This window comes from Polaromonas sp. YR568 (genome assembly GCF_943369415.1).
GTDB lineage: Bacteria > Pseudomonadota > Gammaproteobacteria > Burkholderiales > Burkholderiaceae_C > Polaromonas.
The window spans coordinates 1-55,591 of sequence record NZ_CALRNF020000019.1 but is presented as its reverse complement, the minus strand read 5'-3'; the positions used below and the strand labels follow the sequence as shown (position 1 = coordinate 55,591).

Below are 55,591 nucleotides of genomic sequence, written 5' to 3'. Positions count from 1 at the left end.
CAAGGAACTCGCCGCGCGCCCGCAGGCTTTCAGCGTGCTGGCGTTCGACGGCGACGACGCGGTCGGCCTGGTCAACTGCATAGAAGGCTTCTCAACCTTCGCCTGCCGCCCGCTGGTCAACATCCACGACGTGGCCGTGCTGCCCGGCCACCGCGGCAAGCGCATAGGCGAAAAAATGCTGGCGCTGGTCGACGAAATCTCGCGCGAGCGCGGCGCCTGCAAGCTCACGCTGGAGGTGTTGCAGGGCAACGCCGGCGCCGTCAAGCTCTACGAACGCGTGGGCTTTGCCGGCTACCAGCTGGACCCGGCCATGGGCCAGGCGCGGTTTTTCCAGAAGTGGCTGGATTGAGCGTTGGGGATTCCCCCACAGACCATTGGTTCGCAGCTTCGTTCATCCCGTCTAATCATGCAGAAGCCCTTCGACCCAGCGGTCAGCTTTGTTTACGATCTACCCGCCAATCACAGAATCGACGGAGTGTGGGTCGATAACACCGGCTGGGTTGCGTTTCTCGACAAAGATGGAATGGAACTCGACGTCACCGGCGTGCAGCGCCTGGTGACGCATGAGAGGCGCAAAGGTCCCAAGGTCCGCACCAGGCAAGCGCTCGCCGGAGTGCGGCTTTCGGTTGATGGCCTGCAGGAGCTCTGCAACTATCACGAGGTGTTCGTGATTGATACCTCGTACACATACCACCCGACAAGGTATCGACACGCACTGGCTTGCTCCATTCGCCTGCAGTTCATGCCTGAGGGCGAGCAGGTTCGTGTGCACGTCGACGACAAACTTGTCTATTACGACTTGATGCACGCGGAAGGAAATCCCGAACGCGCCGGCATGCTGGCGCTCGCGCTTGAACACAGCAACACCCTGGGGGATCTCGCTCTCAAGAGGGCGCTCGTTACGGACTCGGATCTCGGACTGCACGACGCGATAAACGCACGCACAATGCCGCTTTATGGCGAAGTGCTCCTGCCGCCGAACTTCACACTGCTGTACGCGTCCGGCGATACCGGAACCGAGGCGACGAACCGTATTCTTGCGTTCTGCGATAAACAAGCAAAGGCGACGTTGCGGGACATGATCGCGGGCAATGTGCCGCCTCCCGAACGGAGAGAGCGGATCAGAGGCGCCGGCGAGCTGTTGCTCGGCCGCTTGGTTCAAAAGGATGTTCAGGCGACCGAAACGCTCCTGGGGCGGATGACCGGGTTCGAGACGGCTACATTGATTCTCGAAGGCGATGACGGTCGGCAAGAGACGATTGAGGTTAAGTTTCCTCCCGTCAGCTAGCTCTGCACAGCAAGCACCTAGGCTGTTGAATTTCACGAGAAAAGTGCGTGGCTGACAGCCGCGATCCCTTGGTTCATAGCCAAGTCTTCTATCCGGGTCTATGCGTTCTTGTGGAAGAGCTGTCCCGCAGCAGCATCAGCGCCGCAAACGCCACCAGCCCCAGCGCCGCTGAAAACCACAGCGCGCCCGCGCCGAAGCGGTCAATCGCCAGGCCGAACAGCCAGGGCGCCGTCGCCTGCGCAAAGCGTGCGGGCACCATCAGCAAGCCTTGCCGCGCGCCGTAGTCGCGCACGCCGAACAGCACCAGAGGCAGCGTGCCCTTGGCTATCGTCAGCACGCCGTTGCCGGCGCCGTGCAGCAGTGTGAACACCGCGCCGGCCGGCACGCCAAAGAACAGGAAAGCCATCGCCCCCAGCGTGTGCAGGCTGCCAGCCACGCGTGCCGAAATGAGCGGGTGGACGTTGCGCAGCAGGCCGTACTCCAGCAGGCGCCCGGCCACCTGCGCGGGGCCGACCAGGCCGGCGAACACCAGTGCGGTGGCCAGCGGCACGCCGTGGGCCTGCAGCAAGCGCGGCAAATGCGCGGCCATGGCGGTGCTGATAAACCAGGTCACGGCAAACACCAGCGCGAGCAGCACGGCGGTGCGGGTGGCGCTGCGTGAGGTGGTGGGTGTGGTGGACGCTGCCGTTTCGGCGGTATGGGCTTCGGCGGGAGCCGGCGATACGGGCAAAGCCGGTGAAGCCGGCAGCCGCCAGTTCAGCGGCAAGCCCAGCAACAGATGCAGCGCCGCCCAGGCCAGGCAGGTGGCGCGCCAGCCCCATTCGAGTTCAATCCAGGCCGACAGCGGCCAGCCCACGGTGCTGGCAAAACCGGCAAACAGCGTGATGCCGGTGATGGCGCCGCGCGCGTCCTTGCCGTACAGGTGGACCAGCGCGGCAAAGGCCGCCTCATAAAGGCCCGCGGCCATGGCAATGCCCAGGATGACCCAGCCGGCAAACAAGCCCACCGGTCCCTGCGCCAGCGCCAGCACGATGAGGCCGGCGGCAAACACCAGGCTGTTCGCCGCCAGCACCGGCCGGCCGCCATGCCGGTCTATGGCCTTGCCGGCCGCAGGCCCCAGCAGGGCGGACACCACCAGCGCGGCCGAGAAGGCGGCAAACACCGTGGGCGTGCTGACGCCGAGCTCGCGCGCCATGGGCACGGCGAGGATGGCGGGCAGGTAGTAGCTGGAGGCCCAGGCCAGCGTCTGGGCGATCCCCAGCTGGACGATGGTGGCGGCGCGGCTTGTCGTTGTCACGGGAGCAAGGTTAGCAAGAAAGCGTCTCCGTATGCGGTGCGCTTACCCGCCGGCCAGGCTCAGCCGCAGCGCCAGGGCCGCCAGGGTCACGGTCAGTACCGGCACGGTCAGCACCACGCCCACCTTGAAGTAGTAGCCCCAGGTGATGGTCATGCCCTTGCGCGCCAGCACATGCAGCCACAGCAGGGTGGCCAGTGAGCCTATGGGCGTGATCTTGGGCCCGAGGTCGCTGCCGATCACGTTGGCGTAGACCATCGCCTCTTTCACGGCGCCGGTGGCATGGCTGGCGTCAATCGACAGCGCGCCCACCAGCACGGTGGGCATGTTGTTCATGATGGAAGACAGCACGGCGGTGAGAAAGCCCGTGCCGAAGGCCGCGCCCCAGATGCCGCCGGTGGCGAAGAAGTCGAGCCAGCCGGCCAGGTAAGCCGTCAGGCCCTGGTTGCGCAGGCCGTACACCACCAGGTACATGCCCAGCGAGAACACCACGATCTGCCAGGGCGCCTCGCGCATCACCTTGCGTGTGCTGATGACGTGGCCGCGCGCCGCCACCGCCAGAAGCAGCAGCGCGCCGGCGGCCGCGATCGCGCTGACCGGAACGCCCCGCGGCTCCAGCCCGAAAAAGCCGATGAGCAGCAAAGCCAGCACGACCCAGCCCATGCGGAAGGTCGCGGCGTCGCGAATGGCTTCTTTGGGCTGTTTGAGCTGGGCCACGTCATAGGCCTCGGGAATGCTGCGGCGGAAATAGACCAGCAGCACGGCCAGCGCCGACAGCACGGCCGCGATGTTCACCGGCACCATGACGGCCGCGTAGTCGGCAAAGCCTATCCTGAAAAAATCGGCCGAAACAATGTTCACCAGGTTGGAGACCACCAGCGGCAGGCTGCCCACGTCGGCGATAAAACCCGCGGCCATGACGAAGGCCAGCGTCGCGCCGGCGCTGAAACCCAGCGCAAGCAGCATGGCCATGACGATGGGCGTCAGGATCAGCGCCGCGCCGTCGTTGGCAAACAGCGCGGACACCGCGGCGCCCAGCAGCACGATCAGTACAAACAGCCACCGGCCCCGGCCTCGCCCCCAGCGCGCGACATGCAGCGCGGACCACTCGAAAAAACCGGCTTCATCGAGCAGCAGGCTGGTGACGATGATGGCGATGAAGGTGGCCGTGGCATTCCAGACGATGTGCCACACGGCTGCGATGTCGGCGAGGTGAACCACGCCGAAGAGCAGCGCCAGCAGGGCGCCCAGCGTGGCGCTCCAGCCTATGCCCAGGCCTCGCGGTTGCCAGATCACAAGAACAAGGGTCAGTAGAAAAATGAGCAGGGCGGCAAGCACGTGTGGTTTCCGGTGGTGAAGTGATGAAGGTGCGGTCAGGCACAAAGTGGGTCGCACGGCCCCATGGGCGGTCGCGTTTTTGTGGATGTTGTGGCGGGCGCCGGAGGTTCAGGCCGCGATGGCTGCGGCGCCCGATGCGGCAAGGTCCCGTGCATGCGTTTGCAGCATCAGCCTGTCCACACCTTGGGGTGGCAGGTTGACCAGCAGGTCCAGCCGGCGGCGCATCGCATGCAGGGTCTGGCGGAAAGCCTCGCGCTTTTGCGCGTCGGTGCCGTCGCCTTCCGACGGGTCCGCATAACCCCAGTGCGCCGTGGCGGGCTGGCCGGGCCAGAAGGGGCAGACCTCGCCGGCGGCGTTGTCGCAGACCGTGATCACCAGATCCATGTGCGGTGCATCCGGCTTGCCGAACTCGTCCCAGCTTTTGCTGTGCAGGCCCTCCGTTGAAACGCCAGCGCTGCGCAGAATTTCCAGAGCAAGCGGGTGGGGCTGCTGGTTGTCGCGCGGGCTGCTGCCGGCCGAGAAGGCCTTGAAGCGGCCTTTGCCGATGTGGTTGAGCGTGGCTTCGGCCAGGATGCTGCGCGCCGAATTGTGGGTGCACAGGAAAAGGACGTTGATGGTTTGCGGGTTCATGGGGCGTGTGTCTTTCAGCAGCAGGCCTTGGCGTTGCGGGCCGGGGTGGTTTGGGGGAGTTTCACGAGTGCCTGCGCGCCGGATTGCGCGCAGCAGGCCTGGGCCGCCCCATCGCCGGCGGGCTTCGCCTCGCTGAACACCGGAATGCTGTCCAGCGTGTGGAATTGTTCCCAGGCAATGCCCTGGGGGTCGGTCAGCCAGTATTTGTCGCTGCGCGCATAGCAGCAACTGGTGGGTCCTTCGTCGAGCAGCGTCATGTCGGCGCGGGTCGCGCTGGCCTTGAGGGCCTGGAGTTCTTCGGCCTGCTCGACCTGGATGCCCAGGTGGTCCACGCCGGGCGCATCGCCGCGCGTGGAGATGGCGAAGTTGACCGGCGGGTCGCTGAGCATCCATTTGGCGTAGTCGGTTTCGGTGCGTGCCGGTTGCTGGTCGAACATGGCCGAATAAAAGGCGATGTTCTTTTCAAGGTCTTTGACGTGGACGTGGACATGGAAGCGTTTCATCGTGCTCTCCTGGGTGGTGGTGGGGGGAGGGAGTCAGCAGGTGGCGCAAGCGGCCTGCGTGTCGACTTCGCAGGTGCCGCCTTCGCAGCAGTGCTCGGTCAGGTAGCCCAGCAGGGCATTCATCTGGCCGAAGTTCGCGCGGTAGATGAGGTTGCGGCCGCGCGCCTCGCTGCTGACGAGGCCTGAGTTCGAGAGTTCCTTGAGGTGAAACGACAGCGCGCTGGGCGCGACGCCCAGCTGTTCGGCCATGGTGCCCGGCGTCAGGCCGTCGGGGCCGGCGACCACCAGGGCGCGGAAGGCGCGAAGGCGCTGGGCCTGGGCCAGCGCGGCCAAGGCTTTGACGGCGGCGCCTTCGTCAAGGGTGGCAAGTTCCGGGGATTGCATTGATATTTCCATGATTCAAATATAATTGAATTATTGAATCGAAGCAATCCACATCCCACCATCAGGAAAAGTCATGCCATCTACCGCGACCGTCACGATTTACCACAACCCCCAGTGCGGCACCTCGCGCAACGTGCTGGCACTCATACGCAACGCAGGCATTGAACCTGAGGTCATTGAGTACCTCAAGACACCGCCCACCCGGGAAACGCTGCAGGAGTTGATCGCACAAATGGCTGTGCCGGTGCGCGAGGTGATTCGCCAAAAGGAAGCTATTTACAAGCAGCTTGGCTTGGATGATCCGGCCTTGGGCGACGACGCGCTGGTGGACGCCATGCTGGCTCACCCCATCCTGATCAACCGGCCCATCGTGGTCACGCCGCTGGGCACGCGCCTGTGCCGGCCATCGGAAGCCGTGCTGGACATCCTGCCCGCGCCGCAGCAGGGCGCATTCAGCAAGGAAGACGGCGAGCGCGTCGTCAACGAAAAAGGCGAGCGTGTTGCAGGCCGCTGATCTCCCCAACGTCGACAGCGCACTGCTTGTCCCGCCCTCGGCCAGCCAGTTGCAGGCCTTCCGGCCGTCGGCGCATGCGCCGCGCATTCTGCTGCTTTACGGCTCCGTGCGTGAACGCTCCTACAGCCGGCTTGCCGGTGAAGAGGCCGCGCGGCTGCTGCAGGCCATGGGTGCGGAAACCAGAACCTTCAACCCCAGCGGCCTGCCGCTGCCCGATGACGCGCCCGACACGCATCCCAAAGTGCAGGAATTGCGTCAACTGGCGCAGTGGTCTGAGGGAATGGTCTGGTGTTCGCCGGAACGGCACGGCGCGATGACCGGCATCATGAAGTCGCAGATTGACTGGATCCCGCTGGCCGACGGCGCGTTGCGGCCCACGCAGGGAAAAACGCTGGCCGTGATGCAGGTCTCGGGCGGCTCGCAGTCTTTCAACGCCGTCAATCAGATGCGCGTGCTGGGCCGCTGGATGCGCATGCTGACCATCCCCAACCAGTCGTCCGTGGCCAAGGCTTTTCTCGAATTCGACGAGGCCGGGCGCATGAAGGCCTCGGCGTACTACGACCGCATCGTCGACGTGATGGAAGAACTGCTGAAGTTCACCCTGCTGACACGGGATGTGTCGCCTTATCTGGTGGACCGCTACAGCGAACGCAAGGAAAGCGCCGAAGCGCTTTCCAGGCGGGTCAACCAGCAGGCCTTGTAGCAGGCGCGTATCTGCGGGGCGGGCGTGCGCAGCCTGCGTCTGCCTACTTCGCCGAAGCCGCGTTGCGTTTGCGCGTGGCCGCGGCTTTTTTAGCCGAAGCCGAGCGTTCCGCCGCCGTGCGCGAGGCCGCCGCGGCACCGCCAAGCCGCCCGCCCTTGCGCGAGGAGGCATGGCTTTCAGGCTTGCCGCGCCCCGAGCCGGACTTTTCGCCGCCGCCGCTTTCCTTGTTCACGGTGGCCCAGGCGCGGCGTTCGGCCTCTTCCTTGCCGACGCCGCGGTCTTCGTAGCCTTCTTCAATGTGTTCGGCCTTGCGCTTTTGTTTGTCGCTGTAGGCAGATTTGTCGCCTTTTGGCATGTCGGTTCTCCTTGGCTGCACGAGCCTTGATGCTGGAGCCCTGAAAGTAGCGCGTGGTGAAAAGTTTTTTTGCGCGTCTCATTCTCAAGACAAGGTCGGCGATCTCCTACGCGGCAACTCTTCTTCATCGCGGAGAAAGCTCGGCTTGCTCGCGGCGGGTACGGTACATTTCAGGCAACCCGGCCTGGGTCTGTCCGAATGCGTCCGGTAGCAGCCATCCTTCTCGCCGAGCGCTAACCATCAGGGAGTTCTTGCATGTCGATTTCAGGTGTCCTTTGGCGTTTCCTCGCGGCGTACATCGTGCTGATGGTTGTGGTCGTCGTCGCGTTCCAGTTGCTCGGTGTCAGCTCCAACTCCGGGGTGAATGTGGGCATCCTGATTGGTGCCGTGTTGTGGCCCTGCATGGCGTTTGGCACCAGAAACAAGCGCTACTTCACGGCGCCGGAGAAGAAGAAGGTGATGTGGGGAATGATAGGCATCAACCTGGCGCTTCAAGGCCTCGTCGGCGGGGCGGCCCTGGCTGCGGAAGGCAAGCTGAATCTGGGCGCGCTGGTGATCGGGCTGCTGGTGGTCGGCGTGCTGCACTCCCTCGCCATTGCCTACTTTGTTCGCCTGGGCGGCAAGCTTTTTGAGAAGCAGCTTCAGAATCAGCTTCAGAAGCAGGCGGCTACCGGGGAGTAATACGTCAGGCAATATGGACAGGCAATCCCGGCAGGGGTAGCCCTCACGAACGAAATGCATTGGAGAAAAATGAGCTTTTCCGCTTTCCTTGAAATTCAATACGTTGAGAATCAAATCTCAATCGAAACCATTTCGGAAAATCTAAAAAAAATTCTGGATGAGGATGGAATACATCCTGATGTGCTCGACGGCCTGAACACGGCATTCGAAGGCACTGAGACCATGTTCAATGTTCCGGCGACTTACCTTTCGTATCTTGTGGAGCGCATTGCGGGTCTTCAGCCGGCCGTCTCGTTTCACGCCCGCGGTCGTGGGGAGGAGTTGCGTGACATCTGGGTAAGAGAGTTCCAGAACGGTGAGCCCATCTTCTCCGTGGGAAGTTTCCTGTAGATAGGAGGCGCCTGACCCGCCCTCCATCGAGAAAAATCGAAAAATGAAGCTTTTGATCACGGCCCTGATGGTATTTGTTGCCGTTTTTGGCGTCTTCTTCTTCCCATTCCCTTCCAGGTATCTGGCGCAAGGGCTGCTCAACATCGCCGGACTTCAACCCTATCCGGGCTATGTCTCCACGGCCTGGTTTTGTGTTCAATGGGTGCTCTCTCTTGCCGTTGGTTTTGGTGCTGCCTGTGTTGTTTTACGCGCCATGGATGTTGCGCCATATGCGAGTTCGTTGTTGGCTCATCGTCGTTGGTTGACGCGTGGTCTGATTGGAACTGGTGCGTACTGCGCATTGGTGCCGATTACGTTTGTCTTGAGCGCAATTCCGTATGGGGGTGGGAGAGTGCCGGGTTGGACTTTGCTTGTGCTCATTGCATCCTGGCTTCTTCTTGGATATGGCTTGTTTCGAACGCTCTTTCAAGAATTGAAAACTGTCAAACGCGCACAGACTTGACTCCCGTGCCAGACCGCTTATCTCGCGGCGACATCCACCACCACTTTTCCCCGTGCCTCGCCGGATTCCACCCGCCGGTGTGCCGCCAGCGCGGAGCCCAAATCAAAACGCTGGCTGTCTAGCCGCGGCGTGAGCCGGCCGGCCTCCACAAGCTGCGCGACCTCGCGCAGGATGTCGCCGTGATGCTCGCGGCCCTGGCCTGAAATCATCGGGTACAGCGTGAACACGCCCGAGTAGGTCGCAGAGCGGAAGGACAGCGGCGCGAGTCTGTGCGTGCCCCAGCCGAGGATGCTGAGCACGTGGCCGCCGTAGCGCCGCGCGGCGCTGAAGGACGCGTCCAGCGTGGCGCCGCCCACCGTGTCGAAGACGACGTCAAAGCCGGCGCCGCCGGTGTGGCGCGCGACGTAGTCGTCGACGGTGCTGGCCTGGTAGTCAATCGGCACGGCGCCAAAGCGTTCGGCGATGGCGAACTGCTCTTTGGCCACGGTGGTGAACACCTCGGCGCCGCGGGCGCGTGCCAGTTGCACGGCGATGTGGCCCACGCCGCCGGCGCCGCCGTGCACCAGCACCTTGTCGCCCTGGCCGACGCGGGCGCGGTCCACCAGGCCTTCCCAGGCCGTGATGGCGGCCAGGGGCAGGGCGGCCGCTTCGCGCATCGTGAGGTTTTTCGGCTTGAACGCGACGAGGCGCGCATCCACCGCCGCGTATTCGGCCAGCGTTCCTTGCAGCCCGCCCACGCCGCCGGCCGCGCCGTAGACCTCGTCGCCGGGGCGAAAATTGCTCACACCCGCGCCCACGGCGACCACCACACCGGCCAGGTCCAGGCCGAGCACGGCGGGCAAAGGCTGTTGCGCGTGGGCCGCCTGGCCGGCGCGGATTTTGGTGTCCAGCGGGTTGACGCCACTGGCCACAATGCGCACCAGCACCTGGCCCGCTTGCGGCGCCGGCACGGGCAATTCTTTCAATACAAAATCGCCGCCCGCGTCCTCGACGGTCATGGCCTGCATGGTGGTGGGAACAGTCGTAAGAACAGTCATCTGGAACTCCTTGAGTGAACGATGGGTCCAGTTTGGTCCAAACATAATCGAATGAGAACTGCTAAAAGCGCACGGGTGGCATGCATTTTTGTATGATGGCAAGATGGATTGGGACGACATCAAGGTGTTTCTGGCGATTGCCAGGGCGGGCTCGCTGGGCGGCGCGGCGAATGCGCTCGGCCAGACGCAGCCGACCATGGGGCGGCGCCTTCGCGCGTTTGAAGAGAAGCTGGGCGTCGCGCTGTTCCAGCGCAGCAGCGAAGGCTTTGTGCTGACCGATGAGGGCGCTTCGGTCATGTCCACCGCCGAGCGCATGGAGCAGGAAGCGCTCGCGTTTGAGCGGACGCTGGAAGGCGGGGAAACCGAGCTGGAAGGCCTGCTGCGCATCTCCGCATCGGACTGGTTCGGGCTGCATGTGCTGGCGCCGGTGTTCGCGCGTTTTCAGGAGAAACATCCGCGCGTGAGCATTGACCTCATCACCGAGTCGCGGCTGCTCAGCCTGGCGCGGCGCGAAGCGGACCTGGTGTTTCGCATAAGGCCGTTTGAGGAAAGCGACGTGGTGCAACGGCGGCTCACCACCATCCACTACGCGCTGTACGGCGCGTCACAGCTGGAAAAGCCGCGGGCCGGCGACGGGCAGGGCACGTCGCTCATTACCATGAACGGCGCCTTCAGCACCATGCCCGACGTGCGCTGGCTGCAGCGCGTGCTGCCCAATGCGCATACCGTGATGCGCAGCAACAACCGCGAGGTGCAGACCGCGATGTGCGTGGCCGGCCGCGGCTGGGCCGTGCTGCCGGTGCAGCTCGGCGACCGCGCGCCGGGGCTGGTGCGCGCCGACCTTGGCGAAGCGCCGCCCGGCCGCGACGTGTGGGTGGGCTTTCACCAGGACCTGAAGCGCCTGGCCCGCCTGCGCCGGCTTCTGGCGTTCACGGTCGAGGCCATACCCGCGGCCTGACCCTCGAAAAATCCCGCGCCCTGCGGGATGCTGCTGTGGCTGCGCCGCCACGCACACCCCGCCTTGTTCCGGTGTCACACAACTGCCATTGAACTGACACGAACGCGTCACCCCCCTCTCCCAGAATCACGTCATGACCAGCATGACAGAGCACCCGATGGGACGCCATTCACAGACACATGACAAGCAGGACGCCGGCACCGCCCGCAGTCTGGGCGCCGGCATCCAGGACCTGAACAAGCAGTGCCTGCGCATTCTGCGATGCACCGCGCAGGCGCTGGCCAACAGCCCGGGCGGCCTGCGCTTCAAGGCCGGCACCCGGCCGTGGCTTGAAGGGCTGTCGAACGCGCGGCCGGCGCTGATGGCCGGCCTCGGGCGGCCCGGCAAAGCGGTTTCGCTGGCCACCGGTGATTGAGTGTCGAAGCCCCTTTTTGGGGCTTTTTTACAGGCGGCGAAAAAGCCGCGAGTGCGAATGAGTGAGCTTGCCGAAGTTGGTCAAAGCCGAAGTTGTTGAGACACAAGGAAACAAGGAGTTAGCCATGAAAGAACTGCCCAATCCCACCTTTGCATTGTCGCCAGTCGCAATGCCACGGGGGTCACTTCATCAAAGCGGTCATGCTGTCAGTCCAGCCCCTGTTCAAAGGGCTCCAGTGGGGAAAATTTCGGTCAGCTGGGCCAGGCACCAGGACGAGGTCCGGCAGGCGCAGCGCCTGAGGTACCAGGTCTTCGCGCTGGAGATGGGCGCCACGCTGTCCAAGACGCTCCCCGGCCACGATGTGGACCTGTTTGACGACTATTGCGAACATCTGCTGGTGCGCGACGCCGAGACGCAGGACGTCATAGGCACCTACCGCGTGCTCACGCCCACCCAGGCCAAGCGCGTGGGCAGCACCTACAGCGACACCGAGTTCGACCTGACGCGGCTGCGCGCGCTGCGCGAGCGCATGGTCGAGCTGGGCCGCAGCTGCGTGCATGCCGACCACCGCCACGGCGGTGTCATCCTGGCGCTGTGGGGCGCGCTGGCCGAATTCATGTCGCGCAACCAGCTCGACACCATGATCGGCTGCGCCAGCATTCCGATGCAGCACAACGGCGTATCGAGTGGCCACGCGGCCGCCAGCATCTGGCGCCAGGTGCGCGAGACCCACCTCGCCGCGATCGAATACCGCGTCACCCCGCGACTGGCGCTGCCGGTCGAGAAACTCGACGACACGCTGGACGTGGAGCCGCCCGCGCTGATCAAGGGCTATTTGCGCCTGGGCGCCAAGGTGCTGGGCGCGCCGGCCTGGGACCCTGATTTCAACTCGGCCGACCTGCCCATGATGATGCGCATCGCCGACCTGCCGCCGCGCTACCTCAAGCATTTCTCCGGCAAACCGGTGCCGGGCAACGTTGCGGAGGCCTGATGCGAAGCATGTTTGACGCCATGGGGGCGCTGGGCAACGGATTCGGCGGTGGCGGCGACGACCACGACGATGACGATTCGCTGCGCAAGCGCTACCGCACCATTTTCATCTCCGACATCCACCTGGGCACGCCCGGCTGCCAGGCGGCGGCCCTGCTGGATTTCCTCAAGGCCCATCCCAGCGACAACCTCTACCTGGTGGGCGACATCGTGGACGGCTGGCAGTTGCGCCGCCGCTGGTACTGGCCGCAGTCGCACAACGACGTGGTGCAAAAGCTGCTGCGCCGCGCCCGCAAAGGCTGCCGCATCGTCTACGTGCCCGGCAACCACGATGAGTTTGCGCGTGAATTTATCGGCAACCAGTTCGGCGGCATCGAAGTCATCGATGAAGCCGTGCACACCACCGCCGACGGCCGCCAGTTGTGGATCATCCACGGCGACTACTTCGACGCGGTGGTGCAGTGCGCCAAGTGGCTCGCCTATGTGGGCGACAACCTGTATGAATTCACGCTCAAACTCAACCGCCACCTCAACAGCCTGCGTGCGCGCATGGGGCTGCCGTACTGGTCGCTGTCGGCCTATCTGAAGCAAAAGGTCAAGAGCGCGCTCAACTACGTCACCGACTTCGAGGTCGCGGTCGCCAACGAGGCGCGCCGCCGCGGCCACCAGGGCGTGGTCTGCGGCCACATCCACCGCGCCGAGATGCGCGAGATCAACGGCGTGCTGTACTGCAACGACGGCGACTGGGTGGAAAGCCGCACCGCGCTGGTCGAAAACTTCGACGGCACGCTGGAGCTGGTGCACTGGGCGCCGGCCCACGAAACGCAGGGCCGCGGCCACGTTGCTTCCACGGTGGTCGCATGAGGGTCGCCCTTATCACCGACGCCTGGCAGCCGCAGGTCAACGGCGTGGTCACCACCCTGGTAGAACTGGTGCGTGAACTCGCGGAACTGGGCCACCAGGTGGAGGTGATTCACCCCAACCTCTTCAAGACACGGCCTTGCCCGGGCTATGCCGGCATTGACCTAGCGGTCAGCCCCAAGCGTGGCCTGACCGAAAAACTCGACGCCTTCCAGCCCGAGGCCATCCACATCGCCACCGAAGGCCCGCTGGGCTGGGCGGCGCGCGGCTACTGCCTCAAACGCGGCTTGCGTTTCACGACGGCTTTTCACACCAAGTTCCCCGAAATCCTGCACGCGGCGCTGAAAATCCCGCTGTCCTGGGGTTACGCGCTGTTCCGCCATTTCCACAGGCCTTCTTCGGGCGTGATGGTGCCGACCCAGGGCGTGCTGCGCATGCTGCAGGAACGCGGCTTCAGGAACCTGCGCGGCTGGACGCACGGCGTGGACACCGAACTCTTCGGCTTCGAGCCGCAGCCGCGCCTGCACCCGCCCATGGGCACGCTGGTACGCCCGGTGTCGCTGTTCGTGGGCCGCGTGTCTTATGAGAAAAACATCGAGGCCTTCCTCAAGCTGGACATTCCCGGCACCAAGGTGGTCTGCGGCGTCGGGCCGCTGGAGGAGTCGCTCAAGCAGCGTTACCCGCAGGTGCGCTGGATGGGCGTGCTGGCCCGGGACGAGCTGGCCAAGGTCTACTCCGCGGCCGACGTGTTCGTGTTCCCCAGCCGGTCCGAAACCTTTGGCCTGGTGATGCTCGAAGCCATGGCCGCCGGCACGCCCGTGGCGGCCTATCCGGTCGATGGGCCGCTGGAAGTGCTCGGGAAAGCCGACGGAAGCTGTCACGGCGGTGTCATGAACGAGGATTTGCAACAGGCTTGTTACGGTGCGCTGGCCGTGCCGCGCCATGAGGCCCGCTTGCGGGCGCTGGACTTCAGCTGGGGCCATGCCGCGGAACTTTTTGAGTCTTTCCTTGTAATTGCACGAAAAAACACCGCCCAAGGCAACCCCGGCAACATCAGGGCCGGCACTTGCGGAGCTCTTCAGGCGGGTGCAACATCAGTCAAAAGTACTGTCACGCCATTGTCATGAAAGAAGTCAACACTGTGACTTGTTGTTAATGACATACATAAGCCTTGTTGATGCCCATTTCACCCGCCTCGGTGGCCGCAGCCGCGCCAAGCGTCCAGTTCCTGGACCGCGACCACAGCATTCTTGCCTTCAATGAGCGGGTGCTGGACTGGGCCAAGCGCCCGGATGTGCCGCTGCTGGAGCGGCTGAGGTTTCTGTGCATTGTTTCGTCCAACCTGGACGAGTTCTTCGAAGTCCGCACCGCGCCCCACCTGACGGCGGCGCAGGCCAATGAACAGAAAGCGCCATATTCGGTGCAATCGTTCAAGGCCCTTTCGGACGCCGCGCACGACATGGTGGCGCGCCAGTATTCCCTTTACAACGACGATTTGCTGCCGGCCTTTGAGCGCCAGGGCATACGCGTGGTCTCGCACGGCGAGCGCAATGCGTCGCAGCGGCGCTGGGTCAAAGAGTATTTTGAGCGGGAAGTGCGGCCATTGCTGATCCCGGTCGGGCTGGATCCTTCGCACCCCTTTCCGCAGGTGGCCAACAAGTCGCTCAACTTCATCGTGCGGCTGGGAGGCCACGACGCTTTCGGCCGCGAAAACGACATCGCCATCGTCAAGGTGCCGCGGGTGCTGCCGCGGCTCATCCATATGCCGGCGCACGGCCAAAACAAGGGCCGGCTTTTCGTCTCGCTTTCCAGCGTGATACGCGCGCACCTGACGGAACTGTTTCCCGGCCGTGACGTCGGGCAGTTTTCGCAATTTCGTGTGACCCGCCATTCCGACCTGGCCGTGGATGAGGACGACGTTAAAAACCTGCGCACCGCCTTGCGCCAGGGCCTGGAGCAGCGCCACTACGGACAGGCCGTGCGGCTGGAAGTATCGGCGGGCTGCTCGGAATACCTTGCGGGTTTTCTGCTGCGGCAATTCAACCTGCCGGCGCTGTCGCTGTACCGCGTGCACGGCCCGGTCAACCTGGTGCGCCTGACGCAATTGGTGGACCTGGTCAACGACCCCAAGCTGCTGTTCCCCAGCTACCGCGCCTGCTACCCGACGCAGCTGCAGCCCGGCCAGTCGTTTTTTGAGCGGCTCAAGCAGGGCGACGTGTCCATCCACCAGCCGTTTGAGAGCTTTGACGGCGTGCTCGCGTTTTTGCGCGAGGCCGTGAACGACCCGCAGGTGCTGGCGATCAAGCAGACGATTTATCGCACCGGCGCCGATTCGGAACTGATGGTGCTGTTGCGCGAAGCGGTGCGGCGAGGCAAGGAAGTGACCGTGGTGGTGGAGCTCAAGGCGCGCTTTGACGAAGAAGCCAACATCAACTGGGCGGAGATGCTGGAATCGATAGGCGCGCAGGTGGTCTACGGCGTGGTGGGCCTGAAGACCCACGCCAAGATGCTGCTGGTGACGCGGCGCGAAGGCCGGCACCTGGTGCGTTATGCGCATCTTTCCACCGGCAACTACAACCCGCGCACGGCGCGCCTCTACACCGACCTGAGCTACCTGACGGCCGACCCGCTGATGACGGCCGATATCGACAATGTGTTCGTGCACCTGGCCAGCCAGAGCCGCCTGCCCAAGCTGCACCATTTGCTGCTGGCGCCGTTCCAGTTGCACCACAAGCTGGTCGAAAAAATCGACGCGCTCGGCGAGGCCGCCCTGCAGGGCAAGGACACGCGCATCGTCGCCAAGATGAATGCGCTGACCGATGAGGATTTGATGCTGGCGCTGGTCAGGGCCGGGCAGCGCGGTGTGAAGATAGACCTGATCGTGCGCGGCGCCTGCATGCTGCCTGCGCAGGTACCGGGCGTGACCGACAACATCCGCGTGCGTTCCGTCATCGGCCGCTTCCTCGAGCATTCACGCGTGTTTTACTTCCGCTGCGCGGAGGAAGAAACGCTGCTGCTGTCGAGTGCGGACTGGATGAACCGCAACATGCTGCGCCGGGTGGAACTGGCCTGGCCGGTGACCGACCCGGTGCTGCGCCGGCGCATCATCGACGAATGCCTGGTGGCCTACCTGCACGACGGGCGCGACGCCTGGGACCTGCAGCCCGACGGCACCTACCTGCGCGTGAACCCGCAGGGCGACAGGCCGCGCCACGGCGCGCAGGCGGCCCTGATGGCCCGCTATTCGGCCCCCCAACACCAGGACAAATGACATGGACCTCATCTTGTGGCGTCACGCAGAGGCAGAAGACTGGCCGGAAGGTGATCCACAAGGAGGCAGCGACCTCGAGCGCTCGCTCACGGCCAGAGGCGAGAAGCAGGCGGCCCGCATGGCTAACTGGCTGGACCGCCAGCTGCCCGAAGGCGCGCGTATTTTTGTGAGCCCGGCACGGCGCTGCGAGCAGACCGCGCTGGCGCTGGGACGCAAATACAAAATCAGGAGCGAACTGGCGCCCGACGCGACGGCAGCGCAGCTGCTGGAACTGGTGCAGTGGCCCCTGTCCAAGTCGCCCATCCTGGTGGTGGGTCACCAGCCCATCCTCGGTGAAACCATCGCGCAGCTGCTGGGGCTGCAGGCCAGCGAGTGCCCCGTGAAGAAAGGGGCGGTCTGGTGGCTGCGCAGCCGCGACCGCGAAGGGCACAACCAGACGGTGGTGGTGACGGTGCAGTCGCCCGAGGTGCTGTAGCGACGGCATTAACCGCCGCTACAGGATTCCTTACTTCTCCAGCGTAGGCCGGCCCGTCTTGATGGCGGGAACCTGTTCAAGTGCGGTCAGGAAAGCCGCGTCGGAGACGCTGGCCAGCAGCTTGATACCGGCGCGCAGCAATTCGCTTTTCTTGGCTGGGCGGGTGAGGCGCGCGGCGCGTTGCTTGAGGTCGTCCAGCACCACGTATTCAGCCTTGGGGATGGTGAAGCTGTCGCGCACCAGTTTTGGCTTTTTGGTTTTTTCCGGCTTGGCGGCTTTGGCGGGCTTGGCGCTTGCCTGGGGCTTGGCGGCAGGCTTTTTGGCGCCGGCCTTTTTCACGACGGCTTTCTTGACCGTGGCTTTTTTGCCGGCCGGGGCCTTGGCGGAGGAGGCCTTTTTCGGGGCGGGCTTGGTCGCGGTTTTTACGGGTGCCTTGGGCGTTGCGGGTGCCGGTGCGGCGGTTTTTGCAGTTGCTTGTTTGCTGGTTGCCATGGATTGATCCTTTTAGGTGAGCGGTCGAATAAACCGTATATACAGTTTATACGGTTTAATCAAAAGCGGTCAAGCCCGGCCCGTGGCGGCCGTCGCGTTCAGGCGGTCGGGACGACCAGCGTCCACGGCGTCTTCTGCCACGCCAGCACTTCTTCCTGCAGCAGGTGGGCCGATTGCGGGAAGGCCTGCGCCCAGCCGGCGCGGCAGTTCAGCACAAAAATGCGACCGGGTTCGGCGCCGCATTCGAGCTGCAGGCCTTTGAGGTCGGGGTCGCGCCGCGCGTGGCACAGGATCACCGCCAGACGCAGACACAGCAGCTGCTGGATGAACACCCGGTCCTCGAAATCGACCTCGAGCTTGCGCAGCTTGCCGCGGTGGCCCAGCACCAGCAGGCTGATGCGGTGCAGCTCGGGCAGGGCAAAACCCGGCGCGTCGGCGTTGTCAAGGATGTAGGCGCCGTGCTTGTGGTAATCGCTGTGCGAGATCTGGCTGCCGATTTCATGCAGCTGCGCGGCCCATTCGAGCTTGCGCTGAAAGCGCAGGGAGTCGGCGGCGGGCATGCCGGCGCCGGCCATCGCGAACAGGTGCCGCGCCACCTTGCTGACTCGCTGGGCCTGCACCGGGTCGGCGCTGAATTTATGGGCCAGGCGCTGCACCGTGGTGGAGCGCAGGTCCGTCAGGTCGTGTTCGCGGTCCAGCAGGTCGTAGAGCACGCCGTGGCGCAATGCACCCTGGGCGGCTTCCATGTGGGAGATGCCGAGGAGGTCGAACACGGCACGCAAGACGCTGACGCCGCCGCCTATGACGGCGCGCCTGTCGTCCTTCATGCCCTCGAGCTTCAGGCGCTCCGCGCTTTGCGCCTTGAGCAGGCGGTCCAGCAGCCAGTCGAGGCCCTCGCGCGTGACCTGGCCCGCGGGCCAGCCGCCGGCCGTCAACACGTCGCTGACGGCGCCTATGGTGCCGGAGGAACCGTAGGCCGTGTCCCAGGCGTCTGCGCGGTAGGCGTTGACGGCTTCGTCCAGCACCGCCTTGGCGGCCACCTCGGCGGTGGCGAAGGCGCGCTGGGTGAACTGGCCTTCGGGAAAATATTTCATGGACCAAGCCACGCTGCCGACGCGGTAGGACTCCATGGTGCGCGCTTCCAGGCCTTTGCCCAGAATCATTTCGGTGGAGCGCCCGCCAATGTCCACTACCAGCCGGCGTTCGTCGGACTGCGGCAACAGGTGCGCCACGCCCTGGTAGATCAGGCGGGCTTCTTCGCGGCCCGGAATCACGTCGATGGCAAAGCCCAGGATTTTGTGGGCGCGCGCCAGGAATTCCTCCCGGTTGCGCGCCTCGCGCAGGGTCTGGGTGGCGACCGCGCGGACCTGGTATTTTTTGAAGCCCGCCAGCCGTTCACCGAAGCGCGCCAGGCAGTCCCAGCCGCGCTGCATGGCGTCCGGGGTCAGGTTGCGGTCGGCGTCCAGCCCGTTGCCCTGGCGGACGGTTTCCTTGAGGTATTCGGTGCGGTGTATGCGGCCGTGGTCAAAGCGGCCGATTTCGAGGCGAAAGCTGTTGGACCCCAGGTCCACAGCCGCGAGCAGCGTTCCATTTTGCATGCTTGAGTTTAAGCTCCCCACATAGCCTTCGCGCGGCACTCTCATCAGTATTCCAGCCTAGCCGATGAGCCGGCCGTCGACCGTCATCATGCTTTGCGTGACGTAGGTGCTGCTTCGCCTCTCGGGGTTGAAGCTCACGCTGAAGCCGCCCACGTTCATGGCGCCGCGGCGCTGGAATGCGGCCAGAACGTTCTGGCGGTTCGGCGCGCCGTCCACTTCGTTGAGCACCTCGTAGGTGTAGCGCGCGGCGATAAAGCCGGCCAGGCTGAGCGGCGCGGGCGGCTCGTCAAACAGGCGCGCCAGCGTCTCGCGGTAGCGCCTGACGATAGGCAGGCTGGCGTTGACCAGGGGCACGGGCTGGGTGGCGATCACCGGGGTGTTGCGTGCCGCGCCCATCTGCAGCATGGTCTGCAGGTTCACGTCGGCCAGGGCCACGACGTAGCGCTGGCGCGCCTGCTTTTCCAGGCCTTGCGTGAATTCGGCCAGCTCCGGCGTTCCGCCCACGAACAGCAGCACGGCGGGCGTGCGCGGCGTGAGCTTCTGGCCCAGCGCGCGCAGGTCGTCCGCCCCCCTGAAGATTTGCAGCTTGAGCTGCAGGGCGGCCGTGATGCGCTCGACGTCGGCATGGTAGGCGTTGTAGTCCTGGGGTGTGGCGTAGATCGCGCCCAGCTCTTTCAGGCCCATGGACGAGAGGTTCTTGAGCGCGTAGGCCATCTGTTCCTGGCGCGCCGCAAAAATCGGGAAGGTCTTGTCGTCGATTTCCAGGCTGGAGTTCTGCAGCCAGGGCGCCACGTGGGCCATCGCCAGCCCGCCCTTGTGGGAAATGGCCACGATCTGGCTGGCCACGAGGTCGCCGACGCTGCCGGACAGGGCTACGCAGGCCGGGTTGTCCTTGACGGAGTCGAGGGCCGTCTTCAGGCTGGCCGGCGTGCCGTCGGTTTCCAGCGTCTGGTGGTCGACCCGGCGCCCGCGTATGCCGCCTTTGGCGTTGATGTCCTGCCAGGCGGCGCGCGAACCGATCAGAAAATCCTTGGAGACATCCTGCTGCGCCTGGGAAAAATCCACCACCTGTGCTACGACGAGGTTGCGCGATGCGGTTTTGGCGGGCTGCGCCCACGCGGGCAGGGCGATGCTTGCGGCCAGCAGGCCCGCGTGCTGCAACAGCCGGCGGCGGTTGAAGAAGGGCTGGGGCAGGGGCATGGGGAGAGTTCCAGGCGGAAAGTCCGCCATCAAGATATCGGGGAGGGGTAAAACTGACGAGGCCTTTGCCTTCCGGGGAAAACAAAGGCCTGTGGGGCAATACAAAGGGGCAAGGCGCGCGGCCTTGCGGTATCAGCGTGCTGGGGGAATCAGGACGGCATCGACCACGTGCACCACGCCGTTGGTGGCGGAGATATCGGCGGTTTGCACCAAGGCGTCTTCCACGGTCACGAATTCACCGGCCTTGGACAGCGCCACGTTGGCGCCGTTGACCGTCTTGCTATTGCCGTTCTTGACGTCGGCAGCCATGACTTTGCCGGGAATGACGTGGTAAGTCAGCACGGCCTTGAGTTTGGCGGGATCCTTGGCGAGTTCGTCCATGGTCTTGGCGGGGACTTTGGCGAAAGCGGCGTTGGTGGGCGCGAACACGGTGTAAGGGCCGGTGCCCTTGAGCGTGTCGGTCAGCCCAGCCTTGGCCACGAGGCCGTTGAGCGTGCTCAGCTGTGGCTGGGCGGCGATGGTGTCAGCCACGGACACGGGGGTGGAAGAGGTGGCGCAGCCGGCGATGGCGGCGACAGCGGCGGCGAGGACCAGAAAGCGGCGGTTCAACATGGAAAGTTCTCCTGATTAAGACAGGGCCAAGCGTAGGAGCGGGGGGTGACAGATTCGTGACGGATATTTGAAGGTTTTGTGACACTCCCCGCGATGGAAGCCCCTCCGGATGACTGTCATATATGTCACATCCTTGTCACACAAGCTTCCTACAGTCAACGCATCTCTCCTATCAACCCCCCAATCAATCCAATCAACCCCAACCCAAGAGGTGTTCTGATGAACCTGACTTTCAAAGCTTCCCTGACGGCCGCGATGGGCCTTGCCTTCGCATCGTTCGCCACGCTGGCCACCGCCCAGGACGTGACCGGCGCCGGCGCCAGCTTCCCGGCTCCCCTGTATTCGAAGTGGGCCGCCGACTACAACAAAGCCACCAACGTCAAGATCAACTACCAATCGGTGGGTTCCGGTGCCGGTTTGCGCCAGATTGAAGCCAAGACCGTCGATTTCGGCGCCTCCGATGCCCCGTTGAAAGACGACGAACTGGCCAAAAAAGGCCTGATGCAATTCCCCACCGTGATCGGCGGCGTGATTCCCGTGGTCAACATCAAGGGCATCACCCCCGGCCAGCTCAAGCTGAGCGGCCAGGTGCTGGGCGACATCTACCTCGGCAAGATCACCAAGTGGACCGACCCGGCCATCAAGGCCCTGAACCCCACGCTGGCCCTGCCTGACGCCGCCATCGCACCGGTTCGCCGCGCTGACGGCTCCGGCACCAGCTTCATCTTCACGAACTACCTGAGCAAAGTCAACGCCGAGTGGAAGTCCAAAGTGGGCGAGGGCACGGCTGTGAACTGGCCAGTGGGCGCCGGCGGCAAGGGCAATGAAGGCGTGGCGGCATTCGTCGGCCGTCTGCCCAACTCGATCGGCTACGTGGAATACGCCTACGTCAAGCAAAACAAGATGACCTTTGCCCAGCTGAAGAACGCTGCCGGCAACTTCGTGTCGCCTGAAGACGGCGCGTTCAAGGCCGCCGCGGCCGGTGCCGAATGGTCCAAGAGCTTCTACCAGATCCTGACCGAGCAGCCAGGCAAGGATTCGTGGCCCATCACCGGCGCCACCTTCATCCTGATGCAAAAAGTCCAGGACAAGCCAGCCCAGGCGGCCGCTTCGCTCAAGTTCTTTGAGTGGGCTTACAAAAACGGCGACAAGACCGCCGACGACCTGGACTACGTGCCCATGCCAGCAGCCGTGAAGACCATCATCGAAAAAGCCTGGGGCGACATCAAGGACGCTTCCGGCAAGACGGTTGCCTACAAGTAAGAGCAGGCGCAAGCTGCACAACCTGCTGATTTTCCGCAGTCTTTACAAAATATAGGGGTTTCCCACGTGTCCTCTACACTTCCGGCTAGCCGGGCCGCTTTTGACCACCCGGCCAAAGCGACCGGACGCGATATGACCAATCCTCCCCCTGGCAATGCCGTGCGCAGAAGCCCCCTGGCGGACCGGCTTTTCGGCTGGGCTGCGCAGGGCGCGGCCTGGCTGACGCTGGCCCTGCTGGCCGGCATCCTGGTATCCCTGCTGATAGGGGCATGGCCCGCCATCAGCAAATACGGCCTCGGTTTCCTGACCAGCAGCGTCTGGGACCCCGTCAAGGGCGAGTACGGCGGCCTGGTCATGATTTACGGCACCATCGCCACCTCGCTGATCGCGCTGGTCATCGCGGTGCCGGTGAGCTTCGGCATTGCGCTGTTCCTGACCGAGCTGTCGCCCGCATGGCTTAAAAGGCCGCTGGGCACGGCCATCGAGCTGCTTGCCGCCGTGCCGTCCATCGTCTACGGCATGTGGGGTTTGCTGGTGTTCGGGCCTATCCTGGCCACCTACGTCCAACAGCCATTGCAAAGCCTTTTCAGCGGCGTGCCTTACCTGGGCGCTCTGGTGTCCGGCCCTCCCGTGGGCATCGGCATTTTGTCGGCCGGCATCATCCTGGCCATCATGATCATCCCCTTCATCGCTTCGGTGATGCGGGATGTGTTTGAAGTGACGCCGGTGCTGCTCAAGGAGTCGGCTTACGGGCTGGGCTCCACCACCTGGGAAGTCGTCTCCAAAGTCGTGCTGCCTTACACCAAAGCCGGTGTGGTCGGCGGCATCATGCTGGGACTGGGACGCGCGCTGGGCGAGACCATGGCGGTCACCTTCGTCATCGGCAACTTCAACCAGCTCGATTCATTGAGCCTGTTCCAGGCTGCCAACAGCATCACCTCGGCGCTGGCCAATGAGTTCGCCGAAGCGGGCGAGGGCCTGCACCAGGCGGCGCTGATTTATCTGGGCCTTGTGCTGTTCTTCATCACGTTTGTGGTGCTGTCGCTGTCCAAGCTGCTGCTGGCCCAATTGCGAAAAAGTGAAGGGGTGAAAACATGAGCACCGTGGCGGACAATGCACGCTTGGCCAAGTTCGCCAGGCGCAAGCGGGTCAACGGGATCGCGCTGGTCCTCTCCCTGGCGGCCATGTCTTTCGGCCTGTTCTGGCTGGCATGGATTCTGTGGGAAACCATACGCCTGGGCGTGGGCGGCCTCTCGTGGGCCACGCTGACCCAGATGACGCCGGCGCCGAATGAAGAGGGCGGTATCGCGAATGCGATTTACGGCTCCTTCCTGATGGTGCTGCTGGCTACTTTTGTCGGAACGCCTATCGGCATCATGGCCGGCATCTACCTGGCCGAATACAACACCAAGGGCATGCTGGCTTCGGTGACGCGCTTCGTCAACGACATCCTGCTGTCGGCGCCGTCCATCGTGATCGGCCTGTTCGTCTACACCGTCGTGGTGTCGCAGTTCAAGTCCTATTCGGGCTGGGCCGGCGTCCTGGCGCTGGCGCTGATCGTGATTCCCGTGGTCATCCGCACCACGGAAAACATGCTGCAACTGGTGCCGCCGGGTTTGCGGGAAGCCGCTTACGCCCTGGGCGCGCCCAAGTGGAAGGTCATCACCAGCATCACGCTGCGCGCCGCGCGCGCCGGTGTGACGACCGGCATCCTGCTGGCGGTTGCGCGGATCGCCGGTGAAACGGCGCCCCTGCTGTTCACGGCGCTGAACAACCAGTTCTGGACTTCAGACCTGAACCAGCCCATGGCCAGCCTGCCCGTGACGATCTTCAAGTTCGCCCTGAGCCCCTATGAGAACTGGCAGCAACTGGCATGGGCAGGCGTGTTCCTGATCACCATGGCCGTGCTTGGCCTGAACATCCTGGCTCGCGTTCTGACGCGCGCGAAATTATGAACACCCCTGTTGCGAACTCACTTCGTGTAGTCGCCTCCCCCCTCAAGGGGGCAACACCAGCAGTCCGGCAAAGCCGGTCCTGCGGTGTTTACTGAGCGGCCGACACCACTTTCAGCCTTTAGCCACACAACACCACAAGGTCAAAGATGGACACCCTTACCGCACAACGCGAACAATCGAAAATATCGGTCAAGAACCTCGACTTCTATTACGGCAAGTTCCACGCCCTCAAAAGCATCAACCTGGAAATTCCCGAAAAGAAGGTCACCGCTTTCATCGGCCCATCGGGTTGCGGCAAGTCCACGCTGCTGCGCATCTTCAACCGCATGTATGAGCTCTACCCCGAGCAGCGCGCCGAGGGCGAAATCATGTTTGACGGCGAGAACCTGCTGACGTCCAAAAAAGACGTGGCGCTGATCCGCTCCAAGGTCGGCATGGTGTTCCAGAAGCCGACGCCTTTCCCGATGTCGATCTACGACAACATCGCTTTCGGCGTGAAGCTGTTCGAAAGCCTGAACGCCTCGGACATGGACGAGCGTGTCGAATGGGCGCTGCGCAAGGCTGCGCTGTGGACCGAAGTCAAGGACAAGCTCAACCAGAGCGGCTCCAGCCTCTCCGGCGGCCAGCAACAGCGCCTGTGCATTGCCCGCGGAATCGCCATCAAACCTGAAGTCCTGCTGCTCGACGAGCCCTGCTCGGCGCTCGACCCGATCTCCACTGCCAAAGTGGAAGAGCTGATCGCCGAGCTGAAGAACGACTACACGGTGGTCATCGTGACGCACAACATGCAGCAAGCTGCGCGCTGCAGCGACTACACGGCTTACATGTACCTGGGCGACCTGGTCGAATTCGGCGCCACCGAGGACCTGTTCTTCAAGCCAAAACGCAAAGAAACCGAAGACTACATCACCGGCCGTTTCGGATGAACCAGATTGCCCCCTGTCTCGGCTCACTGCGTGTAGCCGGAATCCCCCTCAGGGGGACGGCGCCTGCGGCCCGGCAAAGCCGGTTCCGCGACGCCCGCTGGCCTCGTGCTCAGTGCTTCATGCGTTGCGGCCTCGACTGCAACGGCGAATAATCCAAAGGGAACAACATGCCTGATAAACACCTATCGACCCAGTTTGACAGCGAACTCAACGGCGTGTCCTCGCGCGTCATGGAGCTCGGCGGCCTCGTCGAGTCCCAGATCCGCCTGGCCATCTACGCGCTGTCCCAGTTCAGCGCCGAAAGCGCCAACCAGGTCATCGAAACCGAATCGCGCGTCAATGCGATGGAAATCGACATCGACCGCGAACTGTCGTCCATCATCGCGCGGCGCCAGCCCACGGCCCGCGACCTGCGCCTGCTGATCGCCATTTCCAAGACCACGGCCAACCTTGAGCGCGCCGGCGATGAGGCCGAGAAGATCGCCCGCATGGTCAAGTCCATCATCGAAAGCGGATCGGCCCGGGCCCTGCCTTCGTCGGACCTGCGCATCGCGGCGGAACTGGCCTCCGGCCTGTTGCGCAAGGCGCTGGACGCCTTTGCCCGCCTGGACACCGCGGTGGCGGTTTCCATCCTCAAGGAAGACGACCAGATCGACCAGGAATTCGACGGCTTTGTGCGCAAGCTCATCACTTACATGATGGAAGACCCGCGCACGATTTCGCCCAGCCTGGACCTGTTGTTCGTGGCCAAGGCCATCGAGCGCGTGGGCGACCATGCCAAGAACATCGCGGAGTTCATCATCTACATCGTCAAGGGCGCCGACGTGCGGCACACCCCGATGGAGCAGATCGAGTCTGCAGTAAAGTAAAGACGGAATGAAACACCTGCCACGCATACTGATTGTTGAAGACGAGCCGGCCATTGCCGAGTTGATTGCCGTCAACCTGCGGCATGGCGGCTTCGATCCCGTGGTGGCGGAAGACAGCGTGTCGGCCCAGCGCGAACTCGACGCCGTGCTGCCCGACGCCATCCTGCTCGACTGGATGCTGCCGGGGCAAAGCGGGCTGGCGCTTGCGCGCCACTGGCGCAAGCAGGCGCGCACCAAGAGCATTCCTATCCTCATGCTGACGGCGCGCGGCGACGAGCCCGACAAGGTGGCCGGGCTGGACGCCGGTGCCGACGACTACATCACCAAGCCGTTTTCGACCCAGGAACTGCTGGCGCGCATACGCGCCGTGCTGCGCCGCCGCGCACCCGAGTCGGTCAACGACAGCGTCACCGTGGGCGGGCTGATCCTGGACGCCGCCACGCACCGCATTTCCTACCAGGGCCAGGAACTCAAGCTGGGCCCGACAGAGTTCAAGCTGCTGCACTACCTGATGAAGCACGCCGAACGCGTGCACAGCCGCAGTTCCCTGCTCGACAAGGTGTGGGGCGACCACGTGTTCATCGAGGAGCGCACCGTCGACGTCCATGTCAAGCGCCTGCGCGAGGCTTTGGGTGTGGCAGGCACCATGGTGGAAACCGTTCGCGGCGCCGGCTACCGCCTGACCGCCATGGCCGCCAACAACCCCGTGATTTCCGCACAACCCAGCGCACAATCGAGCGCATGATCAATCGGTGGATTATTTTCGCCGCCTGCTTGATTGCCGGCGGCGGCTTCGGCTTTTGGGAGCGCACCGTCAACGGTTTGAGCTTCGGGCTGGGCATAGGCCTGGCCGTGGGGGCCCTGGTCTGGCTGGTGATCGACAGCTTCTTCATCAACCGCCTGCTGCGCTGGCTGCGTACCGAACAGAACAACGATACGCCGGCCGTGATGGCCGGCAATGCGCCCAGCATGCCCGGCGTGTGGGGCGAGGTCGCCGACCGGACCCGCCGGCTGCTGAAAAACCGCGACCAGCAATACCAGGAAAGCCAGGCCCGCCTTGACGAATTCCTGGCGGCCATGCAGGCCTCGCCCAGCGGCGTGGTGCTGCTCGACGCGCAAGGCCGCATCGAATGGTGCAACCAGATGGCCAGCCAGCATTTCGGCTTCGACGCCAAGCGGGACGTGCTGCAGCACATCGCCAACCTGGTGCGCGACCCGGCCTTCAAGGCCTATATGGCGGCGGGCAATTTCAAGCATGACGTGGTGATTCCGGGCAGTGCCAGCACGCCGGCGCGCCCGGTGAAGCTGTCGGTGCATGTGCATTCCTACGGCAAGGACCGAAAGCTGCTGCTGTCGCGCGACATCACGGCCGTGGAACTGGCTGAAGCCATGCGCCGCGATTTTGTGGCCAATGTGTCGCATGAAATCCGCACACCGCTGACGGTGCTGTCGGGCTTTATCGAAACCCTGCAAACCCTGCCGCTCAAGGAAGCCGAACGGGCCCGCTACCTGGCGCTGATGGCGCAGCAATCGCAGCGCATGCAGACGCTCGTCAACGATTTGCTGACCTTGTCGCGCCTTGAAGGCAGCCCTTTCCCGGGCGCCAGCGACTGGATGACATTGAGTGCCTTGCTTGCGCAATGCGAGCAGGAGGCCAGGGCGCTGTCGACGGTGCTTGCGCCGCAAGGGCACCGGCTGGAGTTCGAGTCCGGGCCGGCCTCAGAGATCGCCGGCGTGCAGACCGAGCTTTACAGCGCCATGTCCAACCTTGTGACCAACGCGGTGCGCTACACGCCCGAAGGCGGCCTGGTGCGTGTCAGCTGGACGCTGCTGGAGGATGGGCGCGGGGAGTTCAAGGTCAAGGACACCGGCCCCGGCATCGCACCCGAACACCTGCCGCGCCTGACGGAGCGCTTTTACCGCATAGACCGCAGCCGCTCACGCGAGACCGGCGGCACCGGCCTGGGACTGGCCATCGTCAAGCATGTGGCCCAGCGCCACGGTGCCGAATTGCACATCCAGAGCGAGCCCGGCCAGGGCTCCTGCTTTTCCATTGTCTTTCCGGCGGCGCGCGTGCGCCGGGTTCAGGCCGCCCAGACTGCTCAGGCCACCTGAGCCGCCCGCAGGCTGCGCCTGACGGCGTGCCACAGCAAACCCAGAAGGCAAGCCGCCACCAGCGCGATGGCCACCGTGCTGGCCGCCCAGAAGCTCGCGGCAGATTGCGTGGCCGCATGGCCGGCGATGCCCTCATAAGCCAGGCGGTAGCCGCCCAGCAAGCCCAGGCCCCAGAGCAGCACGCCGTAAAGCGCCAGCGGCATGATGGTGATGCGGTAGCAGCGCAGCAAGAATGCGGTCAGCGCCTGGGTTGCGTCGGCCACATGGTAGAAGGCCACCCACACCAGCAGTGAAGAGGCGAGGGCGACGATCTCGGGGTTGCCTGAGTACCAGCCCGCCAGCAAAGGCCCGGCCATGGACACAATGGCCGCCAGCGTGACAGCCGCCAGCCCCGTGAGCTTGAGCCCCAGCAGCACCACGCGTTTGGCGTAGTCCGGCCGGCCGGCGCCCATCCAGAACGAGACGCGCGCGCTGCAGGCAATCGCCATGGACAGCGGCATCATGTAAAGCACTGCTGCCACGCTGGCCGCAATCTGGTGGCTGGCGGACGCGACCGTGCCCAGCCGGGCGATGAAGAGGGCCATGAGAGTGAAGGAGGTGACCTCCACCAGGTAGGCCAGCCCGCCCGGAATGCCCAGCCGGGCGAAGTTGCCGATTTGCGACCAGTCGGGCTTTTCCATGCGCTGCCAGATGCGGTAAGGGACGTACATGGCCTGCGTGCGCAGCATCAGCACGGCCAGCGCCAGCAGCAGGTAGTTCACGATCAACGTGGCCCAGGCGCAGCCCACGGCGCCCATGGGCTCCACGCCGGCGCCGCCGGCCACCAGCCAGATCGACAGCGGGATCTTGACCAGCAGGGCGCCGACCTGCAGCCAGGTGACCAGCAGCGGTTTGCCCAGCGACTGGTTGAAGGTGCTGTAAATGCGGAACAGCAGCGAGGGCGCGAACGCAAAGGCCAGCACCGCGAGGTAGTGCTGCACTTCATCGCGCATCAACTCCGGCACCTGGGCCCAGCGCAGCAGCGGGCCGGGAAACAGCATCGCGGCCATGCCCGCCACCACGATGAAGCCGCACAGGTACATGCTTTGCCGCAGCGAGGCGCCCACGGCATCATGCCGGCGCGCGCCCAGCATTTCGGCCCAGATGGGCAGCAGCGCCTGCACGATGCCGATCAGCCCGACGTAGACGCTGACGTAGAGGGCCGAGCCCACCGAGAGGGCGGCCAGCGCCTCATCGCTGTAGCGGCCCGCGATCACGGTGTCGGCCACGCCGAAGGCCATGATGGCCAGTTGCCCGACCAGCACGGTGCCCGCGTGCCGGCTGATGATCTTGAGTTCGCTCAAGGCCTGGCTTTGCCGTTCGCGCGGCGGGAAGCCGCGGGTGGTTTGGCCGGGCCGTCGGAGCTGATCCGCTTGTAGAGCAGCACGTTCTCCGTCTTGTCCGTGGGCCGGCGCACCGTCGCCTGGAAGGCCCAGTCGGGCAGGTTGACGACGCTGCTGAGCGTGGGCTGGGCTTCGACATCGACGATCAGGTAGGGGCAACTGGCTCGAGGGCCGGCCTGGCGCAATTCGAGCTGGCCGTGGTACTGCAGGGCGGCGGCCTGGGCGCTGCCTATGCCGTAAATCTCAACGCAGGCTTTTTTATCGACAAGGCTGGCGATCTGGCGTGACAGAGGCGCGGAGCTGCGCGCATAGTCGAGCAGCGGCAGCCAGAGCGTCATCAGCAGCAGCCAGCACAAGGTGGCGCCGCCGGCCGGCAGCACCAGGGATTTCCACACGGCCGCGCGCTGTGCCCCGGCCCGCCACTTGACGAGCCAGGCCCAGGCCAGGGTGGCGACCAGCGCCGCCAGGAAGGCCAGCCATGAAAAGCTGGGCTCGAAGCCGGGCGCAAGTTTGGCTACGTTGGCGGCCGGCTGGCGCGGCACGCCGGTCTGCATGGCGATCCAGACCACCCAGATGATGATGCCGCAGCCGGTGAAGAACAACAGCGTGAACCAGTCGATCAGCGAAGCCACGCTGCGCTTGAGCGTGGGCAGCGCAAAGGCGGCCAGCGCGGCCAGCGGCGGCAGGCTCAGCAGCAGGCTGCGGTCGGAAGCCGTGGTGGTCAGCGTGGCGGCTACGGCCATCGCGGCAAACCACAGCGGCAGGGCGACATGGCGGCTGGCCAGTTGCCGGCGCCAGCGATAAAGCGTCCACATCGCCAGCGGCCAGGCGGGCCAGGTGAACCACAGCAGCAGCCGGCCCAGGCTGCGCCAGTCTCGCCAGGCGGAGGCGTCGTCGGCGCCGGGCAGGTGGATGCGCCAGCGCCAGAGGTCCAGGCCATAGGCCAGCAGCGACACCCCCAGCGTGATGGCGGTGATCAGCAGCACCCAGTGCCAGGACTGGCGCCTGGCCGCGGGATCGGCCTGGCTTGTACCCCAGTGCATGTGCGTCCACTCCACCAGGGCGCCGCCCACGCCCAGCAACAAGGCCAGTGTCGGGGCGCCGCTCAGGGCCAGCCCGGCCAGTCCGACCAGCAGGCCGAAGGCTGGGCCCAGGATTTTGGTGGCGAGGCGGTAGGGACTGGCCGCCATGGCATAAAACGCCAGCGCGGTGAAGCCTAGCTGCGCCAGCGCCGGCGTGGTTTCGTGGGAGAGTTGCGCCAGGCCCAGGCTGGCGATCAGCGCCAGCAGGCCGGCGTCGGCAATCGCCCGGGCATAGTCCACCGGGCTGGCTTCGCCGCCGAAGGCAAAGGCCACCGGCTGGGCCTGCGGACTGCGAGCCAGGTAGTAGACGGCATACCAGGTCGCCAGCAAGGTCAGCACCAGCAGCCCGACAAACGGCACTCGTACCGCTGCGGCCGGGTCCATAAAGGGCAGCCACTTGATGGCAATCGCGCCCAGCCAGTAAGGCGCCAGCGCGTCGAACTCGGTGGCCCGCCCCAGCAACTGCGGCTGAAGCCAGTTGGCCACCGTGGAGGCCAGTTCGCGCATCACGCCGAAGGCCGCGATGTCCTCGTTTTTCCAGGGGCCGCGCCCCAGAAAGCCCGGCAATACATAGGCTGCGCAGAACAGCCACAGCGCAAGCCGCGGCAGGCGGCGCACGGCGGACTGGGCAATGATGGCGGGGGAAGGTTTGTTCAAAACGGGTAGGTCGGCGAAAGGCTGTGGTGGCGGGGATGGCTGTCAGTCCGGCATCCCGGGCCACCGGTGATTTTGCGTCAAACCGGACCGCCTGGTTTTGCGGTATCCGGCAAATTTTGCCGAAAAAAAAGCAGCCTGAAATTCAGGCTGCTTTTTTGCAGGCTGGCGAAAGATTCGCAGCTTACTTGGCAGCTTCCGGTGCGGCCTCTTTGGCGGCGGCGGTGGTTTTGCCGAAACGGTTGCGGAACTTCTCGACGCGGCCGCCCATGTTGTCCACGGATTTTTGCGTGCCGGTGTAGAAGGGGTGCGATTCGCTGGACGTATCGAGCTTATACAGGGGCAGTTCGCGACCGTCGTCCATTTTCACCATTTCCTTGGTGTTCACGCAGGAGCGGGTGACGAACTTGAAGTTGTTGGACAGGTCCAGGAAACAAACTTCGCGGTAATTGGGGTGAATGCCTTCTTTCATGATCTTTCCTTATTCGTTGCGGGAGCCACACAAGCCAGTCCTGGGCACTTTCCGCTAAGCCACACATTATGGCATGAAATCAAGCACTTAGCGCACTTTTGGCCTGATGAGAGGGCGATTTCCTGATGAAAACGGCCTCGGGGGGTATGAATTGAACCCAGCCGGGGCCGCGGAACCGGCTTTGCCGGGCCGCAGGCGCAGCACCCCCTCGGGGGGGGCTGCGCATTACACGAAGTGAAAAGCGTGGGGGCTAACCACCCCTTCGCATCATGTCGAAGAACTCGTGGTTGTTCTTGGTGGCTTTCATGTTCTTGAGCATGAGCTCCATGGACTCGATTTCGTCCATGTTGTACATGAACTGGCGCAAAATTCGCGACTTCTGGAGGATTTCGGGGGCCAACAGCAACTCTTCCTTGCGGGTGCCGCTGCGGTTGAGGTGGATCGCCGGGAACACGCGCTTTTCATACAGGCGGCGGTCCAGGTGGATTTCGCAGTTGCCGGTGCCCTTGAATTCTTCAAAGATCACTTCATCCATGCGGCTGCCGGTGTCGACCAGGGCGGTGCCGATGATGGTCAGGCTGCCGCCTTCTTCAATGTTGCGGGCCGCGCCGAAAAAGCGCTTGGGGCGTTGCAGTGCGTTGGCGTCCACGCCGCCGGTCAGCACTTTGCCGGAAGAGGGCAGCACGTTGTTGTAGGCACGGGCCAGGCGGGTAATGGAATCCAGCAGGATGACCACGTCCTTGCCGAGTTCGACCAGGCGCTTGGCGCGCTCGATCACCATTTCGGCCACGTGCACGTGGCGCGCGGCAGGCTCGTCGAAGGTCGACGAAATGACTTCGCCGCGCACGCTGCGCTGCATTTCGGTCACTTCTTCAGGGCGCTCGTCCACCAGCAGCACCATCATGACCACCTCGGGGTAGTTGGCGGTGATGGCATGGGCGATGTTCTGCATCATCACGGTCTTGCCGGACTTGGGCGGCGCCACCAGCAGGGCGCGCTGGCCCTTGCCGATGGGCGCGACGATGTCGATGATGCGGCTGGTCAGGTTCTCTTCACCCTTGATGTCGCGCTCGAGCTTGAACTGCTCGCGCGGGAACAGCGGCGTCAGGTTCTCGAACATGACCTTGTGCTTGTTGTCCTCGGGCAGGCCGTCGTTGACCTTGTCGAGCTTGTTCAGGGCAAAGTAGCGCTCGCCATCCTTGGGGGTGCGCACTTCGCCTTCAATCATGTCGCCGGTGTGCAGGTTGAAGCGGCGGATCTGGCTCGGGCTGATGTAGATGTCGTCGGTGGACGCGGTGTAGCTCGAATCAGGGGCGCGCAGAAAGCCGAATCCGTCGGGCAGCACTTCCAGCACGCCGTCGGCCACGATGGTCTCGCCGGTTTTTGCACGTTTTTTGATGATGGCGAACATCAGCTCCTGCTTGCGCATACGGCCGACGTTTTCGATCTCAAGGGCTTCGGCCTGCTTGAGGACTTCAGACACGTGCAGTGCCTTGAGTTCGTTTAAGTGCATGGAGTTACTCCTTGCGGAGTTCATTGATGGAAACGGGGGAGGTTTGAAAAGAAGCCGCAGAAGTTGGCTTACAAACCGGGAACTCGAACCGGGCGGCGAGGGCCAACCGGTGAATAAGGCACATTATGACAGGAAATTCAGGCGGAAAATCGCGGCGGTTTTCCGGGGTCCGGGCGGGGCCGGAGGGGACTGCGCGGGTCGGGAAGCGGCGTGGGCCGTGCTTCCCGATCAGCGCATGAACGTTCAGGCCAGTTGCTGGTCGATGAACGCGGTCAGCTGGGCCTTGCTCATGGCGCCGACCTTGGTGGCTGCCAGCTGGCCGTCCTTGAACAGCATCAGCGTGGGGATGCCGCGAATGCCGAACTTGGCGGGGATGTCGCGGTTTTCGTCCACGTTCATCTTGGCGATCTGCAGCTTGCCGTCGTAGCCGGTCGCCACTTCATCAAGGATGGGAGCGATCATCTTGCACGGACCGCACCATTCGGCCCAGTAATCCACCAGCACAGGTTTGGAGGATTGCAGGACGTCGGCTTCAAAGGTGGCATCGGTGGTATGTTTGATCAGTTCGCTCGCCATGGCGGCTCCTTTTGTCTGGTTAGGATGGTTACGATAGGGTAGAGGACTAAAGTTGCAGTCATTGTGGCAGAAAGCAAGTAGCCGGGTCGGGTGTGCGGGGGCTATCACCCTGATAGCCATCCGTTCAATCCGCATGCGGCCTGCCCTGATCATCCCCTTGTAGCCCGCCGCCAAACTTTATTCATGCCACCAGCCCACACTGCCGACACCGCTGTCCCGCCTGATGCGCTGTGCTGGCGGCAGGCCATGGCCGGGCTGGCCGAGGCCATTGAAGCGCGCGGCGTGCACCCGGCCGAATGCGTCGTGCTGCTGCCCTATGCCCAGCTGATCCAGCAGGCGCGCCAGGCCTGGGCCGCGCAGGCGGGTGAGACCTTTTTTGTCCCGCGCTTTGAAACCACCATGAACTGGGCCGGCGGCCTGGGCGGCACGCTGGGCCTGTTCACGCCCTCGGGCGACGATCTGCGCATGGATGTGGCGGTCGACATGCTCACGGCCGCTTCGCTGCTGGGCCGCGCCGGGCTGGGCAACCAGCAGGATGCGCTGGCCGGCCGGCTCGTCGAGGCCGCCTGGAGCCTGGCCGGCGTGGCCGCCGCCGTGATGCCGGCCAGGCGCCGCGCCTGGAGCGAACGCCTGGCGCAGACACTGGGCGCGGGCCTGGATTCACCGGTACTGGCGCTTGAGGCCGCGGTGGGCCGCATCGCACTGGCCTGGGCCTCGGCTTCGGCGTATCCGACGGACCGGCTGTTCCAGGCCCAACCCCTGCTGTTTGCCGTGCTCGAAGGCTTCCAGGCCGATCCGCTGACCGAGGCGCTCAAGGCGCATTTCGGTGACCAGTCCCTTTCCATCCCGCTGTGCGTGGGCTTTGAGGCCGGCCTGCCGCCGGCACTGCATGCCGCGCAGGATGCCGAAGACGAAGCCGGCCGCGCCGCCGCCTGCGTGCTGGCCCATCTGGCGCAGGGGCGCAGCCCGGTCGCCCTGATTGCACAAGACCGCCAGCTCACGCGCCGCGTCGGCGCCATGCTGGCCGAGCGTGGGATCGCCATGCGCGACGAAACCGGCTGGAAGCTGTCCACCACACGCGCCGCCGCCGGCCTCATGAGCCTGCTGCGCGCCTTGCCCTGGGATGCGTCCACCGACGCGGTGCTCGACTGGCTCAAGAACGCGCCGGCTTTTGAGGGCATGCTGGTGACGGCGGCCGAAACCGAATTGCGCCGCGTCGGCGTGCGCGCCTGGCGCGACCTGCCGGCCTTTGCCGCCGAAGACATCGTGCCGCCGGCCTTCATGGCGACGCAGCCGCTGGCCTTGCAGGCCAACGCGCTGCGCGCACCCCTGGCCCGCGCCCGTCCGCTCGCGGTGTGGCTGCGCGACCTGCGCGCCGCGCTGCAGGCGGCCGGGCAGTGGGATGCGCTGGCGCAGGACGAGGCCGGCCAGACCGTGCTCGAAGTGCTGCGCCTGCACGAGGGCGCCGAGGCTGAATTCGAAGCCTCGCCGGTGATCCGGCTCAACGACTTCAGCCAGTGGGCCAACCAGGCGCTGGAAGGCGGCAAGTTTGCGCCACTGCATCCGCCGGCCGAGCAGGTCGTGATCCTGCCGCTGCCGCAACTGCTGGGCCGGCCCATGCGCGCCGTGGTGCTGCCCGGCTGCGACGAGATCCGCCTGCCGGTGTCGCCCGAACCCGTCGGCCCGTGGACCCCGACCCAGCGCGAACTGCTGGGCCTGCCCTCGCGCGAAACCCTGGCCGCCGCGGCCCGCCAGGCCTGGCATTACGCCTTGCAGGCGGCGCAGGTGGACGTGCTCTGGCGCACCAGCGAGTCGGGCGAGCACCTGATCCCCAGCGGCTTTGTGCAGGAACTGCTGCTGGCGCGGGACGAAATGCAAACCGAAGCGCCGCTTGCCGCCGATCCGCGCAGCCTGCGCGCCGTGGACATCGCGCCCACGCCGCACCCCTTCCCGACCGGCGAGGCCTTGCCTGTTACCAAGCTCTCGGCCAGCGCCTATGAAGACCTGCGCCGCTGTCCCTACCGTTTCTTTGCGCTGCGCCAGCTCAAGCTGCAGGAGCCCGAAGAACTCGAAAGTGAACTCGGCAAGCGCGACTTCGGCAACTGGCTGCACGGCCTGCTGCGGCATTTCCATGAGGCGCTGAAGGCGCAACCCACCGATGACCTGAGCACCCGCGTCATCATGATGAACGCGGCGGCGGACCGCGCGGCACAGGAACTGGCACTCACCGAAAGCGAATTCCTGCCCTTTGCCGCGGCCTGGCCCGGCGTGCGCGAAGGCTACCTCGAATGGCTGGCGGGGCACGAGGCCACCGGCGCCACCTTTGACGAAGCCGAGGTCTGGCGTGAAATGCCGCTGGGTGAACTCACGCTGCTCGGCAAGCTGGACCGCATAGACCGCCAGCCCGACGGCCACGCGCTGCTGGTGGATTACAAGACCGAGCCGCGCGCCACCACGGCCGAGCGCATCAAGAACGGCCAGGAAGACACCCAGCTCGCCTTCTACGCCGCGCTGATGAGCGACGACACGCTGGCCGCGGCCTACGTCAACCTCGGCGAAAAAGAGCCCACCAAAACCTATGAGCAGGCCGAGATCGTGGGCCTGCGCGATGAACTGATCGATAGCATCCTGACCGACATGGCGCGCATCGCGCGCGGCGCGACGCTGCCGGCGCTGGGCGAGGGCAAGGCCTGCGATTACTGCGCGGCGCGCGGTTTATGTCGCAAAGACTTCTGGAGTTTGGACGAGAACGCCACGGCCGGGAAGGAAGGCGCATGACCCCACCAGCCCACACCTTGATCGCCCACGCGGCCGCCTACGAATGCAACGGCGAGCCGGTCTCGGCCGAGGCGTTTTATGCGATTGCCTGCGACCCGCGCCGCAGCGTCGCGGTCGAGGCCTGCGCCGGCGCCGGCAAGACCTGGATGCTGGTGTCGCGCATCGTGCGCGCCCTGCTGGACGGCGCCACGGCCGCGCCGGGGCAGCAGGTCTTGCCGCATGAAATCCTGGCCATCACCTTCACCAAAAAAGCCGCCGGCGAAATGCGCGAGCGCCTGGACGACTGGCTCAAGGCCTTTGCCCATGCCGACGATGCGACGCTGCAGCGCGAGCTTGAAATGCGCGGCGTGCAAGTCGACATCAGCGCCAAAGGCCTGAACGCCGCGGCGCAGGTGCGGGAGCAACTGTCCAACCTCTACCGCTCCATCCTCGCCAGCGGCCGCTCGGTGCAGATACGCACCTTCCACAGCTGGTTCGCGGCCTTGCTGCGCAGCGCGCCTGTGGCGGTGCTGCAGCGGCTGGAGCTGCCCGTCAACTACGAACTGCTGGAAGACGACGCGCCCGCGCGCGCGCTGGTCTGGCGGCGCTTTTATGCGGCTGTCGCGGCCGATGCCGCGCTCAAGGCCGACTTCGAGGCCGTGGTGCTCGCGTACGGCCGCTTCCAGACCGACAAGGCCCTGCAGGCAGCGCTCGACAAACGCACCGAATTCACGCTGGCCGACGAGAAGGGCGTGATCGCCGCCTCGGTCCAGCCCTTTGCGGCGCAGTTCACCGAATTCGGCGGGCTTGACGAGCCGGAAGAGCTGCTCAGCACCAACCGCTTTCACCGGCAAACCCTTCGCGATGCCGCCATCGCGCTGGGCCGCGCCAGCGCGCCGACTTTTTCGGCCAAGGGCGTCGAGCTGGAACAGGCGCTGACCGCGGGCGACATCCCGGCCGCCATGGCGGCTCTGCTGACCGAAAAAGGCACAACGCGCAAGTTCGGCGAAAAAATCATCGGCATCGAGCAGGTGCGCATTGCCCAGGACCTGGTGCTGCGCGTGGCGGCGGCGCGCCAGCAGCACGACGCCTGGCAGTACCAGCAACGCCTGGCACGCCTGACCCGCGTGTTGATCGCGCAGTTCACTGCCCTCAAACGCGAACGCGGCTGGGTCGACATGAACGACGTCGAGCGCGCCGCGCTGCTGATGCTGGCCGACCCCGTTCTCTCGGGCTGGGTGCAGGAGCGGCTGGATGCGCGCATACGCCACCTGATGATCGACGAGTTCCAGGACACCAACCCGCTGCAGTGGCAGGCGCTGTATGCCTGGCTCATCGGCTACTCGGGCGCGGGCACGGCGCCCAGTGTGTTCCTGGTGGGCGACCCGAAACAAAGCATTTACCGCTTCCGCCGCGCCGAGCCGCAGGTCTTCCGCGCCGCGCAGGCTTTTGTGGTGCACGGCCTGGGCGGCGATCTGCTGAGCTGCGACCACACGCGCCGCAATGCCGAGGCGGTGATAGACACCGTCAACGCCGCCATGGCCACGGCGCGCGAGGCCGATGGTTATGACGGCTTTCGTGAACACACCACGGCCTCGGGCCTGGCCGGCGCCGTGGGCCGCCTGCCGCCGGTTCCGCGCAACAAGGACGAAGAAGAAGCTTCGCCGCTGGCCGCCGGCTGGCGCGACAGCCTCACCGTGCCGCGCGAACTGCCCGAAGAAACCCTGCGCACACGCGAAGCGCGCCAGGCCGCCGCCTGGATCTCGGAGCAGATCGCCGGCGGGCTGCGGCCCCAGGACGTGATGGTGCTGTCGCGCAAACGCGCCGGCCTGTTGCCGCTGCAGGACGAGTTGCGCGCGCTGCACATTCCCGCGCAGGTCGGCGAAAAAACCGAACTCATCGACTGCTGCGAAGTGCTGGACATGGTGGCGCTGCTCGACGTGCTGGTCTCGCCCCAACATGATTTGTCTTTGGCGCGCGCGCTGCGTTCGCCGCTCTTCAGCCTTTCCGATGACAACCTGGTGCAGCTGGCCCTGCTGCAGCGCGAGCACGGCGCGCCCTGGTACGAGCTGCTGCAAAAAGAAGAACTGCTGACGCCCGAGTTGCAGGGCCTGGGTGAAATCCTCGCGCGCTGGAAAAGCTGGCTCGACAGCCTGCCGCCGCACGATGCATTGCAAGGCATTTACGACGACGGCGACGTGCTGGCCCGCTTTGGCGCCGCGGCGCCGGCCGCGCAGCGCGGCGCGGTGCTGGCCAATTTGCGCGCGCTGCTCGGCGTGTCGCTGGAGCTGGACGGCGGCCGCTATGCCACGCCTTATGGTTTTGTGCGCGCCCTCAAGGCCGGCGGCACGCAGGCGCCGGCCACCGTCAGCAGCGAGGCGGTGCGCCTCCTGACGATCCACGGCGCCAAGGGCCTGGAGGCCGACGCCGTGCTCCTGCTGGACACCGACACCGTCGAGCGCAACGCCGACAGCATGGGCGTGCTGGTCGACTGGCCCGGCGAGGCGACCGAGCCGCGCAAGTTTGTCTTCCTCGTCAGCGAAAGCCGGCCGCCGGCCTGCGCCGCCGACACCCTGGCCGCCGAGCAGGCCGCCCGCAAGCGCGAAGAACTCAATGCGCTGTACGTGGCGCTCACGCGAGCGCGCCACACGCTTGTCATCTCTTCCATAGAACCCTACCGCGCGACCACCGAAAGCTGGTGGCAGCGCCTGCAGGGCCTGCTGGGCGAACTGCCCGCGCCCGTGGCCGATGAAACCGCCGGCCTGCGGCCTGACGCGGCCGATGCCGGCGTGTTCTACCTCGCCGAATTGCCGGAACTGCCTGAAAGCCTGATGCCCGAACCGCCCGCCGTGGACAGGCTTGATGAAGACTCCCTGAAGGCGCGCGAAGGCAAGGCCATGCACCGTTTGCTCGAATGGGGCGGTGCGCTCTCGCCCGAGCAGGTGGCGGCTGCCGCGCGCGAGTTTCGCCTGAGCCCGGCACAGGCCGCGCAGTCGGCCGCGCTGGCCGGCCGCATCCTGGCGGGTGAGGGTGCCTGGGCCTGGCGAAGCGAGGCCGTGGCCTGGCAGGGCAATGAGGTTGACCTGGTCTATGCCGGCCAGGCGCTGCGGCTGGACCGCCTGGTGCAGCGCAAGGACGCCGGCCACGAGGGCCACTGGTGGGTGCTCGACTACAAGTCGGCCGTCGCCCCGCAGCTGCAGCCCGCGCTGGTCGCGCAACTGCAGGCTTACCGCGCGGCGGTGCAGCGCATTTACCCCGGCGCGCCGGTCAAGGCGGCTTTTCTCACGGGGCAGGGAACTGTCGTCGTGGTTGACTGATCTCACCGGGCCTGTCCGGCGCACATCCCGATCACTTTCCGATCACCTTCCAATGACATGCCGGCTGAAAGGCACCCTGATGTTTAACTTCAAATTCAAGTCCCTGACGGTCTCACTGGCCTTGCTGGCCGCCGTTCCCCTGGCGATGGCGCAGGTGCCCGCCAACCCCACGCTGCGCTTGCGCGCAACGATTGAAAAAGTCGATGCCACCAGCCTTACGGTGAGGGAGCGCAGCGGCGAAGTCATCACGCTGGTGCGGCCCGTCACGATGGACGTCGCGGAAGTCTTTCCGCTGGCGCTGGCCGACATCAAGCCCGGCAGCTACATCGGCACGGCCGCCATGCCGCAGGCCGACGGCAGCCAGCTGGCGCTTGAAGTGGTGGTGTTTCCCGAGTCGGCGCGCGGCACCGGCGAAGGCCACCGCCCCTGGGACCTGCTGCCCGACAGCACCATGACCAACGCGACCGTGGCGGATCTCGCGATGGCGCCCTCGTCGGTGCCCGGCGGGCAAAAGCTCACGCTGCGCTACAAGGACGGCGAAAAAACCGTCATCGTGCCGCCCAATGCGCCGGTGGTGTCTTTCAAGCCCGCCAAGGCCGATGAGAACGTGCTGCTGGTGCCAGGCGCCAAAGTGATGGTCACCGCGCAGGAGCGCGACGGCAAGCCCACCGCGTTGCGCGTGATCGTCGGGCGCAACGGGTTTGCGCCGCCTATGTAAGGGATGTTGTGAGCATGCACCGGCGCAAGGCCGGTGCTGCAAGATCAAGTCAGGAGGCGGCCGTCAAAGCCCACCACGCCGACGTCGACAAAGGTGCTGCCCACGCGGTTGCCGTTGCCGTAGTTGACGCGCATGCCGCCCAGGTCGAAGTTGGTGATGCTGTCCAGGCCGTTGATCAGCGCCTCCCGCGTCACCTTGGCGCCGCCGCGGCGCAGGCCTTCGGCCATGACCTTGGCGTTGACATAAGCCTCGAGGCCGAACAGCGTGAAATCCTTCCAGCCGCTGGCCTGCATGTCGGACTGGTAGCTGCGCACCAGCGTGTTCTTGGCCGAGGCCGGCGAGGGCACGATGATGGCAAAGCCCACGCCGCGCGCCCGCTCGCCCATGGCGGTGATGTTGACGGCGCTGGCCGCGTTGGACAGGCCGTAAACCGTGCTGGTGCCGCCCGCATCGCGCAGGGCTTTCACGAACAGCGGCGCCACGCCCGACAGCACCATGATGACCACTTGCGGCTGCGCCTTGGCGATCGCCTTGGCCGCGGGTTCCACGTCGGTGCTGGTGTTGGTGGGCGTGGTGGTGATGATCACCGGCTCCAGCTTCACCTCGGCCATGACCTTCTGGAAGGACGCCAGGATGGACAGGCCCAGCGGGTCCTTGGGGTGCACGATGCCGATGCGCGTGGTGCCCAGCGTCACGGCGGTGTGGATCAGTTTTTCGATTTCGGCGTCAAAGGTGGCGCGCACCCAGAACACATTGGGTGGGCTGTTCTTGCGCACGGCGGCGGCGCCGGCCACTGGGCCGACCACCGCGAAGTCGCGGATGCTCTCGACGATGGCCGCGCAAGGGCGCGTGCCCAGGGGGCTCAGGATGCCGAGGATGGAGCTGTCGGCCTGGAAGGCCTGTGCGTTGGCCTTGGCGAGGTCGGGCTTGAACTGGTCGTCCGCGGTCACCAGTTCAACCTTCGCGCCGTTGATGCCGCCGGCCTTGTTCAGGGCGTTGAAGTAGGCCGTGGCGCCTTTGACCAGGTCGCCGCCTATGCCTTTTTCAAGGCCGGTCTGGTCCACCGTGGTGCCCAGGCGCAGGGTGCGGGACTGGGCCCACGACGGCGCCGCGAATACCGCTGCGGCCGTTCCGCATTGCTGAAGAAAGCGCCGGCGGGCGGAGGTAAGGGCGGTCGGCTGGTTCAAACGGGTCTCCGGTAGGTAGTGCGCAATGCGGGTGCGATGATAAGTGCACGAATGGTAAGCATGCCAATGGTATGTACGCTTACAAATGCTAGCATGGCGTGTGCAGGGCTTTGGTTGAAAAAATGAAGTTCGCACAACAATTTTTGTCGCTGGTGCCAAGTTCCGCTATTTCAGTAGGTTGTTGGTATTAACAGCCGGCATCTGTGGCCGCCATCTGTTGTTGCGAGGCAATAGCACCCTGATTTCCCCGCGCTGCGCCGGCCGGAACCACGGGCCTGCCTCGGCCCTGTAATAATTGGTCCCTCCCGTTCCCTGGAACAGCGTCTGCCCTTGACGCTCGCCGTTCGCCTCTTGCGAGCGTTTTCGCTCTTCCGGTTTTCCGGCTTCCAGCCTTTTGTTTTCCCGCCTAACCTGTGACCGCTTCGCGCGGAAACCCCTTGACCCCTAGCGCATCACCTCCCGAACCAACCCCCGCCGCCGCACTGCGTGTGGCCGTCATAGGCGGCGGGCCCGCCGGCCTGATGGCCGCCGAAGCCCTGGCCGGCGCCGGCACGGCCGTGAAGGTGGAGGTCTACGACGCCATGCCCTCGGTGGGACGCAAGTTTTTGCTGGCCGGCATTGGCGGGCTCAACCTCACGCATTCCGAGCCGCCGCAGATTTTCCTGGGCCGTTACGGCGAGCGCGCCGCGCAGCTGCAGCCCTTGCTGGCCGCCTTCGGCCCGGCCGACCTGCGCGCCTGGGCCGAAGCCCTGGGCGTGGAAACCTTTATCGGCAGCTCGGGCCGGGTGTTTCCCAAAGACATGAAAGCCGCGCCCCTGCTGCGCGCCTGGCTGCAGCGCCTGCGCCAGGCCGGCGTGAAGTTTTCCATGCGGCATCGCTGGCTGGGCTGGGCCGACGACGGCGCGCTCAACTTCTCAACGCCCACCGGTGAATTGCGGGTAGAGGCCGATGCCGTGGTGTTGGCCCTGGGCGGCGGCAGCTGGGCGCGGCTCGGCTCCGACGGCGCCTGGGTGCCGCTGCTGGCCGCGCGCGGCGTGGCGGTGGCGCCTCTGCTGCCGGCCAACTGCGGCTTTGACGTTGCCGCGCGGCCCGACAGTCCCGCGCAATTGCAGGAAGCCGCGGCCGAACCCGGCGAAACCCGCCGTGAATTCCTGCAGGAACTCATAGGCAAAAGCCCGCAGCCGCACACGGGCTGGACCGAACATTTCGCCAGCCGCTTTGCCGGCCAGCCATTCAAGTCCGTCGCCATCCATTTCACTGATTCGCGCGGCCGCGGCTTCAGCCGCAAGGGCGAGTTCATCGCCACCGCCACCGGCGTGGAAGGCAGTTTGATATATGCCGCGTCCAGCCTGCTGCGCGACGAGATCGCCGCCCATGGCGGTGCCACCTTCATGCTTGATTTGCTGCCTGACAAATCGGCCGAGCAGGTGCTGGTCGAGGTGCGGCACCCGCGCGGCTCGCGCTCGCTGTCCAGCCACCTGAAAAGCCGTTTGAGCCTGGACGGCATCAAGGCCGCCATGCTTTATGAACTGCTGGGCAAGGACGCCATCGCCGACCCGGTGCGCCTGGCCGCCGGCATCAAGGCGCTGCCGGTGCGAGTGACGGCGACCCGGCCCATCGACGAAGCCATCAGCACCGCGGGCGGCGTGATGTTCGAGGCCATGAACCCGCAACTGCAATTGCAAAACCTCAGCGGCCCCGGCCAGCCCGTGTTCTGCGCCGGCGAGATGCTGGACTGGGAGGCGCCCACGGGCGGCTACCTGCTGACCGCCTGCTTTGCCAGCGGCCGCGCGGCCGGGCAGGGCGTCATCGCGCACTTCGGCCTGTAGTCAAACACCTGAAAAAAGAGAGGACCCCATGATTGTTCGTTTCCACATCGAACCGATGATGCAGGAAGAGTTCGAGTACCGCGTGAGCTACGAAGGTGAAGACCTGTATGCCGACGCCGGCCTGGACAGCGTCGAAGCCTGCATCGTCGCCGCCACCGAAGGCCTGGGCCAGGACGCCATCGCGGCCGAAGTGGCCTACAAGGGCATCATCAGCGGCACGTATGCGCTGGCCTCGCTGGCGCTGGCTTCGGCGCAGATCGCCCAGCACGCCCTGCAGACCACAGAAGCGATTGAAGAAGCCGCCGGGTAATCCTGGGTAGGCCAAAAAGCCTCACCACCCTGGAAACCGGCTTTCCTCCGTTTGTGCGCTAGCGCACATACCGCAGAGCCTTTACTGCCTATACTCCGAAGACGGTGCGAGACCTCTGCCAGAGGCCGACTCGAAGCCAGATCCGCCCGGAGTCCGCAAATCAGCCTTTCCCCCGACCCCAAAAAGAATCAACTGCTGGCCGCCTTGCCGGAGGCAGAGTGGCAGCGCTGGGCGCCGCAACTGGAGTGGGTTGACATGCCGCTGGGCCAGGTGCTTTATGAATCCGGCAGCACGCTGGACCATGTGTACTTCCCCGCCACGGCCATCGTCTCACTGCTCTACGTGATGGAAAACGGCGCCTCCGCCGAAATCGCGGTGGTCGGCCATGAAGGCGTGGTCGGCATCTCCCTCTTCATGGGCGGCGAATCCACCACCAGCCGCGCCGTCGTGCAAAGCGCCGGCCAGGGCTTCCGGCTCAAGGCCGAAGTCATCAAGGAAGAGTTCAAGCGCGCGCCGGTGCTGCACCTGCTGCTGCGCTATACGCAAGCCCTGATCACGCAGATGGCGCAGACCGCCGTGTGCAACCGCCACCATTCGCTGGACCAGCAGCTGTGCCGCTGGCTGCTGCTGAGCCTGGACAGGCTGCAGGGCAATGAACTGGTCATGACGCAGGAACTCATCGCCAACATGCTGGGCGTGCGCCGCGAGGGCGTCACCGAAGGCGCGCTCAAGCTGCAAAACCTTGGTTTCATCCGCTATTCGCGCGGCCGCATCACCGTGCTGGACAGGCCCGGCCTGGAGCAGCGCACCTGCGAATGTTATGCCGTGGTCAAGAAGGAATACGACCGGCTGCTGCCCGAAAAGCTCGCGGTCTAGGCGGCCGTTTGCGGCCTGTGTTCGCCGGCGCATGGTGGCGCCGGCGGCATCTCGTGCATACTGAGCCACCGAATTGAACTGACGACAGTAGCGCGGCCTTGTCCATGACCCGGCACATCCGGGAGTCCGCTACATAGGAGAGCCGCTTTGGCCTCTGTCGAAAACCACCTCATTGAGCTTCTCCCTCGCAAGGAGCGCCTGCGCCTGCTCGCCCTCTGCGAGCCCGTGCAACTCACGCTGGCCCAGGTGCTGTGCGAGCCCGGCAGCCCCACGCGCCACGTTTATTTTCCCGTCGACAGCTTTATTTCCCTCGTGGCCCTGGTCGAAGGCAGCCCCGGCGTCGAAGTCGGCATGGTCGGCCGCGAAGGCATGCTGGGCGCGCAGCTCGCGCTGGGCGTCGTCACCGCGCCGCTGCATGCGGTGGTGCAGGGCGCCGGCGGCTCCTGGCGCATAGGCACGCCGGCCTTCCGGCGCGAGCTGGCGCGCAGCCTGCCGCTGCAGCGCGGCCTGGACCGCTACCTCTACGTGCTCATGGCGCAGCAGGCCGCCTCGGCCGCCTGCCTGCGCTTTCACCAGACCACCGAGCGCCTGGCCCGCTGGCTGCTGATGAGCCAGGACAGGGCCCATTCCGACCACTTCCACGTCACCCACGAATTCCTGGCCTACATGCTGGGCATGCGCCGCGTCGGCATCACCGCCGCCGCCAAGGCCCTGCAGCGCAGCGGCCTCATCGAATACCACCGGGGCGACGTGACCGTGCTGGACCGCCCCGGCCTGGAAGCGGCCACCTGCAGCTGCTACGCGACGGACCGCAAAACCTACGCCCAGTTGCTGCACTGACGGGAACATGCCGGCAAGGTGCGGGCGCCATGGTGATATTTACCGCCGGCAGTGTGCGGTAGCGAACCGACGAAAGCCTCCGGGGCGGCCTAAAAAGGAGGCATGGCGACATGCCATGCGCTCCCCGACTTTCAGCGAGGCTCACCATGATCCGACTAGCTTCCTCACCGGCTCCCAACCTCAAGCTGCTGGCGCGCTCCGCGCTGACCATGCTGAGTTCCTCGCAGCTCATGAAAGAGTCCAACTGCGAGATCCCCGCCACCAGCGCCGCCGCGCTCGACATCCTGCGCGACTGGGCCAAGGGAAGCGGCGAGGGCACTGACGACGTTCATCTCGGGCCCATCCTGGAACGGCAACTCGAACCGCTGGTGCCCGACCATCCACTGGACATCGCGGTCGCCGACTGGGATGTGCTGTTTCGCGCCGTCAAGATCAGGCTCATGCTCAGCGTCGGCGAAAAACTCGCGGCGTCGGTACCCCCCTCACAGGCCGGCGAGGCCGCCGAGCTGGTTCAGTCCATCGTGCTTGAGTGCGTAAGCGCCTTGAACCAGTTGCACCTGGCGCTGACCCATGAACGCGGGCGGCGCGACCCTTCTGCCGCGCTGGCACCCGGTGTGCAGGTCACCCGGCAAGCCGTCTTCAACTGATTTTTTCTTTTCCGGGTTGGGCCTGGGTCAGGCCGGCTTTGAGGCGACCGGCAAAGGCATGGACGGCCGAAAGGCCTCCAGGTGCGCGATGATCAAATCCGTCACCGCCATTCCATCCAGCGAGCTCAGCGCAAAAAAAGCCACCGAATCGGCGTGCCCGGCCTGCGGCGCGTATTGCTGCGACAGCACCTGCCGCAAATAACGCGCGCGCGGTTTGCTACCCTGTACCTCATACACCAGGGCATCGTCGGCAAGTCCCACTTGCAGCCCATGAAGCGGGCCCCCTATGCAGGTCATCAGCATTTTGTTGGTTGTCTCCGTTCAGCTGACTGTATACGGATGGGGCGCTTGTGGCTATGGCTCTTTCGGATGGCGGCGGCTTTGCTGGCTGGGTGGCGGGGCAAACCTAGAATGGTTCCGGCAGCTCAAAGGCCGTAAGCCGTCTCCACCTTCACAGGGCAGGTCCGTCCAAGCTTCATCCAATGAAACCTTATTCCATCCTCTTCGTCTGTATGGGCAACATCTGCCGCAGTCCCACCGCGCACGGCGTGTTCCAGCAGAAGGTCATTGACCGCGACCTCGCCGGCAAGGTCCAGGTCGATTCGGCGGGCACGCACAACTACCATCCCGGCAACCCGCCCGACGAGCGCTCACAGGCGCATGCATCCAGGCGCGGCTATGACCTCTCGGGCCTCAGGGCCCGGCAGATTTCAGAGGCGGATTTCGCGCGCCATGACCTGATCCTGGCCATGGACTGGGACAACCTAGCCCTGATCCAGGAGGAATGTCCCGCCGAGCATCTTCACAAAGTGCGCAGGCTCACGGAGTTCTGTTTGACGCATGACAGCCCTGTGGTGCCGGATCCTTACTATGGCGGCAAGGATGGCTTTGAGCATGTGCTGGACCTGGTGGAGGATGCCTGCGAGGGGCTGCTTCGGCACGTTGAGCGGCGGCTGTAGCGTGCGAGGTATCCCTCAGGCCCCTGTTTCCCATTCGCCCATGCAGTGGAGGATGTCCAGCTTTCCAGGCAGGCTTACGGTGCGTCCACCGCCGCCATTTCCTGTTCCGGTCGAACAAAACGGCGCCGCACCCATTGCAGCAGGTCGTCAACGTAGGTGAACACCACCGGTACCACCAACAGGCTCAGCACGGTGGACGTGAGCAGGCCGCCAATCACGACGATGGCCATGGGCTGGCGAAAGCTTGGCTCCGCGCCCAGGCCCAGGGCGTTCGGCAGCATGCCCGCGCCCATGGCCACCGTGGTCATGACGATGGGCCGGGCCCGCTTGTGGCAGGCGTCGATCAGCGCATCCAGCCGGCTCACGCCGCGCTCGCGCCGCGCCATGATGGCGTACTCCACCAGCAAAATCGAATTTTTGGTCACGACACCCATGAGCATCAGGACGCCGATCACCGCCGGCATCGAGAACGCCTGGTGCGATACCCATAATGCGATCAGCGCACCACCCATGGCCAGCGGCAGAGCCGACAGGATGGTGGCGGGCTGCATGAAGTCATGGAACAGCAGCACCAACACGGCGTAGATACAGAAAATGCCGATGGCCATTGCGACGCCGAAACTCTGGAAGAGCTCGGACATACGCTGCAATTCGCCTTGTTCCACGCGTTTGACTCCCTTGGGCAGGTTCTTCAGCGCCGGCAGTTCCATCGCCTCCCGCTGGACTTCACCCAGTGCGCGCCCGCCGAGTTCAACGCTGAGCGTCAGGTTGCGTGAGCGGTCCAGGCGGGCAATCTGGGAAGGGCCGCTGCCCATGGCCATCTCGGCGACGGAGGCCAGGCTTACCGTGCCGCCGCTGCCCTGAACGCGCAATTGGCCCACCGCGCCGAGATCGGTCCGCACCACCGGATCCATCCGCACACGGATCGGGATCTGGCGTTCCGGCAAATTGAGCTTGGGCAGGGCCGTCGAATAGTCGCCGTAGGTGGCAAACCGCACCGCCTCGGCAAGCGATTCCGTGGTCACACCCAGCGCCGCCGCGCGACCGGCGTCCGGCCGGATTTGAATCTCGGGCCGCTGCATGGCGGCGCTCGAGGTCACGTTGCCGATACCCTTGAGCGTGCGCAGCTGGGCCTCCGCCTGCGCGGCTGCGGCGGCCAGCGCCTCCGCGTCATCGCCGGCCAGCGTAATGTCCAGCGACTCACCGCTGCCGCCGCCTCCCACCGAAACCCGCACGCCGGGCAAGGCCCGCAGGGTCTGGCGCATTTTGGCCTCAACGCCCGACTGCTTGAGCGTGCGTTCGCCGCGCGGCACGAGGTCCACCGTGAGCGTCGCGCTGACGACATCGGCTGACGCGCCGGCGCCGCCCATGCCGCCGCCGCTCGCCGCGGTTCCGGCGGACACGAATACCCCGCTTACTTCGGGCAGGCTGCGCAGCAGCACGGCCGCGCGGCGGGCGGTCTCCGCTGTTTCCTCCAGCGTACCGCCCGGGGGCAGCTTCAAACTCACACTGGACTGGGCCTTGTCCTGCGCCGGCAGGAAACCCGTGGGCAGCAAGGGTATCAGTGCGAGCGACAGCACGAAGAACACCGCGGTGGCCAGCACGGTGCCCTTGCGCCGCGCCAAGGTGGTGCGAACCCACCGCAGGTAACGGGTCATCAGCGGCCCGTCCGCGCTGCCGCTGTGGTCGCCGGGCGGGTGAGGCTTGAGCAGGTAGGCGGCCATCATGGGCGTGAGCAGACGCGCCACCAGCAGAGAGGCCAGCACCGCGACCGAGGCGGTGATCCCGAACTGGCGAAAAATCAGGCCCGGAATGCCGCCCATGAAAGCGGTCGGAAGAAACACCGCGACCAGGGTAAACGTCGTGGCGATCACCGCCAGGCCGATTTCGTCGGCCGCCTCCATGGCCGCCTGGTAGGGCGTCTTTCCCATCCGCAGATGCCGCTCGATGTTCTCAACCTCCACGATGGCGTCATCGACCAGGATGCCCACGACCAGGGAAAGCGACAGCAGCGTCACGGTGTTGAGCGAGTAGCCGGCGAGGGCCATGGCGCCGAAGGTGGGGATGATGGACAGCGGCAGCGCGGTCGCCGAAACCAGGGTGGCCCGCCAGTCGCGCAGGAACCACCAGACCACCAGGATGGCCAGCAGCGCGCCCTCGACCAGCAGCAGCATGGAGCCTTCGTAATTCTCCTGGATGGGCGTCACCGTGTTGCTCGCCTCGGCGGTCTTCACTTCCGGGTGAGCCTTTGCGAAAGCGTCCACCGCGGCGCGGACCTCGCGGGCGACGCCCACATCGGAGTAGCCCTTGGAGCGCGTGACCTGGAAACCGACGACAGGCTTGCCGTCGCGGAAGGCGCGCGTACTGCGCTCCGCGTAGGTATCGGTAATGCGGGCGATCTGATCCAGCCGGACGTAACGCCCGTCGGCCAAGGGGATGCTGATGGCCGAGACTTCCGCGGCCGACCCGACCGTTGCGATGGTGCGGGTCGACTGCCGCTGGGATCCGATCTGCCCCTGGCCGCCCGAGCTTTCCTTCTGCACGGCCTTGAGCTGCGAGGAGACAGCCGCGGGTGTGACCCCGAGGCCGGCCATCAACGAGGGATCGAGGTCCACGTGCACCTCGCGATCGACGCCGCCTACGCGCGCCACCGAAGCGACGCCCTTGACGGCCAGCAGCGCCTTCGATACATCGTTATCGACGAACCAGGTGAGATCCTGCTCGTCCATACGGCCCGACTCGATCGTGAAGGTGAGGATGGCCGATCCCGCGGACGCCAGCTTGGAGACGGTGGGGGAGTTCATGCCTGCCGGAAGTTCCGCGCGGGCGCTGTCGACCGCGTTGCGCACTTCACTCAAGGCTTCCTCGCTGTCCTTGTCAAGCTGGAAACTCACGCTGACACTCACCGCGCCTTCGGTGATGGTGGTGGTGATGTGATCCAGGCGTGTGAGCGAAGCGAGCTTGTCCTCGATTTTCCGGGCGACTTCGGTTTCCAGCTGGGCCGGTGCCGCGCCTTCGAGCGAGGCACTGATCTGGATCGTCGGCAGATCCATGTCCGGAAAATCCTGGATTTCCAGGCGCTGGAAACCCAGCACGCCCAGCACCGTGAGAAGGAAAAAAAGAAGGACCGCGGGAACCGGGTTGCGGATGGACCAGGAGGAGATGTTCACTTGGCACCCGCTTTCTGTACTGCCGCCGTGGGCGCTGAAGTCACGGTGACCGGCGCGCCCTCAGAAAGAAAGGCGCCGCCGCTGGCCACCACGCGGGCAGTGCCGTCGAGCCCGGACAGTATCTCTACCCTGTCGCCTTGCCGCCGCGCGGTGGTGACCAGCCGGCTGGCTGCCTTGTTGACGGAATCGACCGCGTAGACATAACTGCGGCCGTCACGCAACACGACGGCGGATTGCGGCAGCGTGAGCGCCGGCATTGCGTCAAGCTCTATCGTGCCGCTGGCGAAGAGTCCCGGCTGCACGCCTTGGCCGGACGGCAGGCTGACATACACGATTCCGCGGCCCGTGGCCGTGCTCAGCGTTGGCGATATCAGGCGCACTTTGCCCTCCACGTTGGTGCCGCCGGGCAGAACGAGGCGGGCGGTCTGGCCCGCGCGCACGCCGGCAAGCTGGCGGGAGTCCAGTTCGGCGCGCCATTCCACACGCCCCTGGCGTACCAGGCGGAACAGTTCGGCGCCGGTATTGACGACATTGCCCAAAATCGCCGACTTGGAGGAGACGACGCCGTCGTCGGCCGCCACGATCCGCGTGTGCGCGAGTTTCAGGCGCGCGCTTTCGACGTCGGCCTTTGCCGAAGCGAACGACGCCGAGGCAGTCGCCTCATTGGCCACGTATTCGTCCATCTTTTGCGGCGCGAGGGCGCCGGCCACATCCACCGATTGCGCTCTTTGCCTGTTCGTGCTGGCCTGGGCTAGGCTGGCGCCGGCCTGTGCCTGCAAGGCTTCCTGCTTGCGCAACTCCGCCCGCAGGGTATCGTCGGCAAGCTCCGCCAGCACTTGCCCGCGCCGGACCGAATCGCCCACGTCAACAAGCAACTTCGCGATGCGCAGGCCCCCGGTTTCGGGGCTGACGATGATCTCCTGCCAGGCGGTCAAGGCGCCGCTGGCCTGCAACTGCTGCGGCCAGCTCTGGGTTTCGGCGGTGACGACGTTCACGGTCAGTGCGCTCACGCCCGGCTCCGTCGCCGTGCCCGAATCGTCCGGTTTCAAGACTTTCCATGCGAGCAGCGCGAGCAGGACGGCGACCGTGATCGTTATCGCGATCACCTGTTTTCGATGGATGTTGAGTTTGTGCTTCATGGCTGGGTCTTTTCTTCGTAAACGGCAATGGCGGGAGGATTTGCCGGGGTCGCCGGCTGCCAGTCCCCTCCCAGCGCCTTGTACAGGGCGATCCAGTACGCGACGCGGTCACGCTGCAAGCCAATCGATTCGATCTGGGCCGCCAGCGCCTGGCGCCTTGAATCTTCCAGTGTCAGCAGGCTGATGGTGCCCGCGCGCCATTGCGCGTCGGCTCCCACCAGGTAGCGCCGGTATTCCTGCGCCGCGCGTTCCGACTGCTCCGTGCGCTTCGCGGCGCTGTCCAGGCGGACCAGCGACTGCTCCACTTCCTTCACGACCGTCCGCACGCTTTGGCGCCAGTCGGCATAAGCCGCTTCGTAGCCGGCCCGCGCGCTGTGGACGGCGGCGCGCGTGCGTCCGCCGTCAAACAGCGGAACGGACAGCGTGGGACCGAAAGACCAGTTGGTCAGTGACGAGGCGAGGCCGGTTGCGGAGACCTTGAGGGATCCCGAAAGCGACAGGCTTGGGTAAAGGTCGGCCTGCGCCACGCCGATGTCCGCGCTTGCGGCGGCCAATTCGCGCTCGCGCGACGCAAGGTCGGGCCGCTGGCGCAAGGCCTGTGCCGGCACGCTTTGCACGTCCAGGCCCGCCGGCTGCGGCAGGCCCGTGCCGCCCTGAGCCAGTTGGTGACGCAGTTCGGATTCGTCGATTCCGGTAAGGTTCACCAATGACTTCACCAGCAGCTCGCATTGCGCTCGTTGCGACAGCCCGGCAGAGGTGGTGCTGGCCAGGCTGGCGCGCGCCAGTGAACCTTCCGTGCCGGCGCTCAAGCCGGCGCGCACCAGCGATTCCGTGGCTTTGGCCGTTTCGCCCATGGAAGCCAGTTCCTGCTCATAGGCGCCGGCGAGCAGGCCGCAGGCGCGGTACTGCACATAGTTGTCCGCCACTTCCGCCGCGAGGGAAACGCGCGCGTCGTGCCAGTCATTCTCGCGCGCCTGCACACGGGCGCGCGCGGATTCGGTGCCGCGCCGCACCTTGCCAAACAGATCCAGCTCCCACGAGGCATCCAGGCTCGCGCTGCGGGCGTTTGCGACTTCGCCGGTTTGCTGTGTGCCGCGCGTCGCCGATGCTTGCGCGTTCAGGCCCGGCAGGCCTGACGCGCCGGCGCTGGACAGCGTGGCGCGCGCTTTCTCGATGTTGGCCCATGCCTTGGCGAGCGTGGGGCTGCCGGATTCCGCGGAAGCCTGGAGCAGCGTCAGCACCGGATCATGGAACTGGCTCCACCAGTCGCCGAGCGCGGCCACGCTGCCGCCATGGGGCAGGGGCCCCTGCCAGGATGCCGCCGTCGCGGGTGCGGGCTGCGCATAGTCCGGTCCGACCGCCGCACAACCGCCAAGCGCAACCGCAAGACCCACGGAGAGAGTGATCGCGAGAATGGAAAAGGCTTGCGGGCCGGTGGTTCGATGGGTTTGCATGCTGCTCCTGGAGGTCAGCAGTCATGGTAGGCATCGCGAGTGTTCGCCAACGTCAGCGAAAGTTAAGCTGGGTAAAACTCCCGCCTTTGCCGCTCGACACCGGAGCTTTCAAGCGATACTGGCGTCGCAATGATTCCGGTCCTGCTCGTTGACGATGACCTCGAACTCACGGCGATGCTGTCCCAGTATCTCGTCCGCGAGGGCTTTGATGTGCGCGCCGTACACGATGGCCAGGCCGGCGTCTGCGAGGCCACTTCCGGTCGCTACGCCATCGTCGTGCTCGACGTCATGATGCCCCGGCTGTCGGGCATGGAGGCACTGCGCCGCATTCGCGCCTTGAGCAAAGTACCGGTGCTGATGCTCACGGCGCGCGGCGACAACGTCGATCGCATCGTTGGCCTGGACATGGGCGCCGACGACTACGTCCCGAAACCCTGCACCCCCGGCGAACTGGTCGCGCGCATCCGCGCCATCCTCAGGCGCACGCAAGCGCGCGAGGCCGCCGCCCCCAATTCCGGGCAGCGTGTATTGCAGGCGGGCGAGCTGGTTTTGTCACCGGGCAATCGCCAGGCGACGTGGCGAGGCATGCCTCTGGAATTGACGGGAACGGAATTTAGCCTGCTCGAAGTCCTTGCGCGCCACGTCGGCCAGCTCGTGAGCAAGCAGGATATTTCGCTGCAGGCGTTCAGCCGCCCGCTGGCCCGATTCGACAGGCGCATTGATGTGCACATCAGCAGCATCCGCCAGAAGTTGGGGACACGGGCAGACGGCGAATCCTGGATCCAGAGTGTTCGCGGTCTTGGCTACCAGCTGCTGGAGGACTGACGGGTATGGGCACGCGCCGCATCGGCCGGCTCTTCTGGAAGCTGCTGCTGGCGCTGTGGCTGAGCATGGTGCTCTCGTTCGCCGGCACCATCGCCTACATCACGCTCACCGGGCAAGCTCCGCCTTCGGACGACGTCGGCACATTCGGTTTTGTGCCGTTCGTGCCGCTGATATCGGCCATTGTCGCCATCCTCATCATCGGCCCGGCGCTGGCGTGGTATCTGTCCCGGCCGTTGCGCCATCTGCGCTGGGCTTTGCGCCGCGCCGCTGAAGGCCGTTTCGACACGCGCGTGCAGCCGCTGATGGGTGGGCGGCGTGACGAGATCGCCGACCTGGCCGGAGAGTTCGACAGCATGGCTGCGCAGTTGCAGCAGGTGACCGAATCGCGCAAGGTGCTGTTGCACGATATTTCCCACGAACTGCGCTCCCCGCTCTCCCGGCTGCAGGCCGCCATCGGCCTGATGCGGCAGGACCCCTCACAGACAGGCGCGATGGTCGAACGTATCCAGCGCGAGAGCGAGCGGCTCGACGTCCTGATAGAGGAGCTCCTCACGCTGCACCGCCTGGAAGCGCCCGCCGGCCTGGTGTGTGAAAGAGTCGATGTGATCGAGCTGTTGCATGCCATCGCCGAAGATGCCGACTTCGAGGCGCGGCCGCTGTCGCGCCAGGTCCATATCGATGCGCCCGGCCGGTTCGTCGCGCAGGTCAACGGCGAACTACTCTACCGGGCTTTTGAAAACGTCATTCGCAACGCCGTCAAATACACGGCGCCGGGCACGCTCGTCGAAATTCACGCGGCGGTCAGCGCCGGTGGCAAGCAACTGGTGGTGACGGTCCTGGATCGCGGCCAGGGAGTGCCGCCGTCCATGCTGGAGAAAATCTTCGAGCCCTTTACCCGGGTCGAAGGGGGCGAGTCGGTGCGCGGGGTGGGCCTGGGTCTGGCCATCGCGCGACGCGCCATGAAGCTGCACGGCGGCCGCATCGAAGCAGGGCTGCGCGACAACGGGGGCATGATCATGACACTCTGCTTGCCTGCTGAGGCGGAGGCCCCGAATACGAACGAAGAATGGTCGAGATGACGCTTGAAGAACTCTGGACCTGAAGCCGTGAGCGGGCTGCGGTTTGGCCTGGCAGCCCCGCAGGTTCAATCCTTCGGCTTGAGCCATGTCTTTCCAGCTTCATACATAAGTCAATGAAGTGACACGTTCAAGTGGTGCAAAACCGCAGCGGGAAGCCGCTACTGGCTTAAAACCCGCAAGAATCGCGGATTTGAGATGAATAAGGTGACGAGCCTTGACCTCACGGTCCAAACTCTCAAACCCAATATCCATGCGGGTTTGCAGACCCTTCCGGTTCCTCAAGTGACACAGTGGAGTGCCACGCGGAACTAATATCATACTGCCGTAGTTGGTCGCTTGTCGGACCGCGCTTTCCTAAAGGAGTTAGCTTCACCGCGTCGCAATGGGTACGAAGCCGAAGGGCTATTTTTGCTTGAAGTCCATCACTCCGATAGAAGCCCGTGTGTCCGGTCGATGTTGTAGCCAGTCAAAATCGATTGCGCTTCAGGCGATGAAACGGTGCCGCAAAAGCTTGAGGTGGGCGCGTTGCGTCTTCGTCCAGGCGTCGATACTCTTCTATGAGCTGGTCAAAATCTTTGGAGTCAACGCCAACCCAAGTAAAGGCAGACTTAAGAGCGCTTAGCCTCAGCCCGCGCATGAAAACCTCACCGCCGCGCCAATGTCTGCGGAATGTTCCGATGGTGGAGTCATCTAGGTTGTGTTGAGTGGCTAAGCGGTGAGCGGCGGAAACGGAACCGGCGTTATCCAGTAATCCGGCCGCAATTTTCTTGACTTCGATCACTGAGGCATGTCCCTCTGCAGCTTCAAGGGCGGTGCGCGCCGCATGCCGCTTCTGTTCCTGCTCCTCTAGGCGTGTTTTTTCCACTAAGACGAAGTCTCCGCTGCGCTGCTCAATTTCGAATTGATTGGCGCATGCTGTGCAATTAATGTGCGGCTCATACCAGAGCGGCCTAGATGTAGGCCAGGAGTGGTCAGGGGTGCATTCGTCAATGCTAAAGGTGCCCGCACCGCATTGGCATGCGCCGGTATATTGCAAGTGTTGAATTCCGCTGAAGTCTGACCCGAGTTTTCCATCGAATATTGACCCACACTCTTTGTGAGCAGAAGGTGCTCACGATGTGGATAAGTTCTTGGTTTTCTCCTTTTTGGGCTGAGTGTGTGGATCTGCCTCAAAGTGCGCCGCTGT

The 55,591-nt window shown here is 64.9% G+C and carries 54 protein-coding genes (1 of these 54 cut by a window edge); 32 read left to right on the top strand and 22 right to left on the bottom strand.

Annotation, left to right across the window (positions count from 1 at the left end):
- Positions 1–349, top strand: partial view of a GNAT family N-acetyltransferase gene (locus ACLV74_RS13525; protein WP_411879910.1) — the 3' portion only. 170 nt of this gene lie to the left of the window's left edge; only the last 349 of its 519 coding nucleotides appear in the window; its start codon lies off the left edge, out of view; the stop codon is at positions 347–349.
- A gap of 57 nt (positions 350–406) precedes the next feature.
- Positions 407–1,288: a hypothetical protein gene (locus ACLV74_RS13520; RefSeq protein ID WP_411879909.1), complete on the top strand. Its 882-nt coding sequence runs from the start codon at positions 407–409 to the stop codon at positions 1,286–1,288.
- An 88-nt stretch (positions 1,289–1,376) separates the two neighbouring features.
- On the opposite strand, the gene ACLV74_RS13515 is transcribed toward ACLV74_RS13520, so the two are convergent.
- The 5 genes from ACLV74_RS13515 to ACLV74_RS13495 form a co-directional block, all read right to left on the bottom strand.
- Positions 1,377–2,585, bottom strand: coding sequence for an MFS transporter (locus ACLV74_RS13515; RefSeq protein WP_411879908.1), 1,209 nt, complete (start codon positions 2,583–2,585; stop codon positions 1,377–1,379).
- Positions 2,586–2,627: 42 nt separating this feature from the next.
- Complete coding sequence (locus tag ACLV74_RS13510; RefSeq protein ID WP_411879907.1) at positions 2,628–3,920, bottom strand: arsenic transporter; 1,293 nt, start codon at positions 3,918–3,920, stop codon at positions 2,628–2,630.
- A 108-nt stretch (positions 3,921–4,028) separates the two neighbouring features.
- Entirely contained in the window at positions 4,029–4,550 is a 522-nt protein-coding gene (locus tag ACLV74_RS13505) for an arsenate reductase ArsC (protein ID WP_411879906.1), read from the bottom strand.
- A gap of 14 nt (positions 4,551–4,564) precedes the next feature.
- The gene (locus tag ACLV74_RS13500) at positions 4,565–5,053 is read right to left on the bottom strand and encodes an ArsI/CadI family heavy metal resistance metalloenzyme (RefSeq protein ID WP_411879905.1); all 489 of its coding nucleotides are present in this window, start codon (positions 5,051–5,053) and stop codon (positions 4,565–4,567) included.
- Between the two features lie 33 nt (positions 5,054–5,086).
- On the bottom strand, positions 5,087–5,437 hold the full coding sequence (locus ACLV74_RS13495; protein WP_411879904.1) for an ArsR/SmtB family transcription factor: 351 nt from the start codon (positions 5,435–5,437) through the stop codon (positions 5,087–5,089).
- 73 nt (positions 5,438–5,510) lie between these two features.
- On the opposite strand from ACLV74_RS13495, the gene arsC reads away from it, so the two are divergent.
- Both arsC and arsH read left to right on the top strand, forming a co-directional pair.
- Positions 5,511–5,951 carry an arsenate reductase (glutaredoxin) gene (gene arsC, locus ACLV74_RS13490; RefSeq protein WP_411879903.1) on the top strand — a complete coding sequence of 147 codons (441 nt, stop codon included), beginning with the start codon at positions 5,511–5,513 and terminating at the stop codon, positions 5,949–5,951.
- Entirely contained in the window at positions 5,935–6,654 is a 720-nt protein-coding gene (gene arsH / locus ACLV74_RS13485) for an arsenical resistance protein ArsH (RefSeq protein ID WP_411879902.1), read from the top strand. Before arsC ends, arsH begins: the two co-directional genes overlap by 17 nt.
- Before the next feature lie 43 nt (positions 6,655–6,697).
- On the opposite strand, the gene ACLV74_RS13480 is transcribed toward arsH, so the two are convergent.
- A complete protein-coding gene (locus ACLV74_RS13480; RefSeq protein ID WP_411879901.1) occupies positions 6,698–7,009 on the bottom strand; it encodes a plasmid stabilization protein in 312 nt (103 codons plus the stop codon).
- Positions 7,010–7,264: 255 nt separating this feature from the next.
- Between ACLV74_RS13480 and ACLV74_RS13475 the strand changes: the two genes are divergently transcribed.
- The 3 genes from ACLV74_RS13475 to ACLV74_RS13465 all read left to right on the top strand — a co-directional run bounded on the left by ACLV74_RS13475 (position 7,265) and on the right by ACLV74_RS13465 (position 8,582).
- Complete coding sequence (locus ACLV74_RS13475) at positions 7,265–7,690, top strand: ABZJ_00895 family protein (protein WP_411879900.1); 426 nt, start codon at positions 7,265–7,267, stop codon at positions 7,688–7,690.
- Positions 7,691–7,759: 69 nt separating this feature from the next.
- A complete protein-coding gene (locus ACLV74_RS13470) occupies positions 7,760–8,080 on the top strand; it encodes a hypothetical protein (RefSeq protein WP_411879899.1) in 321 nt (106 codons plus the stop codon).
- A gap of 43 nt (positions 8,081–8,123) precedes the next feature.
- Positions 8,124–8,582, top strand: coding sequence for a hypothetical protein (locus ACLV74_RS13465; RefSeq protein WP_411879898.1), 459 nt, complete (start codon positions 8,124–8,126; stop codon positions 8,580–8,582).
- A gap of 17 nt (positions 8,583–8,599) precedes the next feature.
- Here the strand turns inward: ACLV74_RS13465 and ACLV74_RS13460 are convergent, their stop codons facing one another.
- Positions 8,600–9,619: a zinc-dependent alcohol dehydrogenase family protein gene (locus tag ACLV74_RS13460; protein ID WP_411879897.1), complete on the bottom strand. Its 1,020-nt coding sequence runs from the start codon at positions 9,617–9,619 to the stop codon at positions 8,600–8,602.
- Positions 9,620–9,722: 103 nt separating this feature from the next.
- On the opposite strand from ACLV74_RS13460, the gene ACLV74_RS13455 reads away from it, so the two are divergent.
- From ACLV74_RS13455 to ACLV74_RS13425, 7 genes are all read left to right on the top strand, one after another.
- Entirely contained in the window at positions 9,723–10,577 is an 855-nt protein-coding gene (locus tag ACLV74_RS13455; RefSeq protein ID WP_411879896.1) for a LysR family transcriptional regulator, read from the top strand.
- 133 nt (positions 10,578–10,710) lie between these two features.
- Positions 10,711–10,992, top strand: coding sequence for a hypothetical protein (locus tag ACLV74_RS13450; protein WP_411879895.1), 282 nt, complete (start codon positions 10,711–10,713; stop codon positions 10,990–10,992).
- Positions 10,993–11,116: 124 nt separating this feature from the next.
- Positions 11,117–11,983: a GNAT family N-acetyltransferase gene (locus tag ACLV74_RS13445; protein WP_411879894.1), complete on the top strand. Its 867-nt coding sequence runs from the start codon at positions 11,117–11,119 to the stop codon at positions 11,981–11,983.
- Entirely contained in the window at positions 11,983–12,846 is an 864-nt protein-coding gene (locus ACLV74_RS13440) for a UDP-2,3-diacylglucosamine diphosphatase (RefSeq protein WP_411879893.1), read from the top strand. The genes ACLV74_RS13445 and ACLV74_RS13440 overlap by 1 nt, the downstream gene beginning before the upstream one ends.
- On the top strand, positions 12,843–13,970 hold the full coding sequence (locus ACLV74_RS13435; protein ID WP_411879892.1) for a glycosyltransferase family 4 protein: 1,128 nt from the start codon (positions 12,843–12,845) through the stop codon (positions 13,968–13,970). Before ACLV74_RS13440 ends, ACLV74_RS13435 begins: the two co-directional genes overlap by 4 nt.
- Positions 13,971–14,020: 50 nt before the next feature.
- Positions 14,021–16,114, top strand: a complete 2,094-nt coding sequence (gene ppk1, locus ACLV74_RS13430; RefSeq protein ID WP_411879891.1) for a polyphosphate kinase 1 — start codon at positions 14,021–14,023, stop codon at positions 16,112–16,114.
- A 1-nt stretch (position 16,115) separates the two neighbouring features.
- Positions 16,116–16,589 (top strand): SixA phosphatase family protein, encoded by a 474-nt coding sequence (locus tag ACLV74_RS13425; RefSeq protein ID WP_411879890.1) that lies wholly within the window; start codon positions 16,116–16,118, stop codon positions 16,587–16,589.
- A 30-nt stretch (positions 16,590–16,619) separates the two neighbouring features.
- Here ACLV74_RS13425 and ACLV74_RS13420 read toward each other — a convergent pair whose 3' ends face one another.
- The 4 genes from ACLV74_RS13420 to ACLV74_RS13405 form a co-directional block, all read right to left on the bottom strand.
- A complete protein-coding gene (locus tag ACLV74_RS13420) occupies positions 16,620–17,081 on the bottom strand; it encodes a hypothetical protein (protein ID WP_411879889.1) in 462 nt (153 codons plus the stop codon).
- Between the two features lie 98 nt (positions 17,082–17,179).
- A complete protein-coding gene (gene ppx / locus ACLV74_RS13415; RefSeq protein ID WP_411879888.1) occupies positions 17,180–18,679 on the bottom strand; it encodes an exopolyphosphatase in 1,500 nt (499 codons plus the stop codon).
- Positions 18,680–18,736: 57 nt separating this feature from the next.
- Positions 18,737–19,879: an ABC transporter substrate-binding protein gene (locus tag ACLV74_RS13410; RefSeq protein WP_411879887.1), complete on the bottom strand. Its 1,143-nt coding sequence runs from the start codon at positions 19,877–19,879 to the stop codon at positions 18,737–18,739.
- A 132-nt stretch (positions 19,880–20,011) separates the two neighbouring features.
- Positions 20,012–20,491, bottom strand: coding sequence for a fasciclin domain-containing protein (locus ACLV74_RS13405; protein WP_411879886.1), 480 nt, complete (start codon positions 20,489–20,491; stop codon positions 20,012–20,014).
- Between the two features lie 219 nt (positions 20,492–20,710).
- Here ACLV74_RS13405 and pstS point away from each other — a divergent pair, with 219 nt between their 5' ends.
- From pstS to phoR, 7 genes are all read left to right on the top strand, one after another.
- Entirely contained in the window at positions 20,711–21,754 is a 1,044-nt protein-coding gene (gene pstS / locus ACLV74_RS13400) for a phosphate ABC transporter substrate-binding protein PstS (RefSeq protein ID WP_411879885.1), read from the top strand.
- Between the two features lie 132 nt (positions 21,755–21,886).
- Positions 21,887–22,852 carry a phosphate ABC transporter permease subunit PstC gene (gene pstC / locus ACLV74_RS13395; protein ID WP_411879884.1) on the top strand — a complete coding sequence of 322 codons (966 nt, stop codon included), beginning with the start codon at positions 21,887–21,889 and terminating at the stop codon, positions 22,850–22,852.
- Positions 22,849–23,709 carry a phosphate ABC transporter permease PstA gene (gene pstA / locus ACLV74_RS13390; RefSeq protein WP_411879883.1) on the top strand — a complete coding sequence of 287 codons (861 nt, stop codon included), beginning with the start codon at positions 22,849–22,851 and terminating at the stop codon, positions 23,707–23,709. The genes pstC and pstA overlap by 4 nt, the downstream gene beginning before the upstream one ends.
- A gap of 146 nt (positions 23,710–23,855) precedes the next feature.
- Positions 23,856–24,635, top strand: coding sequence for a phosphate ABC transporter ATP-binding protein PstB (pstB, locus tag ACLV74_RS13385; RefSeq protein WP_411879882.1), 780 nt, complete (start codon positions 23,856–23,858; stop codon positions 24,633–24,635).
- 167 nt (positions 24,636–24,802) lie between these two features.
- Positions 24,803–25,504, top strand: a complete 702-nt coding sequence (phoU, locus tag ACLV74_RS13380) for a phosphate signaling complex protein PhoU (RefSeq protein ID WP_411879881.1) — start codon at positions 24,803–24,805, stop codon at positions 25,502–25,504.
- A gap of 7 nt (positions 25,505–25,511) precedes the next feature.
- Positions 25,512–26,249: a phosphate regulon transcriptional regulator PhoB gene (gene phoB, locus ACLV74_RS13375; RefSeq protein WP_411879880.1), complete on the top strand. Its 738-nt coding sequence runs from the start codon at positions 25,512–25,514 to the stop codon at positions 26,247–26,249.
- Positions 26,246–27,619 (top strand): phosphate regulon sensor histidine kinase PhoR, encoded by a 1,374-nt coding sequence (gene phoR, locus ACLV74_RS13370; RefSeq protein ID WP_411879879.1) that lies wholly within the window; start codon positions 26,246–26,248, stop codon positions 27,617–27,619. The genes phoB and phoR overlap by 4 nt, the downstream gene beginning before the upstream one ends.
- On the opposite strand, the gene ACLV74_RS13365 is transcribed toward phoR, so the two are convergent.
- The 5 genes from ACLV74_RS13365 to trxA all read right to left on the bottom strand — a co-directional run bounded on the left by ACLV74_RS13365 (position 27,607) and on the right by trxA (position 33,298).
- The gene (locus tag ACLV74_RS13365) at positions 27,607–28,962 is read right to left on the bottom strand and encodes an MATE family efflux transporter (protein WP_411879878.1); all 1,356 of its coding nucleotides are present in this window, start codon (positions 28,960–28,962) and stop codon (positions 27,607–27,609) included. The genes phoR and ACLV74_RS13365 overlap by 13 nt on opposite strands.
- On the bottom strand, positions 28,959–30,740 hold the full coding sequence (locus ACLV74_RS13360) for a hypothetical protein (protein ID WP_411879877.1): 1,782 nt from the start codon (positions 30,738–30,740) through the stop codon (positions 28,959–28,961). The genes ACLV74_RS13365 and ACLV74_RS13360 overlap by 4 nt, the downstream gene beginning before the upstream one ends.
- A gap of 181 nt (positions 30,741–30,921) precedes the next feature.
- Positions 30,922–31,209 (bottom strand): type B 50S ribosomal protein L31, encoded by a 288-nt coding sequence (locus tag ACLV74_RS13355; protein WP_411879876.1) that lies wholly within the window; start codon positions 31,207–31,209, stop codon positions 30,922–30,924.
- Between the two features lie 250 nt (positions 31,210–31,459).
- On the bottom strand, positions 31,460–32,722 hold the full coding sequence (gene rho / locus ACLV74_RS13350) for a transcription termination factor Rho (RefSeq protein WP_348050341.1): 1,263 nt from the start codon (positions 32,720–32,722) through the stop codon (positions 31,460–31,462).
- Positions 32,723–32,965: 243 nt separating this feature from the next.
- Positions 32,966–33,298: a thioredoxin TrxA gene (gene trxA, locus ACLV74_RS13345; protein WP_007875124.1), complete on the bottom strand. Its 333-nt coding sequence runs from the start codon at positions 33,296–33,298 to the stop codon at positions 32,966–32,968.
- Positions 33,299–33,481: 183 nt separating this feature from the next.
- Between trxA and ACLV74_RS13340 the strand changes: the two genes are divergently transcribed.
- The 3 genes from ACLV74_RS13340 (at position 33,482) to ACLV74_RS13330 (ending at position 40,090) form a co-directional block, all read left to right on the top strand.
- On the top strand, positions 33,482–36,076 hold the full coding sequence (locus tag ACLV74_RS13340; RefSeq protein ID WP_411879875.1) for a PD-(D/E)XK nuclease family protein: 2,595 nt from the start codon (positions 33,482–33,484) through the stop codon (positions 36,074–36,076).
- The gene (locus ACLV74_RS13335) at positions 36,073–39,372 is read left to right on the top strand and encodes a UvrD-helicase domain-containing protein (protein ID WP_411879874.1); all 3,300 of its coding nucleotides are present in this window, start codon (positions 36,073–36,075) and stop codon (positions 39,370–39,372) included. Before ACLV74_RS13340 ends, ACLV74_RS13335 begins: the two co-directional genes overlap by 4 nt.
- Before the next feature lie 79 nt (positions 39,373–39,451).
- Positions 39,452–40,090, top strand: coding sequence for a hypothetical protein (locus ACLV74_RS13330; protein WP_411879873.1), 639 nt, complete (start codon positions 39,452–39,454; stop codon positions 40,088–40,090).
- A 44-nt stretch (positions 40,091–40,134) separates the two neighbouring features.
- On the opposite strand, the gene ACLV74_RS13325 is transcribed toward ACLV74_RS13330, so the two are convergent.
- Complete coding sequence (locus ACLV74_RS13325) at positions 40,135–41,277, bottom strand: ABC transporter substrate-binding protein (RefSeq protein ID WP_411879872.1); 1,143 nt, start codon at positions 41,275–41,277, stop codon at positions 40,135–40,137.
- Between the two features lie 437 nt (positions 41,278–41,714).
- Between ACLV74_RS13325 and ACLV74_RS13320 the strand changes: the two genes are divergently transcribed.
- From ACLV74_RS13320 to ACLV74_RS13300, 5 genes are all read left to right on the top strand, one after another.
- A complete protein-coding gene (locus ACLV74_RS13320) occupies positions 41,715–43,106 on the top strand; it encodes a TIGR03862 family flavoprotein (protein ID WP_411879871.1) in 1,392 nt (463 codons plus the stop codon).
- Positions 43,107–43,134: 28 nt separating this feature from the next.
- Positions 43,135–43,416, top strand: coding sequence for a hypothetical protein (locus tag ACLV74_RS13315; RefSeq protein ID WP_411879870.1), 282 nt, complete (start codon positions 43,135–43,137; stop codon positions 43,414–43,416).
- A gap of 159 nt (positions 43,417–43,575) precedes the next feature.
- Positions 43,576–44,292 (top strand): Crp/Fnr family transcriptional regulator, encoded by a 717-nt coding sequence (locus tag ACLV74_RS13310; protein ID WP_411879949.1) that lies wholly within the window; start codon positions 43,576–43,578, stop codon positions 44,290–44,292.
- A gap of 147 nt (positions 44,293–44,439) precedes the next feature.
- On the top strand, positions 44,440–45,132 hold the full coding sequence (locus tag ACLV74_RS13305) for a Crp/Fnr family transcriptional regulator (protein WP_411879869.1): 693 nt from the start codon (positions 44,440–44,442) through the stop codon (positions 45,130–45,132).
- Positions 45,133–45,278: 146 nt separating this feature from the next.
- Positions 45,279–45,779 (top strand): hypothetical protein, encoded by a 501-nt coding sequence (locus ACLV74_RS13300; protein WP_411879868.1) that lies wholly within the window; start codon positions 45,279–45,281, stop codon positions 45,777–45,779.
- Between the two features lie 27 nt (positions 45,780–45,806).
- Here the strand turns inward: ACLV74_RS13300 and ACLV74_RS13295 are convergent, their stop codons facing one another.
- The gene (locus tag ACLV74_RS13295) at positions 45,807–46,076 is read right to left on the bottom strand and encodes a hypothetical protein (protein ID WP_411879867.1); all 270 of its coding nucleotides are present in this window, start codon (positions 46,074–46,076) and stop codon (positions 45,807–45,809) included.
- 185 nt (positions 46,077–46,261) lie between these two features.
- Here ACLV74_RS13295 and ACLV74_RS13290 point away from each other — a divergent pair, with 185 nt between their 5' ends.
- Positions 46,262–46,738, top strand: a complete 477-nt coding sequence (locus ACLV74_RS13290; protein ID WP_411879866.1) for a low molecular weight protein-tyrosine-phosphatase — start codon at positions 46,262–46,264, stop codon at positions 46,736–46,738.
- Between the two features lie 74 nt (positions 46,739–46,812).
- Here ACLV74_RS13290 and ACLV74_RS13285 read toward each other — a convergent pair whose 3' ends face one another.
- The 3 genes from ACLV74_RS13285 to ACLV74_RS13275 are packed head-to-tail and all read right to left on the bottom strand — an operon-like array spanning position 46,813 to position 52,501.
- Positions 46,813–49,908 carry an efflux RND transporter permease subunit gene (locus ACLV74_RS13285; RefSeq protein ID WP_411879865.1) on the bottom strand — a complete coding sequence of 1,032 codons (3,096 nt, stop codon included), beginning with the start codon at positions 49,906–49,908 and terminating at the stop codon, positions 46,813–46,815.
- Positions 49,905–51,047, bottom strand: a complete 1,143-nt coding sequence (locus ACLV74_RS13280; protein ID WP_411879864.1) for an efflux RND transporter periplasmic adaptor subunit — start codon at positions 51,045–51,047, stop codon at positions 49,905–49,907. Before ACLV74_RS13280 ends, ACLV74_RS13285 begins: the two co-directional genes overlap by 4 nt.
- Positions 51,044–52,501 carry an efflux transporter outer membrane subunit gene (locus tag ACLV74_RS13275; protein ID WP_411879863.1) on the bottom strand — a complete coding sequence of 486 codons (1,458 nt, stop codon included), beginning with the start codon at positions 52,499–52,501 and terminating at the stop codon, positions 51,044–51,046. Before ACLV74_RS13275 ends, ACLV74_RS13280 begins: the two co-directional genes overlap by 4 nt.
- A gap of 129 nt (positions 52,502–52,630) precedes the next feature.
- On the opposite strand from ACLV74_RS13275, the gene ACLV74_RS13270 reads away from it, so the two are divergent.
- Positions 52,631–53,326: a response regulator gene (locus ACLV74_RS13270; protein ID WP_411879862.1), complete on the top strand. Its 696-nt coding sequence runs from the start codon at positions 52,631–52,633 to the stop codon at positions 53,324–53,326.
- Between the two features lie 5 nt (positions 53,327–53,331).
- Complete coding sequence (locus ACLV74_RS13265) at positions 53,332–54,405, top strand: ATP-binding protein (protein ID WP_411879861.1); 1,074 nt, start codon at positions 53,332–53,334, stop codon at positions 54,403–54,405.
- A 466-nt stretch (positions 54,406–54,871) separates the two neighbouring features.
- Here the strand turns inward: ACLV74_RS13265 and ACLV74_RS13260 are convergent, their stop codons facing one another.
- Positions 54,872–55,441 carry a hypothetical protein gene (locus ACLV74_RS13260; protein WP_411879860.1) on the bottom strand — a complete coding sequence of 190 codons (570 nt, stop codon included), beginning with the start codon at positions 55,439–55,441 and terminating at the stop codon, positions 54,872–54,874.
- Positions 55,442–55,591: the final 150 nt, after the last annotated feature.

Excerpts from the sequence above, each read along its gene's own strand:
- pstB (WP_411879882.1), top strand. The coding sequence starts at position 23,856 with ATGGACACCCTTACCGCACAACGCGAACAATCGAAAATATCGGTCAAG.
- ACLV74_RS13440 (WP_411879893.1), top strand. The coding sequence starts at position 11,983 with ATGCGAAGCATGTTTGACGCCATGGGGGCGCTGGGCAACGGATTCGGC.
- ACLV74_RS13355 (WP_411879876.1), bottom strand. The coding sequence starts at position 31,209 with ATGAAAGAAGGCATTCACCCCAATTACCGCGAAGTTTGTTTCCTGGAC.
- ACLV74_RS13475 (WP_411879900.1), top strand. The coding sequence starts at position 7,265 with ATGTCGATTTCAGGTGTCCTTTGGCGTTTCCTCGCGGCGTACATCGTG.
- ACLV74_RS13500 (WP_411879905.1), bottom strand. The coding sequence starts at position 5,053 with ATGAAACGCTTCCATGTCCACGTCCACGTCAAAGACCTTGAAAAGAAC.
- arsC (WP_411879903.1), top strand. The coding sequence starts at position 5,511 with ATGCCATCTACCGCGACCGTCACGATTTACCACAACCCCCAGTGCGGC.
- ACLV74_RS13275 (WP_411879863.1), bottom strand. The coding sequence starts at position 52,501 with ATGCAAACCCATCGAACCACCGGCCCGCAAGCCTTTTCCATTCTCGCG.
- phoB (WP_411879880.1), top strand. The coding sequence starts at position 25,512 with ATGAAACACCTGCCACGCATACTGATTGTTGAAGACGAGCCGGCCATT.
- ACLV74_RS13460 (WP_411879897.1), bottom strand. The coding sequence starts at position 9,619 with ATGACTGTTCTTACGACTGTTCCCACCACCATGCAGGCCATGACCGTC.
- ACLV74_RS13445 (WP_411879894.1), top strand. The coding sequence starts at position 11,117 with ATGAAAGAACTGCCCAATCCCACCTTTGCATTGTCGCCAGTCGCAATG.
- pstC (WP_411879884.1), top strand. The coding sequence starts at position 21,887 with ATGACCAATCCTCCCCCTGGCAATGCCGTGCGCAGAAGCCCCCTGGCG.
- ACLV74_RS13270 (WP_411879862.1), top strand. The coding sequence starts at position 52,631 with ATGATTCCGGTCCTGCTCGTTGACGATGACCTCGAACTCACGGCGATG.
- ACLV74_RS13435 (WP_411879892.1), top strand. The coding sequence starts at position 12,843 with ATGAGGGTCGCCCTTATCACCGACGCCTGGCAGCCGCAGGTCAACGGC.
- ACLV74_RS13265 (WP_411879861.1), top strand. The coding sequence starts at position 53,332 with ATGGGCACGCGCCGCATCGGCCGGCTCTTCTGGAAGCTGCTGCTGGCG.
- ACLV74_RS13340 (WP_411879875.1), top strand. The coding sequence starts at position 33,482 with ATGCCACCAGCCCACACTGCCGACACCGCTGTCCCGCCTGATGCGCTG.
- ACLV74_RS13520 (WP_411879909.1), top strand. The coding sequence starts at position 407 with ATGCAGAAGCCCTTCGACCCAGCGGTCAGCTTTGTTTACGATCTACCC.
- ACLV74_RS13280 (WP_411879864.1), bottom strand. The coding sequence starts at position 51,047 with ATGAAGCACAAACTCAACATCCATCGAAAACAGGTGATCGCGATAACG.
- ACLV74_RS13470 (WP_411879899.1), top strand. The coding sequence starts at position 7,760 with ATGAGCTTTTCCGCTTTCCTTGAAATTCAATACGTTGAGAATCAAATC.
- ACLV74_RS13420 (WP_411879889.1), bottom strand. The coding sequence starts at position 17,081 with ATGGCAACCAGCAAACAAGCAACTGCAAAAACCGCCGCACCGGCACCC.
- ACLV74_RS13295 (WP_411879867.1), bottom strand. The coding sequence starts at position 46,076 with ATGACCTGCATAGGGGGCCCGCTTCATGGGCTGCAAGTGGGACTTGCC.
- ACLV74_RS13465 (WP_411879898.1), top strand. The coding sequence starts at position 8,124 with ATGAAGCTTTTGATCACGGCCCTGATGGTATTTGTTGCCGTTTTTGGC.
- ACLV74_RS13410 (WP_411879887.1), bottom strand. The coding sequence starts at position 19,879 with ATGCCCCTGCCCCAGCCCTTCTTCAACCGCCGCCGGCTGTTGCAGCAC.
- ACLV74_RS13330 (WP_411879873.1), top strand. The coding sequence starts at position 39,452 with ATGTTTAACTTCAAATTCAAGTCCCTGACGGTCTCACTGGCCTTGCTG.
- rho (WP_348050341.1), bottom strand. The coding sequence starts at position 32,722 with ATGCACTTAAACGAACTCAAGGCACTGCACGTGTCTGAAGTCCTCAAG.
- ACLV74_RS13405 (WP_411879886.1), bottom strand. The coding sequence starts at position 20,491 with ATGTTGAACCGCCGCTTTCTGGTCCTCGCCGCCGCTGTCGCCGCCATC.
- pstA (WP_411879883.1), top strand. The coding sequence starts at position 22,849 with ATGAGCACCGTGGCGGACAATGCACGCTTGGCCAAGTTCGCCAGGCGC.
- ACLV74_RS13505 (WP_411879906.1), bottom strand. The coding sequence starts at position 4,550 with ATGAACCCGCAAACCATCAACGTCCTTTTCCTGTGCACCCACAATTCG.
- ACLV74_RS13335 (WP_411879874.1), top strand. The coding sequence starts at position 36,073 with ATGACCCCACCAGCCCACACCTTGATCGCCCACGCGGCCGCCTACGAA.
- ACLV74_RS13425 (WP_411879890.1), top strand. The coding sequence starts at position 16,116 with ATGGACCTCATCTTGTGGCGTCACGCAGAGGCAGAAGACTGGCCGGAA.
- ACLV74_RS13455 (WP_411879896.1), top strand. The coding sequence starts at position 9,723 with ATGGATTGGGACGACATCAAGGTGTTTCTGGCGATTGCCAGGGCGGGC.
- ACLV74_RS13300 (WP_411879868.1), top strand. The coding sequence starts at position 45,279 with ATGATCCGACTAGCTTCCTCACCGGCTCCCAACCTCAAGCTGCTGGCG.
- ppx (WP_411879888.1), bottom strand. The coding sequence starts at position 18,679 with ATGCAAAATGGAACGCTGCTCGCGGCTGTGGACCTGGGGTCCAACAGC.
- phoU (WP_411879881.1), top strand. The coding sequence starts at position 24,803 with ATGCCTGATAAACACCTATCGACCCAGTTTGACAGCGAACTCAACGGC.
- phoR (WP_411879879.1), top strand. The coding sequence starts at position 26,246 with ATGATCAATCGGTGGATTATTTTCGCCGCCTGCTTGATTGCCGGCGGC.
- trxA (WP_007875124.1), bottom strand. The coding sequence starts at position 33,298 with ATGGCGAGCGAACTGATCAAACATACCACCGATGCCACCTTTGAAGCC.
- ACLV74_RS13290 (WP_411879866.1), top strand. The coding sequence starts at position 46,262 with ATGAAACCTTATTCCATCCTCTTCGTCTGTATGGGCAACATCTGCCGC.
- ACLV74_RS13495 (WP_411879904.1), bottom strand. The coding sequence starts at position 5,437 with ATGCAATCCCCGGAACTTGCCACCCTTGACGAAGGCGCCGCCGTCAAA.
- pstS (WP_411879885.1), top strand. The coding sequence starts at position 20,711 with ATGAACCTGACTTTCAAAGCTTCCCTGACGGCCGCGATGGGCCTTGCC.
- ACLV74_RS13450 (WP_411879895.1), top strand. The coding sequence starts at position 10,711 with ATGACCAGCATGACAGAGCACCCGATGGGACGCCATTCACAGACACAT.
- ACLV74_RS13480 (WP_411879901.1), bottom strand. The coding sequence starts at position 7,009 with ATGCCAAAAGGCGACAAATCTGCCTACAGCGACAAACAAAAGCGCAAG.
- ppk1 (WP_411879891.1), top strand. The coding sequence starts at position 14,021 with ATGCCCATTTCACCCGCCTCGGTGGCCGCAGCCGCGCCAAGCGTCCAG.
- ACLV74_RS13315 (WP_411879870.1), top strand. The coding sequence starts at position 43,135 with ATGATTGTTCGTTTCCACATCGAACCGATGATGCAGGAAGAGTTCGAG.